Raw genomic sequence first — 57,671 nt, forward strand, 5'->3', positions numbered from 1 at the left:
TCTGGTACAGGTTACTGAAGAAGTTAAAATCTGGCTGGAATATCGCAGAACGCCGTGGGGCATTTTCGTCCACAGCGAAGCTGATATGAAAACCGTGCGGCAACATTTACGCAAATACCTGCAAGTATTGCTACCTAAACAGGAAAAACCCGTTTTTTTTCGTTTTTACGATCCGCGTAATATCTGGGATTTTCTCGGCATCTTGAGTGACTGGGAATTGCATTGTTTTTTGGGGCCGATATCGAGCATTACAACGCTCTATCTTGAAGAAGAACGCACGGATAACTTTGCCAAGGTGAGAGAGCCTTTTCCCGTTGGTGCAACCAGCAAACGAAAAATGCTTGTTATCAACGAGGTTCAGTTGGAAAAAATACAGGCCATTTTCACTGAGCGTTATATCGAGAAATTAGCTGGGTTTATCCCTGACTGGCTGGAAAAAGCGCCTTTTGACTTTATTCCTCACATCGATACGGTGGAATGTGCCCGGCAATTTTTTGACTGGTTCAGTGAAAACGGCATTACAGATGATCGTAATGTCCGTGGATTACTCCAGCTCTTTATCCTCCGGCATTACCTCACACTTGATGATCTGCCGAAAGCAATCTATTCCCAATTAACTGAGTACGGTCAACCAGGGCATATGCGTGCCGAACGTTTGTTAATTCAAGAATTGGGTCAAGTACCGCTTTAATCAAAAATAGAGAAATTACTATGGGTAACGCAGTTAAAATTGGCGATATCGGCACAGAACACGGCAATTGTTCCGCAACGCCTGTTATTACCGGAGCCAGTACCGTCAAAGTTGATGGTGCTTATCTTGCGCGACAAGGTGATGCATTAGCGCCTCACAATTCTCATCCACGAGCCATTTCAGGTGGTTCGGGTTCTGTATTTATTGAGGGAAAGCCTGCCGCCAGAACAGGTGATGCAGTGGATTGTGGTGGCGTTGTGATTGGCGGCGGCAGCATCAATATTGGTTAAGGAGAAATAGAATGACATCAACAAAAGCAGGTTCAGCCGTATGTGATTGTGATAACCCGGATGACTGTACTCATAAGATTGATGTAACACTGGGAGATAAAACGTTTAGTTATGAACAACTGTTTCCTTTTCCTGCTACATTGTATTATGTGGTTCCTAAACCGGAAGATAAAGCCGATAAACCTAAAATTCCTATAAAGTTAAGTGCCGTTAGTAAGGGCTGTATTTCGCACAATCCAAACTGCCCCATTGGGAATTTATCGGGTGAAAATGGAATGCCTGTAGCACAATTCTCACCTAATAAACCGTATGCAGGAGAGTTGGTCTATTCAAAGAAAATTAGTGATTTTTCCCTTATGGAAAATAGTCCGATCGTTATTTTACAGCGTTTTTTGAGCAGAGACTTTAGCTCACATATTGAAGAAGAACGTTTTTATGTCAGAGCAGATGAATGCTCAGGAAAACCATTGATAGATAAAAAATACAAACTGGCGGATAAAATTTTGACCGCCACAATAGGTAATAAGGCTATTCTTGGTTCAGACATTCACCTTGTCCTGAATGAAAAACAGGAATTTAATGTTGCTATTGGTGCATCAGAGGAAATTGAAAAACTTACCGATGAGCAGAGAAGGCAACAACAAAAAGAGACCAACAGAAATAATGGAATGCGACATAAAGGTTCACAAGGATGGCGTAGAAATACAAAACCTTATGAAGTTCGTAATTCACTAACTATCGAGGGAAAAATCACGGCCGAAAAAGGCACTGAAACACGTAGCTGGTCAAAGGAACTTGAGTTTGAGTTCAAAAAAGGGAAAAAGAAATTAGGGCCAATTGATACTGCCATCGATAGTATTGGTAAATTCAATGATCTTCTTGCGTTCGGGCATGATCAAGATAAGTTCCGGGTCATTAATTTAGATCTTATTTATCCTTTAATTAATATTAGTGGCAGTTATGAGCTTGCGCACAGTGATAAATATGAAATTTTCTATAAATATAATGCTGATATTACGGCTACACCCTTAGTAGGTTTAGAATTACGCGCCGATGTTATTCAGATATTTGCTGCATATTTTAAAGTCAATAAATTGGTGGCTAAAATACGTGAAAAGGGAGAAGAACTCGAACAAGAAGTGAAGCAAGGTAAAAATGGAGCATTCTATGGTGCACAATTAGATTTAATCCTCAGTGGTGACTTAAGCGTTATGTTTGGCTGGGAGTCTGATGACAAAGGAGAGTGGTCTTTTAAAAAGGATGCCGTATTAGAAACCGGATTTGGAATGAGAGCTGAAACAAATATTCGCGGTGGTGTCCGTTATTATGCTATCAATGGTTATTTTGATGCTTCAGCACAAATTGCAGCCAAAGTATTAGTAGCGCTAGAATCTACAGAAAAAAGTATGGAGCTTGTGCTTTATCATGATGGAATAACAGCATCAGCGAGTGTTAAATATGGTGTAAATGTGGGTAAAGATAAAACATCATCTGACGATGATATATCAAACGAAGAATCATCAAATAGTCAAACAAGTGCAGAAGGAAAAAAAGAACGTGATTGGGTATTTCAAGAGCCACTTAGCAAAGAAAAATCAAAGTACCGAATTTCTTTGGGTTAGTATTTTATTATTTACACTCATAATTTTTGCCACTTCGGTATCAGGAAAAACAAAAATGGAATATAAATACCTATTATCAGTGAATACACATAGAAGTCTATGCGTCATTCGACTTAATGAATTGATAGCAATGGAAAATGTCGATTCTCGCAGCGGAACAGAATCCAGTGGTCAGAACATCACTGCTTTTTTAGAAAATGGTAATAATACACTCTCTGTATCAATGGGAAAAAAAGCTATTGATAAAGATTTTGAAAAGTTTAATCCTGATTCATGGTGTGAAGCAATTATCAGGAAAGCATCTTCACATGATCAAGGCCAGATTATTAGTTATATTAAATTATCCGTAGACAAGAATGGTGATATTGTTACTCACACTTCACAAAATCAGATTTCTAATAATTCTTCAGATTTTGATTTCTTAGGCATGTCAAAAAATTATGGAGAAAAAAAATTATATCAAGCCAAAAAAGATTTTTCTATTAACGGATTGCCCGATTGGATGTGGATAAAAGCTCGTCCTGTATCAGGGAATGATTTACCAGAAATAAAAGCATTTTATCAGGAATTAATTAATGCTTTTTCACGTAACGATTTAAATAAAATATGGAATATAACAGAACCGGCTTGGGAAGAATGGGCTATTGCAGATAATAGTAATGCTAAAACATTTTTTGATTCTATGGGATTTAAAGAAAAATTTGATAGTGGGGATTATGCAACCAGAACAATACCCGACTGGAATAAATTTAGGCTAGTTAGTTATAAAGAGGGCCGTCTATTCCGTTTAGAAGAAGGTGCTTTAGGTCGTTCACCTGTATTACTTGATAATAAAGTTACAGGTGATACTGCAACTTATAGCCCTTACTTATCTATTATTAATGGTAAAGTTGTCATATCAAGATAGTTAATTTATTTGGCTAATTAGTTATTAATATTACTGATTAGCCTAATACCCATCAAGAAAAATTGTTGCTACACATAATCTTTATTATTGCTATAGCTATAAAAATTAGCTAATCTAAACTTGTTCAAAGCGCTTTTTAGCGACAATAAAAAACTCCCGTAGCCTGAAAGGGAGAGCAAATATTGCGGTACATCTGCCCACCTTTGGAAGCAGATATTGTCAGGACACTAAACCCTCGTCTGGCAATGAAGGTTTCTTAAACTAAAAATACGCCCAAAAGGTGTTTTTACATTGTCACCGAAGTGTATTGAACGTGGGTTCATACACTGACTTTTCAAAGCAAAATAAATAAATTTTACTTTATATTCAATGAATTACTAGATGGATTTAGTCCATCCGGTCCATACATCTCACGATCACTGTCTGAAATATTCAGCGAACCATTTTTCTACGCCAAAACAATTAACTCACTGCTACCGTTTGGTACTAACTTTGCGGCATTTTAATGCTTGCACAACATCTTCTGACCGTACACAGAACTCAAGGCGTCACTTTTTGCGGATTTATTGCTGAAAGTGACGCCGCAGCCAAAGAACCACGCAACTCTGACAGGCTCTCGCCTGCTTAACCACGCAGTGAATCTGACACTGCATTTTAGATTGAAAAAGGAGAACTTGACGATATCGAGGCTGGCTTTTTGCCGGTGGGGATGACCTGCTTATGCAGGCGGCAGTACCGCGTACTCAACCGATACCCCGCAATACCTCAACCTGCGTTCACTCTGGCGCACAGATATCGATCAAGGACAAGGCAGGTATTTTCTGTTTTGCCAGAACGGTCGCGCGCCAGAGATTGTAGGTTGTCAGGTATAAGCATGGAGAAGCCAATGAGCCGATTGATTAAAGAATTAAAGTTTTTTGCCCGACAAAGCGGCGGTAGTCATAAAACCTGCCATGACCGCATTCGGATTGCAGGGCGTTTGGGGGCGTTATTATTGAGCCTGAATATTCAGATCAAAAGCCTCAACAATTTGAAAGCCAAGCATGTGGAACAATACGTTGATGCCCGTTTATCTCAGGGAATTGCCAAGCGCACAGTGCAAAATGAAATGTCTGCGCTGCGTAATATCTTCCGCATGGCAGGCCGGAAAAAACTGGAAACTTCGCCACGTCTGAGTAATCAGGCATTGGGATTAAGCGGAACCAGCCGCGCCGGAACGAAACAGGCGATCCCTGATGCTACGTTTCAGGTTGTTTATCAGAAAGCCCTTAAACGTGATGCCGGGTTTGCCGCCACACTGAAACTCGCCCGATTGTTGGGGTTACGTTCTCAGGAAGCCGTGCAATGCAATGCTTCACTGAAAAGCTGGCGCAAACAGTTGGAACAGCCAGAACCGAAACTGCATGTTGTTTTCGGTACAAAAGGGGGCCGACCACGGCAAACCCATGTACTGAATGTTGCAGCGGTAAAAGCAGCTGTAGAGCAGGCCATTACTATCGCAGAACAACGTGATGGCAGGTTGATTGATAAACCGGATCTCAAACAGGCCATGAACTATTGGCGAGCACACGCCACAAAGATTGGTTTAACCGGTTGCCATTCTCCCCACAGTTTGCGCTATGCGTGGGCACAGGATGCTCTTACTTTTTACCAGAAGAATGGCTTTAGCCGTCAGGAAGCACGGGCACTGGTTTCAATGGATTTGGGGCATGGCGATGGTCGTGGGCGTTATGTCGAGCGGATTTATAGCCGTTAAACTTAGCCGTTCAGTTATTGAGTAAGCTAAAACAATCAGTTAAAGTATTCCCGCCATTGTTAAATACCAATGGTCAAGGTTTAGCAGCCTTGTGTAACTATACACTGGTAAGAAGTTTTACCAGTGTGCCTGCATTCGCCCTTTCAATGGTGATTCAGGCGGGGGAGGCTTCGGCCTCGCCGGTCATAGTTACCCGGTCTGCTAACCCTGTCTGAATCGCCACCATCAATATTAATTAATGGAAAGGGGTAGCAGGAATGTATAACAACAATGTTCAAAATGACTGGCACCAAGCGGATATCATCGCAGCATTACGTAAGCGTGGTACAACCTTAGCAGCACTCTCTCGTGAAGCCGGACTCAGTTCATCTACACTCGCAAATGCTCTCAGCAGACAATGGACTAAAGGCGAATGGATAATCGCTGACTATCTCAAAATCCATCCTTCAGAGATCTGGCCGAGCCGCTATTTTGATAAACGTGGTCAGCTTGTTGAACGCAAGGTTCGCAATAAACCACAGGAATAACCCGCTATAATTTGTGATCGATGTCGTAAAAATGAATATTTTTTATCTCAAGCCCTGAGCGTAAAATGGCAGCCAAATTTGACCATTTTTCATCCTCACGGCTTTTTTGCTTTAAGATGATTGAAAATCACGCAATTAATGATATAAATAATAAAAATCAGCCATATATGAAAAAAGTAAACAAAAAAAATCTTGGGGCATTAAAAGGGGCATAAAAGGACGGCAATATAATATACCTTTTATATTCAATTAATTGTATTTATTTCCGATTCCTGATATTGCACGCAAAATTCGCGCTCCGGGTGTGGATGGCGCAGGCTGAAGATGACGTCGCGGATGCCGTGCTCTTTGAGGATTTTGGTGATGATGCCGGCAATATTGAGTTGCTGGAAGATGCGCGAGTTCTGCCGCAGGGTGGTGCGCCAGAGGTCGGGGCGGATGCTCATACGGTAAGTGGTCTGGTGCAGGCCGGTGTTGCCCTGCTCAAAGCGGGTGACAATACCGGTGATACTGCGCTGTTCAATACCATTGAGCAGAACGGTGAGCGTTGCCGTGCGGTCAAGCACCAGCGGAAAGTCAATGGCGGAGTCAGCACTGGCCAGCCCCACTTCCAGCAGGAAAGGGTGCGAGAAGTGTTCGTCCAGACTGAAATCGGTGACGACAAAGGTTTGTGCCGGCAAGCCGCCCGCCGTCAGGGTGAACAGCAGGCCGCTGGGCGCGGGCCCGTCACCGCCCAGTCCCAGTTTTTGCCCCAGTTGTTGCAGGATCTTGCCTGCCCCCAGATTACCCGCCGCGGCTTTGGCGGCCAGCCCCGGCGCACCAAGTGCTTTGCTTACCCCGCCGGTAAAACCCCCGCCGGGGAGCAGGCTGCCAGTACCAAGGCCACTGAGTGATTTGCTTGCTTTATTGGCAAATCCTCCACCGCTGATCAGGCTACCGGTACCGAGACTACCGAGTGTTTTGCTTGCCTTGCCAGTAAAACCCCCACCGCTGAGCAGGCTGTCGGCACTAAGACCCCCGAGTGCTTTGCCTGCTCCGCCAGCAAAGCCCCCACCGCTGATCAGGCTGTCAGGACTGAGACCGCCAAGGACTTTGCCCGCGCCCCCCGTTAATCCGACCTTGCCGGCAATTCCGCTCACAGAATCGAGCATAGCGGCGGCTTTGCCCGCCTCATCCGGTAATCCGACTTTGCCGGCTATTCCTGTTACGGAACGGAGGAGGTCGCTGGCGTTACCGCCCGCATCCGCTAACCGTTCTTTAGCCTGTTTTGTTATTGCTTCCTGTCCCTGTTCTAACAGTGCTTTTCCTGCCTGCAATGTTGTGAGGGACTTTTTCTCTTTCTCTGACACGGTCTGTCTCCCTGAAGTCATGCCGATAGAAATGTAAAATGGCAATGGGCTTAGCAGGGACATCGTCATATTCGGCAAGAAGGGCGAGCCTATTCTGCACACCTACTTTTTCAGTCTGACAATAAGCTGAAAATAGGGCGCTTCTTGTTTTGAATAAGGCAAAATGTCCGGTTAAGCCAGAATGATTTGTTCCGTTCGTGATAAAAAAATCTGCCGGAAATAATAAGGAGCAGAAAATTAAAAACCAAATAAAATCAAGAGGAGGAAAAAATCGCGTTGTACAATCACAGCGTAAAAAGTTAAAAACTTTGCCGTTGTAAAATAAATTACCGGAAGATTCACTCTGGTGAGTGCATCATGCTGAGTTATTTTGTGCCTAAATTAAGGCTTTTTTTATAACATAATGAATTGTAAATAAAAAATTAGATCTAATTTTTAGAACAACCCTGATCATTTCTATTTTGTGAATAAGTTCACAAAAAAGGTTATTTTGAAAAAAATAAAATTTTTGCCGAATTCAACGCCTAAGCGCAACACTATCCAAAATGTTAAAGGGCAGATTTCTGCCCTAGAGTGAGAGTAACGTCCGTTCCCATTGCGCCACAATTTCCCGTTTCTCTTTCAGATAGTCATAACGATCATAGTGCTTGGTTGATACACCCGGCTTTTTGTGATTCTGTAATCTATCTCTCATCTCAGCGCTAATTCCCATTTCCCCTGCAAGTGTCTTAAAAGTTCGCCTGATATCTCTTGGTGTGAACTTTTCAAAGTCATAGCGAATACAAAATTTGCGTATCTGTTTGGCATATTCAGCCGCCAGTAGATGACCTTCTTTCTCAGTTACCATTGGCATGGGTTAATTTATCAAAATCCCTTAGATCTCATTCTGCAAGAATATTCTTCAATGAAATTTGCTTAAGAAATAGATTTGAGGGTTTTGTCATAATACTAATGCCTGCATATTGCTTACATTTTTAATGAAATTATCGTCGTGAGAAATAAGTACCATCGCTCCTGTATAATCATGTAGCGCTTTTTGCAGTAGTTCACGTGATTCAATATCCAGATGATTATCTGGTTCATCCAATAACAGCAGGGCGGGTGCATGTGGCCCACAAAACAGGCAAGCCAGTGCGACCTTAAGTTGTTCTCCTCCACTGAGATAACTGACAGGTTTCAAGGCTTCCTCACCGCGAATACGCAATTGTGCCAATCGAGTACGGTAACGATCTTCTGTCCAGCCTGGTGACTGTAATTGAAAGTTATGTAGCGCAGATTGGTTTTTATCAAGGAACGAAAAATGCTGATCCATCAAACTGTGTGAAGGAGTGATACGACAGATACCCTGTTTCGGAACTAGTGAACCCGTCATTACTTTTAATAAGGTGGATTTTCCGCTGCCATTTTTACCTGTGATGGCGATCCTATCACCATTATTAATGGTTAAACTGATGGGAGTGCCGGAGCCAAAGGGCAGAATGACATCCTGAAGGTAAAGTAACGGAGAAGTTGCTGCTTGTGGCGTCGCAACAGCGATTGACAGCGGCTCGATAATTTCGAGTTTTGTTCTGGCTTCTGTGGCTAATGAAGAGCTACGTTGCAACCGCTCTTCATTCTGTTTTGCTATCCGTGATAATGTTGCTTCTGAACGTCCTAATGCGTGATCAAGAAGGATTTTAGCCTGATTGGCATTTTCCCGCCGTTGCTTACCCTGACTTTGCCTTTTGCTGGTCTTCTCACGATCTTTTTGCTTATCACGTAAAGCTTGTTTTAGTCTTTTTCTGGTTTGATCCACTTCACGTTGGATGCCCAGCTGGAGTTGCTCTTTACTTTCCAGCCAGGTTTCCCATCCACCGATACTGCGGGATAACCCTAATCCGCTGAGTTCGTAAACAACAGATACAGGCTGTAATAGTTGGGTATCATGGGTAACCAGCAGAACTCCGCCATCAAAAGCACTTAACCATTGAGCCAACCAAAAGCGACCTTGTCGGTCAAGGTGATTGCTTGGTTCATCCAAAATCATAAAACCGGCACCTTGACGTTTCAGCGCTAACAACCTGATCCGTGTTTGCTCTCCACCGCTCAAGGAATTAAAAGGTTGATTTAATACGTTTGGATTGAGTTCACCTTTTGCCAGTAAAGACTCAGTTTGAAATTGCCAATCCCAGTTTCCTTCCATAGCATCAAAATCTGCTTCATCACCAACACCAGCCAAGACACGGTCATTGGCTCTTATGATTTTGGTTAACCCCAGCAAATCCGCAGTATTACCGGAAAAAGGGGTTAGGCCTTGTGACAAATAACCCACCTCACAAAAATGTTTTACACTACCTTCTGTGGGAAAGATCTGCTGTGCCAGTATTGATGCCAGCCAGGATTTACCAATACCATTGCGTCCAACTAACGCATGTTGTTCTGCATTTAAAAATATATCGATACCAGAAAATAGGGGCGTTGTTTCACCAGAAAATTGATAGGCGATTTGCCGTGCTTCGATCAATGATTGAACATCGTTTAGCATAAACCGTGCTTCCTTAATGCTTAAGATAGTCATTTCAATCTATTTGTAGGTTAATTTCTGACACTGTTTACAGCTTGTTTTCACATGATTTGTTTTTTCCAGAGAGGTAATTGGTAATAATAATTGGTAATAAAAAGCGATGTCACTTTGCATGAAATACAAATTTGCGGCTTAAACTCATTCTAATGTAACCTGCAAGGGATAGTTACTTCAGTTGAATAACAGACGGTAAGAAAAGCGATTATGGAAAAAAAACATCTGCATATTGCAGCAGGTATTATTAAAAATAGCAATGATGAAATTTTTATCACTCAGCGTAGGGCTGATTCACATATGGGCGGTTTTTGGGAGTTTCCCGGAGGAAAACTTGAACAGGGAGAAACACCTGAACAAGCATTGATTAGAGAATTAAAGGAAGAAGTTGGGATCACAGTAACGCATTGTGAATTAATTGACACCATCAAACATGACTTTCCTGACAGAAGTATCACCCTTGATTTTTTCCTGGTTAATGAATGGGAAGGCGAGCCGTTTGGTAAAGAAGGGCAACCTTCCCGCTGGGTTTTACAATCAGGATTAATTGCTGATGAATTTCCTCCAGCAAACCGTAGTATTGTAGGCTTTCTAACCCAAAATGGTTCATGCTAAAGGATTTTTAATAAATTAGGGTAATTAAATCATTCAATATAAGCGGCGCCAAATAAAACAGGCACCGCTATAACATGCGTTACGCGATATTACTTATATTGTTCAGGTTGTTCGCCCCAGTTATCATTTTCTGAACTGTCACTTTGGCTTGCTATTCGTTTTTCTTCGCTGGCCCATTCACCCAAGTCGATTAATTGGCAACGTTTACTGCAAAATGGGCGATATGGGCTAATTTCTCCCCATACTACCGTGCTGCTACACGTTGGACATTCGACAGTCAATACTTCAGACATAATACTTTCTCCCGCTTGATTTGAAGGTCATACCTTCCATTTTCATATTGCAGCTTTTTTATAACTCATTGTTTTATAGATGTATTTATAAATGCAAAGTGATATAAATACAGAATGAGTCATGCTATTGGGAATTTATTCCCTTAATGTCGTGCTGCAACTCGAAATTTATTGGATCCATGTTAACAGCAGGCCAATTCAAATGACAAATGGGCAGGTACAACACCATGCTCACTATCCATTGGTAAAAAACGGATGGCAAAACGTGTCTTGTAGCCGGAGACTTGTGGGTAAACCAATGTATCTGGCACTACATCCAATTTTAATCTCAACAAATCGGCTTCATCGGCATTCCCCTGATAAAATCCGTTATGGCTGATTTTGGGGGTGAAAGCGGTGGCGTGGCGTATGAGTTCCAGAATACTTTCCAGGGCTTGTTGTAACGGACGAAGGCTATCCAGCCAGGCTGTGACGGATTTATCCCTGACAGATTGTGGTAAATGCAGCCACAGATGCAATGTTGGCAAGTCAAAACTACAACATCCTCCAGGGATGCTGAGACGTTGACGTACCATGCTGATAATACGATCTTCTTTGATAAATTGGTTAAGCCGTGGAGCTTGGTTCAAGGCGATACTGCGTTCTTTAAGTTGCTCTGTCAAACTATGGATCATAGCCGTATCGGCATTCGGAGCGCCGAGCCATTGTTTTAATTTCGCCTGTTGGCGATCCAGCTCTTTCAATATCTCAGAGCGGACTTCACCGCGTTCCATGATCTCAATTAATTCAGCAATTGTACGGAAAAACGAAAGGCTACTCGCCTGAGAATTCAGATGACGTTGTTTTTCCAACTGTTGCATTGAAGACTCTATCCTCAACCATGAACGCATTTTTTCATTGAGTGGATGTTCAAAAATAATAGTGGAGGTTGCATCACTCATTACGGTTTTCCTGTCTGACTGATTTTGCTTGTTTTAAATACTGTTGATGTAGCTCGACCACACGAGAGGTAATATCCTTTTCATTGTTGTGGTTAACGATGACATCATTTGCCTTTTCCAGTCTGTCCTGACGGCTGGCCTGTGCAGCCAGAATATTTTCTACTTGCTCACGGCTTACTCCATCACGAGCCATGGTTCGGGTAATCTGTATTTCAACTGGGACATCAACAACTAAAACACGATCTGCCAAACGCATTAAATTGTTTTCAATGAGCAAAGGAACGACCCAGATGACATAGGAGGCAGTCACCTGGTTTAATTGCCGCTGTGTTTCTATTTGGATCAGTGGATGTAAAAGTGCATTGAGCCACAGTTTCTCTTCTGGGGCAGCAAAAACTTTTTGGCGCAACATGGCGCGATTAAGGCTGCCATCGGGCAATAATATATCGGTCCCAAAGTGCTCTGTGATTGCTTGTAGTGCGGGAGTGCCAGGCGCTACAACTTCTCTGGCGATAATATCTGCATCAACAAGCGGGACACCAAGGGATGAAAATACATTAGAGATAGTCGTTTTACCGCTACCAATTCCACCCGTAAGTGCAACAATATAAGTCATTCTATCCCTTTAAATATCTCTGATAGCATAATCAAATTGTAACTCAAGGGAAGCTGATGGGCTATAAACAAACACGTACAATTCTTATCTTGGCGGTCTTGAGAAAAGATAACGAAACATGTAAGTATCTTGTTAGGTTAATATTGCGCCTAATTGAAAAATCGGCAGATACATAGCCAGCAATAATAAACCGACAATTAAGGCCATTATTAACATCAACAAAGGTTCTAATGATTGAACCAAACTATCAGCAAGGTTGATTGATTTTTCTTGATACCATTCTGCAAGATTGAATAAAAACAATTCTAATTCTCCTGATTCTTCACCTATCATAACAAATTGTTGGCATAACGCAGGGAAATAGGCTGTTTGTTTTAATGCATCACTCATTGGAATGCCTTGTTGAATTTGCCTGTACAGGTTTTTCACTCCAGCGATAAAAACAGGATGCTGAGTTGCACTGAGGGCACATTCGAGTCCTGCCATGAGTGTTAATCCCGCTTTCTGTGTCATAAACAGAATATGAAATATTTGATTAGTCTGTTGATAAATTATGAGTTGCTTAAAAATAGGGAGTCTCAGGAAGAGCATTTTTTCTTTTGCTTTAAAAATGGGGAAACGGTGACGTAGCCATAGATAACAGGTTAATAATATAAATATTATTAACAATAGTAATATGCCATGATGGATTAATAAATCAGAACCTGATAGAACCCACTGTGTTAACAAGGGCAGGGTGGCATTTAGCGAAGAATAGACTTGTCGAAATTCTGGCAGAACAAAGATCAACATCAGAATAATAACCAAAAAGCTCACAAAAGCGACTATCAAGGGATAGTGATAAGCTTTTTGAATTTTCTTCCCCAGCCTATCTTGCTGTTCCAACCGATTAATGATTAATTGGCAGCAGTTTTCAAGCTGACCGGTTTGTTCTCCTACTGCGATAAGTTGACAGAACAAGGGAGAAAATAGCTTTGGATAGTGTTTGAGTGTGGCGGAGAATGCCTCTCCCTGACGAATTTTCTGAATTATATCCGCCAATACACATCGCCAGAGAGCATATTTACACTCTTGCAGTAAAATAGTCAGTCCCTTGAGTAAAGGGATGCCGGAAGTCAGTAACGTACTTAACTGGTGAATAAAATGCAGGCGATAGGCAATTTCCTTTTTGCTGTAATAAATAATTTTTTTACATTTAATGGCATAGGGTTGAAGATCGAGATGACTGAGGTATTGGAATACACTTTTTTTACTGTGTCCAATACTCTCCCCAGTTATGGCTTTTCCATTCTTGTTAATTGCCTGCCATTGGTAAATATATTCTATTTTCATACTGTCTCATGGCCTGTAATCTGATAAATCTCTTCAAGCGTGGTTATTCCTTTTTCCGCTAATGTCAGTCCTGCTGAAAAAAGCGTTGCATCTTGTTGTGAGGCAAGTAAATGGGAAAGGCTGGCGTTAGAACACTCAGACAGGGCTTGCTGGAGTTCAGGTTTGATTTCGAGAAATTCATAGACGGCAGTTCTGCCGTAATAGCCAGAAAAACAGTGATCACAACCGACCGCATTCCATTTTTTTATTGATGTTGAACCAGTAAGATTAGGGATCACTGTGGGAATATTGTCTTGTTGTCGGCAATGGGGGCAGAGTTTACGAACCAGCCGCTGTGCGATAATCAATTTCACACATGAGGCTGTGGTGTAGCCAGAAATTCCCAGATTATGCAGGCGAGATAACGTATCAATAGTGGAATTTGTATGCAGGGTTGATAAAACCAAATGTCCTGTTTGAGCTGCTTTCATTGATATTTCAGCGGTTTCATTGTCACGGATCTCGCCAACCATAATGATATCGGGATCTTGCCGCAATAATGCCCTGAGGACTTTGGCGAAATCGAGACCAATTTTGTTATTAACAGGCGTTTGGTTGATGCCATTTAAAGGAATTTCGACAGGATCTTCGACACTACAGATATTCTTTTTAGCCTGATTTAAATATTGCAGGCAGCTATACAGTGTGACAGTCTTTCCGCTGCCAGTCGGGCCAGTGACTAAAATCATCCCTTGTGGTAAATGGAGTTTCTGTTTTAAAAGTTGTAATTGTGATTCAGGCAACCCTAACTGTTCCAGAGATAGTTGATGTATTGTATTTAAAATACGCAGGACTATTTTTTCCCCGTGTAGTGTGGGGAGTGTTGATATACGAATCGCATAACTGTTTTTGTTGTCACTCCAGTCAAATTGCCCATCTTGAGGCTGACGTTTTTCAGCGATATTGAGCTTTGCCATAATTTTCAAGCGGGCAGGAATACCCGTATTCATTTGAGGAGGAGGTGCCTGCATGGTATGTAATGTACCATCAACTCGAATACGTATTTGGTAACCACGTTGAGAAGGTTCAAAGTGAATATCTGAAGCTCTTTTCTGTATTGAAGTTAATATTGTCTGATTAATTAATTGAATAATGGGTGTGTCTATTTCCTCATCATAGAGATTGTTGTTTTGTGTTGCATCATTATAGTGAGCATGGCGGCTATCAAGGCGATTTATACGGTACGGTTCTTCTTCATCACTTTCTGAACAGTAATTTTTTGCTGACATTAATGAATTTTCTTCTGTCAACATTGATTCTATTTTTGCTTGTGGCCAAATATCTACATTAACGATTAAACCTGAAATAAATCTCAGTGCGGCAATGAAATCCTCATTAGGTGATTTATTACAGGCAATTGTGATCGTATGGCAATCTTTTTTTATAATAATGGCCTGATGTCGTTGACACAGTTCTTTTATTTCTTTTTCCATTAAGAGTTGATCCTTATTTATCATTATCTTTATTCCTTTAATATTGACGTGACTTCATTGTTTTCTCTTCAATTTAAATTCTGTCAGGAATGAAAGGAGGTGTTTAAAATTTCAAGGTTTCCTGACATTTTAGTTTTAACGATTCATTTTCAGATTCACAAATCGTGTTCCATTGAGTGAAACCAGTCTTCGTATCTTGAATAGGTTTTAACGAGGCATGGAGTCCATTAAGGTTTTGCTGACCCACTATCGTTATCTCCCCCTCTTTTACTGATATGGTGCTGATATAGCGGCTATTGTGGCCTGATGGAATGGAGGGATGACCAGAGTGGCAATCTTTGTAATTTTCGGCTTCGAAGCGACACAATTCCACACCAGATTTATAAGGCACAATAGCTTGTAGCATATCGGTTAATGCAGCTTTTTGGATATATCCCTGATAGCTGGGAATGGCAATTGCGCCAAGAATAGACACGATAGCCATAACAACCATCACTTCAATTAATGTAAATCCTTGTTGTTTCATTTTTTCTCCTTATATACGCATTAAACTTTAAGTTGCAATCTGTTGGGTATCGGCGCCAATAATCATGGAGAAAAAAGAGAAAAATAAAATATGGTTAATAAAAATCATGAAGCCGGCTCGAAAAAATAATTTTATGTTACATTTTTTTGCACAAATTTTTCGAGTCTGTCCATAAAGTAAGAAATCACCTGATATATTGGCCGATTAAAGGTGCTAACATGCTAACTGGTTACACTTTAAGCCAGAGTATTACGTTTAATAAAGCTGATTGATGTTGGCCATATTGGAATGGTGATTTTGGCAAGGTGATATTAAATATTAAGGGGGGAGGTAAGAGAATGAAGCTGCATGAAGGGTGGATTGATAGTGCGAGAAAGGTTATTTCCCCGCATTGTGATCTGCGCCCAGAAGGAGAAATCCCCGCATTATTAGTTATTCATAACATCAGTTTACCTCCTGGCAAGTTTGGGGGTCCTTATATTGATCAATTATTTATGGGAACTTTAGATCCTAAAGCCGATCCTTTTTTTGATGAAATTAAGCACTTACGTGTTTCTGCTCACTGCTTAATCCGGCGTGATGGTGAGATTGTACAATATGTTCCTTTCAATAAAAGAGCTTGGCATGCTGGCGTTTCCTGCTACTGTGACCGTGATAAATGTAATGATTTTTCGATAGGCATTGAACTGGAAGGCACAGATTATGAGGAATTTACTGAAATTCAGTACACTAAATTAGCAGAAGTTACTAAGCTGCTTATTAGCCAATATCCTGATATTCGTGACAATATTACAGGACACAGCGATATTGCGCCGGGAAGGAAAACCGATCCTGGACCTTATTTTTATTGGGAACATTACCGTCAATTATTGAAGGAGCGAGTTGGATGACTCTCTTTATTCTATTGTTAATACTGGCATGGGAACGTGTTTTTAAGATGAGAGATCACTGGCAACTGGAACGCTATTTAGCCCCAGCTTTTGCCAGATTCAAATCACATTCACTATGGGGTAGCTTGGGCATGACCTTGCTGGTCGCTTTATTGACATGGAAGCTTATTGATATTTCTAGCTCTGTTGCTTTTGGTATTCTCGCGATTGTGCTGGGCATCATAATTAGTCTGTTATGTATTGGTGCAGGCAGGTTGCGGCATGATTACCGTGGATATCTCCAGGCTGTGCGCCAGGATGATTTTGGACAGCAGAAAAAGTATCTTGCTCGTCTGACAATGATTCAGGGAACATTACCTGACACCACCAAAGAAGAGCGATTACGTGAGATACAGAATTCATTGATTTGGATAAATTTCCGTTATTATCTTGCCCCTATTTTTTGGTTAGCTGTATTGGGTAAATTCGGTCCGGCGGTTTTGATGGGATATAGTTGCCTCAGAGCTTATCAAAGTTGGTTGGCCCAGCACGCAACGGCAGTGCAGAGAGCACAATCTGGCGTTGACGGCATATTGCATTGGCTGGATTGGTTTCCTGCACGTTTGGCGGGTATTGCCTATGCTTTATTAGGGCATGGAGAGAAAGCCTTACCAGCCTGGATTGCATCACTCACTGATTTTCGGTCATCACAATACAAGGTAGTTAGCCAATTAGCACAATTCGCATTAAGTAAAGACCCCCATCTTGATCCTATAGAAACGCCTGTTGCTGCTGTAGCATTAGCGAAAAAAGCTACTTTTACTATTGTGATTATTGTTGCACTGTTGACGATTTATGGGGCATTAGTTTGATAAACAAGAGACATAGAGGGCTGAGTAGGCCCTTTATTTTCTGATTTTCTTTTTAAAATTATTTTGCTCTTATAATACTTAGAATAATAAGCCTTGGCATAAGGAAATTGATACATTGCTATGACAACAAGGATAGCGCTGGGGGAATTTTTAGGGATAGCGGCTTGAGCTTACCAGTGGCATCGGGAGTCGTTATTTGAGTTTGGCTATTTTGATTGACTTATGGATTGTCTGCAATGCTTTACCTTGAATCTTAATTCATATTTTTTGCATAATTTTTGATTTTTTTCTTTGCTGTAACGTTTCATTCTGCTTATCTATACGTTTGAAAAACGTTAAATCTTCCTAATAATCCTCATCTCAAAATCCTCTTTGGTTATAATTTTCTAATAAAATTTAAAATCTTTTGTTAAAATTTGCAGATTTTTATGATTTAGCCCAAGGTCTTTATAGACAGCTAGTGAATACTTTGTTACTTTAAGACCCTGTATTCTAAATTGGTATTACCAATTGACTTTGACCTGTTAACTAGGGTTTAATGACTAAGATTTAGTCAGAAAGACTTAGTTGAGTAGGGCATAATCCAAAGCAACATTTACTTATTGAATGGCTTACCGCAGATATGGCCTATAGCAAGATTCGCCAACCAAAGTTATCAGATGTGATTGAGCAGCGTCTTGAACAGCTCATTCTCGAAGGCTCGCTACGCCCGGGAGAAAAGCTGCTGCCTGAGCGTGAGCTGGCAAAGCAGTTTGAAGTATCACGTCCTTCATTGCGTGAAGCCATTCAAAAATTGGAAGCCAAAGGCTTTCTTTTCCGTCGTCAAGGGGGCGGAACTTTCGTGCAGAACAATCTGTGGCAAAGTTTCAGCGACCCACTTGCCCAACTTATTGCAGAGAATCAAGAATCCCAGTTCGATCTCCTTGAAGCCCGTCATGCGTTAGAGGGGATTGCTGCTTATTATGCAGCCCTTAGAGGAACTGATGAGGATTTCCAACGCATTGCGCAAAGCCATCTTGCCATTCAAGAAGCACAACAAAGTGGCGATGTGAATGCGGAATCTGATGCTGTCTTGCAATACCAACTTGTTGTCACGGAAGCTGCCCATAATGTGGTATTGCTGCATTTATTGCGCTGTATGATCCCAATGTTAGAACAAAATATCAGGCGCAATTTTGAGGTCATTTATACCCGTAAAGAGATGTTGGCAGCGGTTAGTGACCATAGGGCTGAAATTTTTCGCTCTATCATGGCGAGAGAACCGGAAAAAGCCCGTGAGGCTTCTCATCGCCATCTGGCCTTTATTGAAGAAGTTTTATTGGATCTGACTCGTGAACGCACTCGTCGTGAGCGTTCATTGAGGCGGCTCCAGCAACATCAGGAATAAGAGCCTGTCCCTTAGGGCATCGTAGACAAATCACATTCCCGAGTGGGGTAGGTTCTAACTTAACTGTACAGATCTTGACTGCTGCGTTTGTACAGTTGTCAACTCTTTATCAAGAGTTTTAGCGGCAATATATAGCAGGGCCTATCTTCCGGTCATAACAGGCAGTTTCGTCAAAAGGTATGACCAGAAGATAGGCTCCAATAATCATTAGAAATAGATAACAGATAAGGAATACACCATGTCAGATATTTTGAAAAATGACGTGGATCCGATCGAAACTCGCGATTGGTTACAGGCGATCGAATCGGTCATCCGTGAAGAAGGTGTTGAGCGTGCTCAGTTCCTGATTGATCAGGTTTTGAGTGGAGCTCGTAAAGGTGGCGTTAACGTTGCTGCAGGTGCTGCAAGCCGTGATTACATCAACACTATTCCTGTTGAGGATGAGCCTGCTTACCCTGGCAACCTGGATTTAGAGCGCCGTATCCGCTCTGCTATTCGCTGGAATGCGGTGATGACCGTTCTGCGTGCATCTAAAAAAGATCTGGAACTGGGTGGTCACATGGCTTCATTCCAGTCTTCCGCTACTGTTTATGAAGTTTGTTTTAACCACTTCTTCCGCGCTCGTAACGAAAATGATGGCGGTGATTTGGTATACTTCCAGGGCCACATTTCTCCAGGCGTTTACGCCCGTGCTTTTCTTGAAGGTCGTCTGACTGAAGAGCAGATGAACAACTTCCGTCAAGAAATCGGTGGTAATGGCCTGTCTTCTTATCCACATCCAAAATTGATGCCGGACTTCTGGCAGTTCCCAACGGTTTCAATGGGTCTGGGACCAATCTCCGCTATTTATCAGGCTAAGTTCCTAAAATATCTGGAAAATCGTGGTCTGAAAGATACCTCCAAACAAACCGTTTACGCTTTCCTGGGTGACGGTGAAATGGATGAACCAGAATCTAAAGGTGCGATCACTATCGCAACGCGTGAAAAACTGGATAACCTGGTATTCATCATCAACTGTAACTTGCAGCGTCTGGATGGCCCAGTAACCGGTAACGGCAAAATTGTTAACGAACTGGAAGGTATCTTCGACGGTTCTGGCTGGCAGGTGCTGAAAGTCCTGTGGGGTGAGCGTTGGGATGAACTGCTGCGTAAAGACACCAGCGGTAAACTGGTTCAATTGATGAACGAAACGCTGGACGGCGATTATCAGACGTTTAAATCCAAAGATGGCGCTTATGTTCGTGAACACTTCTTCGGTCGTTACCCAGAAACGGCTGCATTAGTTAAGGATATGACTGATGACGAAATTTGGGCTCTGAACCGTGGTGGTCACGATCCGAAGAAAGTTTACGCTGCACTGAAAAAAGCGCAGAATACCACTGGCAAACCAACTGTAATCTTGGCTCAGACCATTAAAGGTTACGGTATGGGTGATACCGCTGAAGGTAAGAACATTGCTCACCAGGTTAAGAAAATGAACATGGAAGGCGTTCGTCAGTTCCGTGATCGTTTCAATGTGCCTGTATCTGATGAGCAGATCGAAAACTTGCCATACGTCACTTTCGACAAAGACTCTGAAGAATCTAAATACCTGCATGAGCGTCGTAATGCACTGAATGGTTATGTACCAAGCCGTCGCGTTAATTTCGACGAGAAACTGGAAATTCCAGCACTGGAAGAGTTCAGCTCGCTGCTGGAAGAACAATCCAAAGAAATTTCTACCACTATCGCTTTCGTTCGTGCACTGAACGTTATGCTGAAAAACAAGTCAATCAAAGATCGTCTGGTTCCAATTATTGCTGACGAAGCTCGTACCTTCGGTATGGAAGGTCTGTTCCGTCAAATCGGTATCTACAGCCCTAATGGTCAGCAGTATACTCCGCAAGACCGTGAGCAAGTTGCATACTATAAAGAAGATGCAAAAGGTCAGATCCTGCAAGAAGGTATCAACGAGCTGGGTGCCGCTTCATCTTGGCTGGCTGCTGCAACTTCTTACAGCACCAACAACCTGCCAATGATCCCGTTCTACATCTACTACTCCATGTTCGGATTCCAGCGTATTGGTGATCTGTGTTGGGCGGCGGGTGACCAGCAGGCTCGCGGCTTCTTGGTTGGTGGTACTTCTGGTCGTACAACGCTGAACGGTGAAGGTTTGCAGCATGAAGATGGTCACAGCCATATTCAGTCCCTGACTATTCCTAACTGTATCTCTTACGATCCAGCATTCGCTTTTGAAGTTGCTGTTATCATGCAAGATGGTTTGGAGCGTATGTATGGTGAGAAACAAGAGAATATCTACTACTACATCACCACTCTGAACGAAAACTACCATATGCCAGCTATGCCGGAAGGTGCTGAAGAAGGCATCCATAAGGGTATCTACAAGCTGGAAAACTTGGAAGGTGCGAAAGGTAAAGTTCAGTTGCTGGGCTCCGGTTCTATCCTGCGTCACGTTCGTGAAGCAGCGAAGATCCTGTCTGCTGAATACGGCATCGGTTCCGATGTATACAGCGTAACCTCCTTCACTGAACTGGCTCGTGATGGTCAGGATTGTGAGCGTTGGAACATGCTGCACCCATCAGAAGAACCTCGCGTTCCTTATATTGCTCAGATCATGAACGAAGCGCCAGCAGTTGCTTCTACTGACTATATGAAACTGTTTGCAGAGCAAGTACGTAACTTCGTTCCTGCAAGCGACTATCGTGTATTGGGCACCGACGGTTTTGGTCGTTCTGACAGCCGTGAAAACTTGCGTCATCACTTTGAAGTTGATGCTTCTTATGTGGTTGTTGCGGCTTTGGGTGAACTGGCTAAACGTGGCGAAGTTGATGTGAAAGTTGTTGAAGAAGCTATCAAGAAGTACAACATCAACCCAGAAAAAGTTAACCCACGTCTGGCATAAGAGGTAAAGATTAATGTCTATCGAAATTAACGTACCTGATATTGGTGCAGATGAAGTTGAAGTTACCGAGATTCTGGTGAAAGTTGGTGACACAGTAGAAACAGAACAGTCACTGATCACGGTTGAAGGTGACAAAGCTTCTATGGAAGTCCCTTCTCCACAGGCGGGTGTAGTTAAAGAAATCAAAGTTGCGGTTGGCGATACAGTTGCAACCGGCAAACTGATTATGGTTTTTGAATCCGCAAACGGTGCAGCAGAAGCTGCACCTGCACAACAAGCCGCGGCAGCACCAGCAGCAGTAGAAAGCAAAGAAGTGAATGTGCCAGATATCGGTGGTGACGAAGTCGAAGTGACCGAAATCATGGTAAAAGTAGGTGATACTGTTACTGAAGAGCAATCACTGATCACGGTTGAAGGTGACAAGGCGTCAATGGAAGTGCCTGCACCATTCGCGGGTACGGTGAAAGAGATCAAAATCGTTGCTGGCGATAAAGTTAAAACTGGTTCTCTGATCATGGTATTCGAAGTGGCAGGTTCTGGCACAGCTCCAGCGGTAGCACAGGCAGCGGCTCCGGCAGCCGCGCCTGCGGTTTCTGCGGTTAAAGAAGTGAACGTACCAGATATCGGTGGTGACGAAGTTGAAGTGACCGAAATCATGGTAAAAGTGGGTGATACCATTGCTGAAGAGCAATCACTGATCACGGTTGAAGGTGACAAAGCTTCGATGGAAGTGCCTGCACCATTCGCGGGTACGGTGAAAGAGATCAAAATTGCAGCTGGCGATAAAGTTAAAACTGGCTCTCTGATCATGGTATTTGAAGTTGCGGGTGCAGCTCCTACGGCTGCGCCAGCAGCGGCTCCGGTTCCTGCGGTTGCATCTGCGAAAGCAGCGCCGGCGGCAAGCAAGCCAGCAGAAGGCAAAAATGAGTTTGCTGAAAATGACGCTTACGTTCACGCTACTCCAGTGATTCGTCGTCTGGCTCGTGAATTTGGCGTAAATCTGGCTAAAGTAAAAGGGACTGGCCGTAAGGGTCGCATCCTGCGCGAAGACGTCCAGGCTTATGTGAAAGAGGCGATTAAACGTGCAGAAGCAGCGCCTGCTGCTGCGGGTGGTGGTCTGCCAGGTATGTTGCCTTGGCCAAAAGTTGATTTCAGCAAATTTGGTGAAATCGAAGAAGTTGAAATGAGCCGTATCCAGAAAATTTCTGGTGCTAACCTCAGCCGTAACTGGGTCATGATCCCTCACGTTAACCTGTTCGATGAAGCGGATATCACTGAAGTTGAAGAGTTCCGTAAACAACAGAACAAAGAAGCTGAGAAGAAACAGCTGGGCGTGAAAATCACTCCGCTGGTGTTCGTCATGAAAGCCGCTGCGAAAGCACTGGAAGCAATGCCTCGCTTTAACAGCTCCATTTCTGAAGATGGCCAGAAGCTGATCCTGAAAAAATATGTCAACATCGGTATCGCGGTTGATACACCTAACGGCCTGGTTGTTCCTGTATTCAAGGATGTCAACAAGAAAGGCATCATGGAATTGTCCAGAGAATTGGCTGAAGTTTCCAAGAAAGCACGTGCTGGTAAGCTGACCGCTTCCGACATGCAGGGTGGCTGCTTCACCATCTCCAGCTTGGGTGGTATCGGCACTACCGGCTTTGCACCAATTGTGAATGCGCCAGAAGTGGCAATCATGGGTCTGTCTCGTTCTTCCATGAAACCAGTCTGGAATGGTAAGGAATTCGTTCCACGCCTGATTCTGCCGATGTCTCTGTCTTTCGACCACCGTGTGATCGACGGGGCGGATGGTGCACGTTTCATCACTTATATTAATCAATTGATGAGCGACATCCGCCGTTTGGTGATGTAATGCAAAGGCCGGTAAATATACCGGCCTGATGATGACTACCGTGACAGAGTTTTTCATCTTGCATCTGGCAGGTTGGGATTTCTGTCACGTTAACGCGCTTTTCAGGTTATTTACAATTCTGTAAACTGCTCGCGGTGTGTACGTCCCGGTGGAATATGGTTTTTTTTCGTCTGACCCGCCGGACAAACAATTAAGAGGTCATGATGAGTACTGAAATTAAAGCCCAGGTAGTGGTGCTTGGAGCAGGCCCAGCCGGGTATTCTGCTGCTTTCCGTTGTGCTGACTTAGGTTTGGATACTGTTCTGGTTGAACGTTACTCAACTTTGGGTGGTGTTTGCCTTAATGTTGGTTGTATCCCATCCAAAGCTCTGCTGCATGTTGCCAAAGTGATTGAAGAAGCCAAGGCACTGGCACAGCATGGTATTGTGTTTGGTGAACCGCAAACTGATATCGATAAGATCCGTCTCTGGAAAGAAAAAGTTATTTCTCAGTTGACAGGTGGTCTGGGCGGCATGGCTAAGGGCCGTAAAGTTAACGTTGTTAACGGTGTTGGTAAATTTACAGGCGCTAACACTCTGGTAGTAGAAGGCGAAAACGGCGCAACAACGATTAATTTTGAGAATGCCATTATCGCAGCGGGTTCACGCCCAATTCAGCTACCATTCATTCCACATGATGATCCTCGTGTATGGGATTCTACCGATGCACTGGAGCTGAAAACGGTTCCAGGACGCCTGTTAGTGATGGGCGGTGGTATTATCGGTCTGGAAATGGGTACTGTTTACCACGCTCTGGGTTCTCAGATCGATGTGGTAGAAATGTTCGACCAGGTTATTCCTGCGGCGGATAAAGACGTTGTTAAAGTGTTCACTAAGCGCATCAGCAAGAAGTTCAACTTGATGCTGGAAACTAAAGTGACCGCAGTAGAAGCTAAAGAAGATGGCATCTACGTAACAATGGAAGGTAAGAAAGCACCGGCAGAACCACAGCGTTATGATGCGGTTCTGGTTGCCATCGGCCGTGTACCAAACGGTAAATTGATCGATGCTGGCAACGCGGGCGTTGAAGTTGATGATCGTGGCTTTATCCGTGTGGATAAACAAATGCGTACTAACGTGCCGCACATCTTTGCTATCGGTGATATCGTTGGTCAGCCAATGCTGGCGCACAAAGGTGTCCACGAAGGCCATGTTGCTGCTGAAGTGATTTCTGGTAAGAAACATTACTTCGATCCAAAAGTTATTCCATCCATTGCTTACACTGAGCCAGAAGTGGCATGGGTTGGTCTGACCGAAAAAGAAGCGAAAGAAAAAGGCATCAGCTACGAAACCGCAACTTTCCCATGGGCAGCATCCGGTCGTGCAATTGCATCTGACTGTTCAGATGGTATGACCAAGCTGATTTTCGATAAAGAAACTAACCGTATCATCGGTGGTGCTATTGTTGGTACTAACGGCGGTGAACTGCTGGGTGAAATCGGTCTGGCTATCGAAATGGGTTGTGATGCAGAAGATATCGCGCTGACTATCCACGCTCACCCAACGCTGTACGAATCAATTGGTATGGCTGCGGAAATTTACGAAGGCAGCATCACTGACTTGCCAAACCCTAAAGCAAAGAAAAAGAAATAATTCTTTAGATTTTGCAGTAGGTTAAAAAGAAATTTTAAACGGCTTTCCTATAGGAAAGCCGTTTTTTATTTGTAATGGATTTGGCATATTAAAGGTATTTCCTCAAATGATAATGGTTTCCTGCAACTGCCCATTTTTCACTTTCAGAAGGAATTAATCTCATCGATGTTGTATCAGCATCAGGAAAGCCATATTGTTCAAACCCTAAGTTTTGATAAAAAGGTACAGCATAAGGTTTGGCGCTTACCCATATCTCTCCATCATTTGATAATTCCACTGCTTTTTCAATAAGTAAACTGCCACATCCGTGGCTACCAGGGTGAGTGAGCATAAATCCTATTTTATCTGTACTTTCATTGTAAAAAGAGGGAGAGCCTGTGACAAAAGTCATCATCCCTACGGGAATACCCTGCACCAAGCAGATAAAGTAACGATGATATTTCGTTGTATTTATTTGGTGAGGATCTTGATAGATATTTTCTATTTCATGAGATACGGTAATGAAAGTATTATACCTTTCTGCATCTGGATGGGGGAGAGTATTTAATGTTGAATACCAATCACATATGTTACCCTTAATTTGAGCAAGTGCGATAAACATTTCCTCCTTACTGACTTCTTTTATCATTGCTTGGAATAATCGAAAATACCTTTCTTTGGGGGATTGTCTTATATGTATTTTAGAAAAAATATTGTGAAATAGCTCTCTGGTCTTCATTATTTATCTCCTCTATGTATTTTCTAATAACAGGAAGATGATAAATTGAGTCTACAGTAAATGGCATTGCCAATTTGTATTATGTGGACGGGGAGTTCTTTTGATTTGATATTTTCCATTAATTTTACGCCACTTATCACTAGCGCCAGGATTTAACTTCATTTGTTTTAAACCTAAAAAGTTACAGTTATTCATATATTCAAAACCTAATTTTTGGTAAAAAATTTCCGCATCAGGCTCTGCTCTGACGTCTAATATGCCTTTATGCCCTAATCCGAGGGATATATTAACCACATGTTGAATCAGCAGGCCACCATACCCATAACCGTTAGGATAGGTGACTATGAATGAGATTTGGTCAACTTCATTATCAGATATATTGGGGCTGTCGGGATTAAATATGATGATCCCAACAACCTTATCTGTAACTGAACTTGAACAGATAAAATGACGATAACCCTGTATACCACTGGTAACATATCTAGAATTAAAAGTGTTTCTTATGGAATTACATGTACTAATGAATGTAGCATTCCTATTGCTAAACATTCCCATTATAGGTCTATAAAACCACCTGGATTCATTCTCCTGGAGTGCATTAAGTACAAATAGCATATCCTGTTGACTGACCTCCTTAATTTTGGCTTGATATTCAGGGTAGAATTGTTCCGCCACAAGACTTGTAGGATGATGACTTGCTACTGATATCGCGTCATGTTCTTCTCTATTAGGCATGATGATATCCTTGTTTAGTGATATTGAAAGATTTTTGTACCACGTTCCATTGAATACACCCTCCAGACTCATTTATCCAGAATTTTATTATGGTTCAATGTTGATTTTATGTGAATGAATTAACATGCTATTCAAATTTTGGTATGCTAAACGCCCGAAGCTGAGCATAATTCTGATGTTATGCGAGCAAAATCCTCTGACCTTGCACCCTTAGTAATTGTTTTTAGATGATCATTTCCAATGATCGTTAACGGGTGCTGACAGCCGGGTATATAAAATGACAATGAGAGCGAGGAGAAAGTCGTGCTAGAAGAATACCGCAAGCACGTAGCCGAGCGTGCAGCTCAAGGCATCGTCCCTAAGCCGTTAGACGCAGCTCAAGCAGCAGCGCTGGTTGAATTACTGAAGAATCCACCTAAAGGTGAAGAAGATTTCCTACTAGATCTACTGACCAATCGTGTCCCTCCTGGTGTAGATGAAGCGGCTTATGTTAAAGCCGGTTTCCTTGCTGCCGTAGCTAAGGGAGAAACGACTTCTCCTTTGGTGACACAGGAAAAAGCCATTGAATTATTGGGAACCATGCAGGGTGGGTATAATATCCACGCTTTAATTGATGCCCTGGATGATGAAAAGCTGGCTCCCATTGCGGCGAAAGCACTTTCTCATACTTTGCTGATGTTCGACAGTTTTTATGATGTGGAAGAGAAAGCCAAAGTAGGTAATGTCCATGCCAAACAAATCATGCAGTCGTGGGCTGATGCAGAATGGTTCCTTGGGCGTCCTGAATTAGCAGAAAAAATCACTGTTACCGTCTTTAAGGTTACTGGTGAAACCAACACCGATGATCTTTCTCCTGCACCAGATGCGTGGTCACGCCCTGATATCCCCCTACATGCATTGGCAATGCTCAAGAATGCTCGTGAAGGTATTGAGCCTGATCAGGCCGGCGTCGTAGGCCCGATTAAGCAAATCGAAGCCTTGAGCAAGAAAGGTTATCCATTGGCCTACGTTGGCGATGTTGTCGGTACTGGCTCTTCCCGTAAATCGGCAACTAACTCTGTATTGTGGTTTATGGGAGAAGATATTCCGTTTGTCCCCAATAAACGTGGTGCAGGTGTGGTCTTGGGCGGAAAAATTGCCCCCATTTTCTTCAACACGATGGAAGATGCAGGTGCGTTGCCCATTGAGGTGGATGTTGCCAAACTGAATATGGGCGATGTGATTGATATCTATCCCTATAAAGGTGAGATCCGCCATCACGAAACTGATGAGTTATTGGCTACTTTTGCCCTGAAAACCGATGTATTGATTGATGAAGTACGTGCCGGTGGCCGTATTCCATTGATTATTGGCCGCGGTTTGACTGGTAAGGCGCGCGAGTCACTGGGTTTACCACACAGTGATGTATTCCGTCAGGCAAAAGCGGTTGCGAAAAGTGAGCGTGGCTTCTCATTGGCGCAGAAAATGGTTGGCCGTGCCTGCGGTAAAAGTGGTATTCGCCCAGGGGAATATTGTGAACCTAAGATGACCTCTGTGGGTTCTCAGGATACCACGGGGCCAATGACGCGAGATGAATTGAAAGATTTGGCGTGTCTGGGTTTCTCTGCGGATCTGGTCATGCAATCATTCTGCCATACGGCTGCTTATCCAAAACCGGTTGATGTGACGACGCACCATACTTTGCCTGATTTCATTATGAACCGTGGTGGGGTATCGCTGCGTCCGGGAGATGGTATTATCCACTCATGGTTGAACCGCATGTTATTGCCAGATACGGTGGGTACAGGCGGAGATTCCCATACCCGTTTCCCCATTGGTATTTCTTTCCCGGCTGGTTCAGGCCTGGTGGCATTTGCTGCGGCTACGGGGGTCATGCCGTTGGATATGCCAGAATCCGTACTGGTTCGCTTTAAAGGAAAAATGCAGCCTGGAATAACCTTGCGTGATCTGGTTCATGCCATTCCTTATTATGGGATTCAACAAGGTTTGCTGACTGTTGAAAAGAAAGGCAAGAAAAACATCTTCTCTGGCCGTATTCTTGAGATTGAAGGTTTGCCTGAACTCAAAGTCGAGCAGGCATTTGAGTTGGCTGATGCCTCTGCGGAACGTTCTGCGGCAGGATGTACTATTAAGCTGGATAAAGAGCCAATCATTGAATACTTGCAGTCTAACATCGTCTTGCTGAAATGGATGATTGCGGAGGGTTATGGTGATCGTCGGACATTGGAACGCCGTATTATTGGTATGGAAAACTGGCTGAATGATCCTCAATTGTTGGAAGCGGACGCAGATGCTGAATACGCAGCCGTTATTGAGATCGATCTGGCAGACATTAAAGAGCCTATTTTATGTGCACCTAATGATCCTGATGATGCTCGCCTGTTATCTGAAGTGGCTAACAGCAAAATTGACGAAGTTTTCATTGGCTCTTGCATGACGAATATTGGTCATTTCCGTGCGGCGGGTAAATTGCTGGATCAGCATAACGGTCAGTTACCAACTCGCTTGTGGGTTGCTCCTCCGACTAAAATGGACGCCGCCCAATTGACGGAAGAAGGTTATTACAGCGTTTTCGGCAAGAGCGGGGCACGTATTGAGATCCCTGGTTGTTCATTGTGCATGGGGAATCAGGCGCGTGTGGCGGATGGGGCAACCGTGGTATCCACTTCTACTCGTAATTTCCCTAACCGCCTGGGGTCCGGTGCAAATGTCTACCTTGCTTCGGCGGAGCTGGCGGCTGTAGCTTCACTGTTGGGGCGTTTGCCAACGCCAGAAGAGTATTTGCAGTTCATGGGTAAAGTCGATGAAACCGCAGCGGATACTTATCGCTACCTCAATTTTGATCAATTGAATCAATACACAGAGAAAGCGGATGATGTGATCTTCCAAACCGCAGTATAAAAAAGTATATTGCAATGCATGGGGAGGCAAATGCTTCCCCTTTTTTTGTTTTCCTGCCTACCAAATTATAACTATTTCGTAGTAGTTTTTGTCTCAGTTTGTGGACTGCTTCAGAGGTGGAAGTAGCAGAACTGTTTAAAATCCAAATGGAATTCTTTGGCATCTGTAAAAATAGTAGGTGAGGGGGTATGTGATGGAATATGAATTTATGCAGGATATTACCGGCCAAGTAACAACATTCTTTTCAATGGATCATGAAGCCATTGGTCATTGGTTGAATGAAGAAGTGAAAGGCGATTTGCGTGTATTGGATAAAATTATTGTGGCCTTGCAAGAGATTAAAGGAAGTGAACGTCAGTGGCAGTTGGCTGGTCATGAATATACGCTATTGATGAGTGAAGCTGAGATCATGATCAGGGCTAATCAACTTCAATTTGATACAGAGGTTATAGAAGAAGGAATGAGTTACTACGATGACGAGAGTCTGGCTTTTTGTGGGACAGATGATTTTATCGGTATGCTAGCTGATTACAGAGAATTTATTTTGCAAAAAAATAAAACGTAAGTATTCGTGTTCAAGCAATGAAGGCTTTCTGCCATAATCTATATTCCATTACATTCTTGTGTTGTGATAGTAGCTTTCTATTTTTTGAGCAGAAAATTATTTTTGAACAGGAGCCTATACCTGCTGGTGGCGTTCGTTGTGAATAACGGCACTGAATGGAGATAGGTTCCAACAATAACGGTGGGCTTTGTATGGAAAAGATCAATCTGTCACATGAGATTGATAAAGCGGCAAGCTGGTTTACCAACAATCAGGATCTATTGATTCAGTATGCGGTAAACATTGTATCTGCCATTTTGATTCTTATCGTTGGTTTATTTGTTGCCAAGTTAGTTAATAAAGCAGTTAAGCGTGTTATGTCACTGCGTGGCATTGATACCACCATTTCTGATTTCCTCTCCGCAATTATTCGTTATGCTATCATAGCATTTACGATTATTGCTGTTCTTGGGAAATTGGGTATTCAGACTGCATCTGTGATTGCAGTCATCGGTGCTGCGGGTTTGGCGGTAGGTCTGGCCTTACAAGGCTCACTGTCTAATTTTGCTGCCGGTGTTTTACTGGTGATTTTCCGCCCACTTCGTACTGGCGAATATGTCAGCATTGGTGCTGTGGAGGGAACTGTCATGCAAGTACAGATTTTCTCGACAACACTGCGCACGGCAGATGGCCGTATCGTTGTGATCCCCAACGGTAAAATTATTGCAGACAATATTATTAATACTACCCGTGAACCTGACCGCCGTACCCAGATTATGGTGGGGGTTGCATATGATGCAGATATTGATGAAGTCAAAAGAGTATTGAGTGATGTGATTCAAGAAGATCAACGCATTCAACATGAAAAAGGTGTCACTATCCGCCTGCATGAAATGGCGCCTTCGTCATTGAACTTTATTGTGCGTGTGTGGACCTCCAATGGTGATGCCTGGAATGTCTATTGGGATTTGATGGAAAACTTTAAGCGTGCCTTAGATAAACACAATATCGGCATTCCTTTCCCGCAAATGGATGTTTATCTGCATCAGCAAAATAGTGCCTTACAGAAGAAGGCAGACGAATAATCAAGATATCGTGATGTGGGCATTTCCCACATCACTTTTCCTAATGATGTATTAGAACCATTCATTTTTACTAATGCATTATCTTGTTTAATATGCATTGATATCGTAACTAATTGAATAATTATTAGGGATATTTGCATGTTATCAACATTTATTCAGGGATTTTTTCTTAGTGCCGCAATGATCCTTCCACTTGGGCCACAAAATGTATTTATCATGCAGCAAGGGAGTAGGAAGCAGTTCCATTTAATGAGTGCAACATTATGTTCCACCAGTGATTCTTTGCTCATCATCGCGGGGATATTTGGTGGCAGTGCCTTGCTGGGACAATCGGTACTTTTATTGCAAACTGTGACATGGGGAGGCGTTGCATTTTTACTCTGGTATGGATGGGGCGCTTTTCGAGCAGCATTATCGGCAGAAGTCGAATGTTCCCGTACTGAAAAAATTGTCCAAAGCCGTTGGCGGGTTATAGTAACGTTATTCGCTGTGACATGGCTGAATCCTCATGTTTATTTGGATACCATTGTCGTCTTGGGAAGCATAGGAGGACAATTGTCAGCCGAGCTTCGGCCGTGGTTTACCACCGGAGCGATAATGGCTTCGATCAGCTGGTTTTTTGCCTTGTCATTCTTGTCGGCGTGGTTTGCACCTGTGCTTAATCGGCCCAGAGCACAACGGATCATCAATATCTTCGTTGGCTGTGTGATGTGGTATATCGCCTGGAACTTAATTCAGCAAGGATATAGATTTTTTATTAATTACAATATTTCTCCATAGATACGCTATAGATTACTTCTCTGTAGATAGTGTGCTAATGTTTCTGGGCGCACCTTACTCATGTAACTTTAGGAGGTCTTGTGAAACGTAAATCACTGGTATTGGCCGCAATGATGGCTTTAGGTAGCCTGTCTTGCATGACTGCTTCCGCTGCTGACGCACTCTCTATTCCACATATTTCCACCTCTGGTAACGCGATAGTTAAAGCGACGCCAGATATGGCTACTTTGGTAATCCATGTGAGTGAAACGCAAAAGAGTGCAGCAGAAGCAAAGAAAAAAGTCGATGAACGGGTTGCGAAATATTTTGATTTTCTGAAAAACAGTGGCATCGAAAAGAAAGATATTGATGCTGCTAATTTACGCACCCAGCCAGAATATCAATATGAACAAAAGAGTGGAAAATCGAGTATTACAGGTTATCGGGCATCGCGTTCAGTTGAAGTGAAAGTTCACAAGTTAGAGCAACTGAATGCCTTATTGGATGGTGCCCTGAAAGCAGGGCTGAATGAAATTAACTCTGTCCAGTTTGGTGTCAGCAATCCGCAACGTTACCGCGATGAAGTCAGACAAAAAGCTATTGAGAATGCCATTCAACAGGCAACTACATTGGCAAAAGGATTCAACAGTAAATTAGGTCCTGTATATAGCATTAGTTACCGTGCACCTGAAGCTGAGCCTATCCCAATGAGTCGTCTGAAATACCAGACAGATTTGTTGGCAGCTCCCGCTTCTGCCTCTGCCAGTGAGACTTATGAGCCACAGAGTATTGAATTTTCTGATCACGTTGATGCTGTTTTTGAATTACAGCGTTAATGAGTTTCATCTTCCTGACGTAACATCTGGCGCCCTCGTTTTAGCAGGGTGTCAGTGACTTTTCTCATCGTTCCACTTTCAGGCGCAAAACGATGCCAATACAGCATACGGCGTTGGCATAGTCCTGGTGTTAGATCGATTAACTCACCGGCTTTTAGCTCTTTGTCGATTTGTAAGTGTGGGATCATGCAACAAGTCGAACCTTGTTTTGCCAATTGAACGAATGCTTCGGAAGAATTCACGATGTGGCAGGGAACACTTCCCGGTGATAAATCGAAGTTCTGTTGTAAAAATGCTTGGTGCATATCATCTAAATGGTCGAATGCAACCGCAGGGGCTTTCAGTAATGCTGAACGCGTGACGCCATTCGGGAAAAAACGGTTTGCAAACGCAGGAGAGGCTATAAACAGGTAATCCAGAGCACCTAATTTATCAACCAAACAGCTTGGCAGAGGCTGGGATTGAATACTAATTGCCCCGACAACTTCACCACGCCGCAAACGCTCTTGAGTTCGGGTTTCATCTTCCACTTGAATATTTAGCCGAATAGGTAAATCGGATAAAACAGGGTGGAGAGCCGGTAAAAGCCACGTCGCCAGGCTGTCTGCATTAACAGCAAGGGAAAGCAGTAACGGGATCTCATTGCTATTTTCATCACCAAGCCATTGCGCTTCCAGCAGTTCCACTTGATGTAATAGCGCAAGCAGCTTTTGCCCTTGCTCTGTAGGGTGGGGAGGAACAGTGCGTACCAATAACGGCTGACCAAACATATTTTCTAATTGCTTGATTCTCTGAGATACCGCTGATTGAGTAATACAAAGTTTTTGCGCTGCCCGTTCGAAACCACGTTCTTTGATCACTGCATCTAATGCTTGCAATGATCGGTAATCAGGACGTTTCATTGAAAATAAGATTCTCCGTGTTTGCACTTTTTTGTGTTACAGCTCAATAAAAATCATTATGTGGCCTAACCAGCACTATGCCATATTTTTTCATGAGGTGAGCCAATATTGTTTATACTAGCCGTCAGATTTTTCCTTGTAACTGATTATAGGTTGTGATCAATATGACTCAGGACGAACTGAAAAAAGCAGTAGGTTGGGCGGCATTGGAATACGTTAAACCGGGTACAATTGTCGGTGTTGGTACAGGTTCTACCGCAGCGCATTTTATTGATGCGTTAGGCACTATCAAAGATAAAATTGAAGGCGCTGTGTCAAGTTCAGAGGCATCAACTGAGAAATTGAAAAGTCTTGGTATTCCTGTGTTTGACTGCAATGAGGTTGATACCTTGGATATTTATGTTGATGGCGCTGATGAAATTAATGGTCAAATGCAGATGATCAAAGGCGGCGGCGCAGCGTTAACCAGGGAAAAAATCATTGCGGCGATTGCGAAGAAATTTATCTGTATTATTGATTCGTCTAAGCAAGTTGATGTGTTAGGCAAATTTCCTCTGCCAGTTGAAGTCATCCCAATGGCGCGGGCTTATGTGGCTCGTGAGCTGGTGAAATTAGGCGGAACACCGGTTTATCGCGAAAATGTTGTGACAGACAATGGCAACCATATTCTGGATGTTCACAATCTCTCGATTATCGATCCCATTGCATTAGAAAATAAGCTCAATGGTATCGCTGGCGTGGTAACGGTGGGACTGTTTGCTAATCGAGGCGCTAATGTGGTGCTAATAGGTACTGCGGATGGCGTTAAGACGCTCACTGAATAATCATTTATTGAGGGCAGAATAATCTGCCCTCAAAATATTTTTCTATTTATTCAAAATAGAAAATTTAGTGATATATATCACTTTTCTGTCTAAGAAAACCTCAAAATCCTGTCTTTATCCCGTAACGAATTATTTTACTTTGCATAACAACTTATTTACTGTTGCTTACTCTGTAATATAAGCAATCGATTGTATTGCCGTTACTGTTTTTTTTGTTATTTTGGTGGAATCGATATGCATTATGAAAGTGAGTACAACTAGGGCGGGCAAATGGTTAAGGTATCTTTAGAAAAGGACAAAATTAAATTTCTGCTGCTGGAAGGCGTTCACCAAAGCGCAGTAGATAGCCTAAAAGCGGCAGGGTACAGCAATATTGAATATCACAAAGGGGCATTAGAACCTGAAGAATTGAAAGAAGCGATCCGTGATGCCCGATTTGTCGGCATTCGTTCCCGCACCCAATTGACCGAAGAGATTTTCGCCGCAGCGGAAAAGCTGGTTGCAGTTGGGTGTTTTTGTATTGGTACTAATCAGGTTGACCTGAAAGCCGCGGCAAAACGTGGTATTCCGGTATTTAATGCCCCTTTTTCCAATACGCGTTCGGTCGCTGAAATGGTATTAGGTGAGCTGTTGTTGCTATTGCGCCGTATTCCTGAGGCGAATGCCAAAGCCCACAATGGGTTATGGGATAAGCAAGCAAAAGGCTGCTACGAAGCGCGAGGTAAAAAATTAGGTATTATCGGTTACGGGCATATTGGTACACAGCTTGGCATTTTGGCTGAAAATATTGGTCTGAATGTCTATTTCTATGATATTGAAAATAAATTGCCATTAGGTAATGCACAGCAAGTTCATCATTTGTCTGAATTGTTGAATATGAGTGATGTCGTGAGTCTGCATGTTCCTGAAACTGCTTCAACCAAAAATATGATTGGCGCGGCAGAACTGGAATTAATGAAACCAGGTTCGATTTTGATCAATGCATCACGCGGCACTGTGGTTGATATTGATGCACTCAGCAATGCATTGGAAATAGGACATCTCTCTGGTGCGGCAATTGACGTCTTTCCTCATGAACCCGCAACAAACAATGATCCTTTCATCTCACCATTAAGCCAGTTTGATAACGTGCTGCTGACGCCACATATTGGGGGCTCGACGCAAGAAGCCCAGCAAAATATCGGTTATGAAGTTTCAGGTAAACTGGTCAAATATTCCGACAATGGTTCTACATTATCAGCGGTCAATTTCCCGGAAGTCTCGCTTCCTGTTCATGCCAAGGATACTAACCGATTACTGCATATCCATGAAAACCGCCCAGGTATCTTGACCAGTATTAACCAAGTGTTCACTGAGCAAGAAATCAATATTGATGCCCAATATCTGCGAACTGACAGTGGTATTGGTTATGTGGTTATTGATATTACGACGCAGAATTCAGCCCAGGCTGAATTGGTCTTGCAGAAACTGAAAGCCTTACCGGGCACGATCCGTTCTCGCTTGCTTTACTAAGATATAATGGCTGGTTAGAGGTCATTACTGATTAAAACAAGACACATTAAAAATCAGGGGTTATTGAAAGCACAATAGCCCCTGTTACTCACTGAATAGAATACTCATTCATATCCATTGCCATACTTTTTCTGGTGTAATGATCTCTGGCAGAGGAATATCCCAACTCTCACTAGGTAGTTTCTCAACTAACTGAAAATTGTGGGCTAATCCAATCGGATAAAAATTCTGTTGTTGCCATTTTTCGAGGGTTCTATCGTAGAAACCACCGCCCATCCCTAAGCGTTGCCCTGTGCAATCGAAAGCGACCAGAGGAATAAACATGACATCAAGTTCAGAGATGGGTAAAACCTGCCGGACATCCAACGGAGGCTCTTCGATATTAAAGCGGTTATGAATAAGAGGCATATCAGCACAATAACGGAGAAACAGCAGGTGATTCCGGTTGAAAGGATGCAATATGGGCAAATAGATCTGTTTGTTTTGCTGCCAAAGTTGTTGAATTAGCGGACGTGTATCTAATTCCCCATCAAAGGAGAGATAGAGGGCAATTTTATCAGCTTGCTGGATCTTAGGGTGAGCCATAGCCTGTTTAACGGCTTGCTGGGCGAATTGCGATTGTTGTTCAGGAGATAGATTTTGACGTAGCTGCCGAATTTTTTTTCTGATGGATTTGCGCAGAGAAAAAGAAGCATCTGATTGCATGATACCTGCCTGTTAATTAACGCAGAAAAGGATACAAAACAGATAAAGAGTGAGAGGTTCTCCAAGATGCCGTTACAGGTGGTAACCCTTGAACCCTTGGTTCAAGGTGAACGCAGCGTCGTTGCTATTAGGCTTCTTGGTCTAGCCAAGCATGCTCACAAGAAACGTAGCACCACATTCTATAGAGATGAAATATCGGCTCAGGGGACTTCCCTGCTCACGAACACCTCAGAGAAATTTTTTGCTGCTTAAACCAACTAAATAGGCTTTAAGCAACGCTATGAAGCCTATTGTATGGAACTAAACGAAGAAAGCAACTGCTTATATTAATCTGTAGTGACTACTGCCTGATTTATCAACAAGATTTAGCTGACGGGTAGGAGTATCAGGTAACTTTACCTTGCTCTAACAGTGCCTTTTCAATGGATTGCTGGAGCATTTTTATTTTTTGTTCCATATTGTAAGCATAATCACGGGTTTTCATCTTCTCCTGTGCCAACTCGTGACAGACATTCAGTGCCACAATAAAAACCAGTTGCTCAGTATTAGTGACTCTGGTGCGTTCTTTCAGGTTATGCAAACGCTGCTCAAGTTCCTCAGCAGCAGCTTGCAACGCTTCAACCTGCTCTGTTGGACAATTGACACGTAATGACCGCCCAAAAATCTGAATATCTACTGGTTGTGCAGACATGACACCTTCCTGATTTATTATTGTGCCGATACCTTGATGTTGATATATATCCCATATCTCTCAAATTGCGGCTTTGTTGCCAGAGCTGTAATTTGAAATCTATTGGGTATAAAGTAAATTATGGTATAAAACAAGGCCGACACCAATCATTACCGTACAATACCAAAAGCCCCTTTTTCTTCCCTTCATCTCCAAGCTGCTGCTTTTGGGCAATGTTCACTTATCCCAGTCAATTAGTTATAGATATAAAGTATCTATGTTTTGGGGATTTGTGCCCTTGCTATCACGCGGCATCTCGAAATCGATTGGGGATATATCGGTGTGTGCTGTCTGGTATAGCGACTCCCCTTGATGGTAGCATAGCATGAACTTATATCGCCAACGATGATCAATATACATGTCTATACAAAACTCATTACCTAATTATCAATCATTTGATGAAATTTTGCATCAACAGTCCGTTGCACTGACAGCAGCAGAAATGCATGGCTTAATCAGTGGGTTACTATGTAGTGGAAATCATGGCGGTAATCACGAGAGTAGTTGGCAGACACTGGTGCATGATCTTGCGAATGATGGTCTGGCATTTTCTCAAGTTTTGGCTCTGCCGCTTAGGGAATTGTACGAAACGACGTTTGAATTGCTGGATGACAGTAGTTTCTCGTTCCATCTGTTGCTTCCTGATGAAGAAGCGGGGGTTTTTGAATGTGCAGAAGCGTTGGCGGGATGGGTCAACCACTTTCTGCTCGGATTGGGCGTAGCCAATCCTAAATTGACAAAAAATAAAGAAATTCAGGAAGTTATCACCGATTTACGTAACATCGGCATGTTGGGCTATGATGAAGATGAAGATCAGGAAGAACTCTCTCAAGCCCTTGAAGAAGTACTGGAATATGTCCGTGTTGCCGTTCAACTCTGTTATATCGCGTTTGCGACACCTAAAGCCGCAGGCAGTGCAAAAAATGAAAAACCAACATTGCACTGATTGGTGGTATTCACCCTATAAATTTCAAGCCTTGAAAGATAAGGGGTATCCCAACTAACAATATGGAATTGCAGGAGAGGGTATGACTAAACAAGAATATTTATCCCGTCGTCAGGCGCTATTGTCAAAAATGGCGCCAGCCAGTGCGGCCATTATTTTTTCGGCCCCGCTTGCGACACGTAATTCAGATAGTGAATATCCCTACCGTCAGCACAGTGATTTTCTGTATCTGACCGGGTTCAGTGAACCGGAAGCGGTTTTGATACTGATCAAAAGCGATGAAACCCACAATCACAGTGTGTTATTTAATCGTGTTCGCGATTTGACTGCGGAAATTTGGTTTGGTCGTCGTCTTGGACAAGAAGCTGCATTGGAAAAATTGGGGGTGGATCGCGCCTTACCATTTGATGATCTCGATGAACAACTCTATTTATTATTGAATGGCTTGGAAGTGGTTTATCACGCCCAAGGAGAATTTGAGTACGCCGATAACATCGTCTTTAGTGCGTTGGATAAATTGCGCAAAAACAGCCGCCGTAACGTCAAGGCACCAACGATCATGGCAGATTGGCGCCCGTGGCTGCATGAAATGCGTCTGTTTAAGTCAGACGCTGAATTAGAAATCATGCGCAAAGCGGGGGAAATCAGTGCCCAGGCGCATATCAGGGCGATGCAGGCTTGCCGTCCTGGTATGTTTGAATACCAGCTTGAAGCCGAAATTCACCACGAATTTACCCGTCAGGGTGCGCGTTATCCTGCTTATAACACGATAGTTGGCGCGGGAGATAACGCTTGTATTCTGCATTACACTGAAAATGAACGTCGCATGAAAGATGGCGATTTAGTGTTAATCGATGCGGGGTGTGAATATGCGGGATATGCTGGCGACATTACACGGACATTTCCGGTAAATGGCAAATTTACGCGCCCTCAACGTGAAATCTATGACATTGTGCTGGAAGCCATCAACCTTTCCCTGGAACTGTACAGACCCGGTGTCACTATCAGCGAGGTCACGGGACAGGTTGTACGAGTCATGGTGAAGGGGTTGGTAAGATTAGGCATTATGCATGGTGAAGTCGAACAATTGATCGAAACTAATGCTTACCGTCAATTTTTCATGCATGGTTTGAGTCACTGGTTGGGGCTGGATGTGCATGATGTTGGCGATTACGGTGTTGATCGCGATCGTATTTTGCAACCTGGCATGGTGCTGACTGTAGAGCCGGGGCTTTACATTGCACCCGATGCGGATGTCCCGCCGGAATACCGTGGTATCGGTATTCGTATTGAAGATGACATTGTGATAACGGAAACAGGAAATGAAAACCTGACTGAATCTGTCGTGAAAGATCCCGATGAGATAGAAGCTCTGATGGCACAGTAAGGTTAAAGTAATCAGGAAGTGATAATGAACGTGATTATTGTGGGCGGAGGAATGACGGGAGCGACATTGGCTCTGACTATTGCCTCGCTGAGTCGGGGGCACTTGCAAGTCTCCTTGATTGAAGCAGCAGAACCTACCAGGGAACATCCTGGGTTTGATGCAAGGGCTATAGCCTTGGCTTATGGTACATGTCAGCGCTTGCATCAGGTCGGTATTTGGCCTGCACTGCAACATTGTGTTACCCCAATAACTCACGTTCATGTCAGCGACCGTGGTAATAGCGGTTTCACCAACATTCGCGCCAGCGACTATGATATCTCGGCATTAGGCAATGTGATTGAATTGCATGATGCTGGAATTCATCTTTTTGAGTTATTAAAACAATCTCCAAATATTAAACTTTACTGTCCGGCTACAGTGAATTCCATTGAGCGTTTAGAAAATTCTGTAGTGGTTTCGCTGAATAATGGCGAAAAGCTGACAGGAGAATTACTGGTCGCTGCGGATGGTAGTCACTCTGCGATAGCCCAGGCGTGTAATATCCCCTTTCAACGGCGATCTTATGAACAGACAGCCATTATTGCCAATGTGCTGACTTCTGAACATCCTCAAGGAAGGGCATTCGAGCGTTTTACCAAACATGGCCCATTAGCGTTGTTACCTATGTCGGAAGGGCGTAGTTCACTGGTATGGTGTCACCCACTGGAAAAACAGTCAGACGTCAATAACTGGAGCCAGCATGAATTTCTCCAACAGCTGCAAAAAGCATTTGGCTGGCGTTTGGGAAAAATGCTGGAAACCGGTCAACGACATAGTTATCCCTTAGCATTATCGACCGCCAGCAGCCAAATTAGCCACCGTCTGGCGTTGGTAGGCAATGCTTCCCAAACTTTGCATCCGATTGCCGGACAGGGCTTTAACTTAGGGATGCGTGATGTGATGGCTTTGGCACAAGTCATTTCAATAGCGGCCACCTCTGGACAGGATATTGGCTCTTATCAGGTACTGGCACAGTATCAGCAACAGCGTCAGGCAGATCGTGAAACGACCATTGGACTCACGGACGGGCTGGTCAGGTTATTCGCTAATGACTACTTACCGTTAAAAATAGGGCGTAATCTTGGCTTGAAGACAATGGAAAGATTATCCCCAATGCGGGATCTCTTTGCCCGCCAGACATTAGGTTGGGTTGCACAGTCACCATTGGCAGATTAAGAGGAAAGAAAAAATGCAATCATTTGATGTGGTGATCGCAGGGGGCGGAATGGTTGGCCTTGCGCTGGCTTGTGGTTTACAAGGTAGTGGCTTGCGCATCGCGATTGTAGAAGAGCACCCACCGACAAAGCCATTTGGTGTCAATGATGAATATGCGTTACGTGTTTCAGCCATCAATGCAGCCAGTGAACGATTACTCACTCACCTTGGTGTCTGGCAAGATATTCTTGCAATGCGAGCCAGTCCTTATCAGGGAATGGAAGTTTGGGAGCGGGACAGTTTCGGGCGTATTCAGTTTAATGTGGTGGAAAATGGCCTGCCTCACCTGGGGCATATCATCGAAAACGGTGTGATCCGGCAAGCGCTCTGGCAACGTGCGGAAAATTTGCCAGATGTCATGATCTTCACCCCATCTTCCCTTAAGCATGTTGCCTGGGGAGAAAACGAAGCCTTTATCACGTTATCTGATGGAAGAATGCTGACTTCACGCTTGGTCATTGGTGCAGACGGTGCCCACTCTTGGTTGCGTCAACATGCAGATATTCCGCTGACTTTCTGGGATTATGAACACCATGCCTTGGTCGCGACAATTCGGACTGAGCAGCCTCATGAAGGTGTTGCACGTCAGGTTTTCCACGGTGATGGAATACTGGCTTTCCTGCCACTGCCAGATCCTCACTTATGTTCGATTGTATGGTCACAGCCGGCTGAATCTGCGCAACAGCGCAAATCTATGGGATTGACACTGTTTAATCGGCAATTAAGCGCGACATTTGATATGCGTCTTGGTCAATGCGAACTGATCAGTGATCGACAAACTATCCCATTGACGGGGCGTTATGCCCGTAATTTTGCTGCTCATCGATTGGCGCTATTAGGTGATGCGGCACACACTATCCATCCACTGGCTGGTCAGGGCGTTAATCTTGGATTTATGGATGTGGCAGAACTGATAGGTGAATTGAGCCGCTTAAACCAGCAAGGAAAAGACATCGGTCAATATCTCTATTTGGGACGTTATGAACGTCGCCGTAAACACAGTGCTGCGGTCATGCTTGCAGGTATGCAGGGTTTTCGTCAGTTATTTGATGGCAATAATCCCGCTAAAAAATTATTGCGTGGAATTGGATTAACACTGGCTGATCACTTACCGGGAATGAAGCCACAATTGCTTCGTCATGCCATGGGACTCAATGACCTTCCTGATTGGCTGATCGCCCAAACCGCTTCGGTTGAAAAAATCTAATTCAGCCCATGAATTAGAATTAGTTTTTCTCATATCAGGCTAAGGTGTGTTAAGTCGATTTACTTCACACTTTAGCCTTTTTTCAATCTAAAAAGATTGTTTTTTTGCCATTTGTTAAAAATTTTGAGTATTTTTGTGCAATAAATCAGACAAAAATTCTGCATGGCAATCCGTGCCATTTCGAATTGCTGCGGCAATGCAGCTAATTTATTTTATGGTTCATTTCCTATTTCAGTGATAACTTCTGATCCCAAGGTATCGTTTGCGTGATTAACCGCTTCTTTGCTTCATGATCCAACACCTGCCGGTTAATGCGCCGTATGTTTTTTCAGGTCACGAATGTTTTCATGTCAAGAATGTAAAGAGGGAAATAATGTCAAAACACACCCCACTATATGATCAACATCTGGCATGCGGAGCACGCATGGTAGATTTTCATGGCTGGATGATGCCCCTGCACTATGGTTCACAAATTGACGAACATCATACAGTGCGTGCTGATGCTGGTATGTTCGACGTTTCCCATATGACAATTGTGGATCTACACGGTCCAGATTGTCGTGATTTTCTCCGTTATCTTCTCGCCAATGACATTGCCAAACTCACCGAACAGGGCAAGGCGCTATATACCGCAATGCTAAATGCATCTGGCGGCGTCATTGATGACCTGATTGTCTATTTTTTCACTGATAATTTTTATCGCATGGTTGTGAATTCGGCGACCCGCGAGAAAGACCTGGCATGGATTTACCAACATGCTGAGAAATATGACGTTGAAATTACCGTGCGTGATGATTTGGCTCTGATTGCTGTCCAGGGGCCAAACGCGCAAGCTAAAGTGCAATCATTGCTAAGTGATGCACAGAAGCAAGCGGTAACGAGTATGAAACCTTTCTTTGGCCTCCAGTCGGGAAATTTGTTTATTGCAACGACGGGTTATACCGGTGAAGCAGGTTATGAAATTGCACTGCCCAAAGAACAAGCGGCAGATTTTTGGCAACAGTTGTTAGCAGTAGGCGTGAAACCGACTGGATTGGGGGCGCGTGACACATTGCGTCTTGAAGCGGGCATGAACCTTTATGGTCAAGAAATGGATGAAACTATTTCACCGTTGGCCGCCAACATGGGATGGACAATTGCCTGGAAACCGGAAGATCGTCACTTCATAGGTCGTGAGGCATTGGAAAGACAACGCGAAACCGGTACTGATCAGTTGGTTGGGCTGGTCATGCGTGAAAAGGGAGTATTGCGTGGTGGCTTAACGGTCAACTTCACTGATGATTCCGGTGAAATGCGTTCTGGCGTGATTACCAGTGGAACATTCTCCCCAACCTTAGGATTTAGTATAGCCCTTGCACGTGTACCGCAAGGTATTGGTGAACAGGCGGTTGTCCAGATCCGTAATCGAGAAATGCCCGTACAGGTTGTTAAACCGGGCTTTGTGCGGATGGGAAAACCACTTGTAGAGTGATAAAAACAAGGAGAAGGCAACGATGAGTCATGTACCAGCAGAATTGAAATATACAGAATCACATGAGTGGGTTCGCTCGGAAGGCAATGGTGAATATACCGTAGGTATTACCGAACATGCCCAGAAGTTATTGGGAGATATGGTATTTGTTGATTTGCCTGAAATAGGCACAGAGGTAAATAGTGGTGATGATTGTGCTGTTGTAGAGTCAGTCAAAGCGGCTTCTGATATCTACGCACCAGTGGGTGGTAAGATTATCGCTGTTAACCCTGATCTGGAAAATTCTCCCGAATTAGTGAACAGTGAACCCTATAACGAAGGTTGGTTGTTCCGCGTTAAAATAGCTGATGAGAGTGAACTCGCTAATTTGCTTGATGCCGAAAGTTATCGGTCACTCTTGGAAGAAGACGAGTAATTATTTTGAATCGCCCCATATCACATTGTGAATGGGGCTTTTTTTTGAAAGATAAAAGGCATAGCGAGTTTCAGGAAATTATCATCAATGACTCAGACATTAATCCAACTTGAACATCAAGGTGAATTCATTCGTCGCCACATTGGTTCTTCTGCTGAACAACAAACAGAGATGCTGGCGATAGTAGGTGCAAATTCTCTTGATGATCTGACCGATAAAATCGTTCCCCGTGATATCGCATTATCAGAGCCTCCTGCGCTTGGTGAGGGAGTGACTGAACAACAGGCTTTGACTGAATTGAAAGCGATAGCGAATCAGAATCAGCGCTATCAATCGTATATTGGTATGGGGTATTCACCCGCCATTCTTCCCCCTGTTATTCTGCGTAATTTGCTGGAAAATCCGGGTTGGTATACCGCGTATACCCCTTATCAACCGGAAGTTTCTCAAGGCCGATTAGAAGCCTTGCTGAACTTTCAGCAAGTCACCATTGACCTGACAGATTTAGATCTTGCCTCAGCTTCACTACTGGATGAAGCAACAGCTGCCGCAGAAGCGATGGCAATGGCAAAACGGATCAGCAAGCTGAAAAGCGCTGAACGTTTCTTTGTGGCAGATGATATTCATCCACAAACGTTAGATGTAGTACATACCCGTGCTGAAACATTTGGATTTGAAGTCATTGTTGATAAAGCAGAAAAAGTACTGGAACTAGAAGGGATCTTTGGTGTCCTGCTGCAACAAACAGGCACGACGGGTGAAGTCCATGATTACAGCGACCTGATTGCAAAACTGAAAGAGCGTAAAATCATTGTCAGCGTTGCCGCGGATTTCATGGCATTGGTTATATTGACCGCGCCGGGTAAACAAGGTGCCGATATTGTATTTGGTTCTGCACAGCGTTTTGGTGTACCGATGGGATATGGCGGTCCTCATGCTGCCTTCTTTGCGTGCAGAGATGAATTCAAACGTTCTATGCCGGGCCGTATTATCGGTGTTTCCCGTGATGCTGCGGGTAACAGAGCATTACGTATGGCGATGCAGACCCGCGAACAGCATATTCGCCGTGAAAAAGCGAATTCCAATATTTGTACCTCGCAAGTTTTACTGGCCAATATTGCGGGAATGTACGCTGTTTATCACGGTTCTGAAGGTTTGAAGCGCATTGCCAACCGTATTCACCGATTGACAGATATTCTGGCTGTTGGTTTGCAAAAGGCGGGTATCACACTACGTCATAAGACATGGTTTGATACATTAGCGATTGAAGTGTCAGATAAGGCTCAGGTACTGGCAAGAGCGGCTAAAGCACAGATTAACTTACGTACTGATATTCTTGGTGCTGTCGGTGTATCCTTGAGTGAAAAAACCAGCCGTGATGATTTGTTAACCCTGTATCAAGTGATAACAGGTTCTGATTCAGTCCTGGATATTGATGCTCTTGATTGTGAAGTTGCGACAGGCAGCCAATCTATTCCAGCCGCCATGTTGCGTAATGACGAAATTTTAACACATGATAATTTCCGTCGTTATCACAGCGAAACTGACATGATGCGTTATATGCACAGTCTGGAGCGTAAAGATCTGGCGCTGAATCAAGCCATGATCCCGTTGGGTTCATGTACCATGAAGCTGAATGCAGCCGCGGAGATCATGCCGATTACCTGGCCTGAATTTACCGATATGCATCCTTTTTGCCCGCCAGAACAAGCGCAGGGTTATCACCAGATGATCGGCCAGCTTTCCCATTGGCTAGTATTGCTGACGGGATATGACGCATTCTGTATGCAGCCTAATTCTGGCGCACAAGGAGAATATGCTGGCCTGCTGGCAATTCGTCGCTATTACGCCAGCCGTGGAGAACAACATCGCCATATTTGCTTAATCCCAAGCTCTGCGCATGGTACAAACCCGGCTTCTGCTCATATGGCGGGTATGACGGTGATTGTTGTGAACTGTGATAAAGAAGGCAACATCGATCTGGCTGATTTGCGTGAAAAAGCAGAAAAACACAGTGACAATCTTGCTTGTATCATGGTGACTTATCCATCAACTCACGGTGTTTATGAAGAAACCATCCGTGAGATTTGCGAAATTATTCACCAAAACGGTGGTCAGGTTTACCTTGATGGCGCGAACATGAACGCACAAGTGGGTATTACTACACCGGGCTTTATTGGCGCAGATGTGTCGCATCTGAACCTGCATAAAACCTTCTGTATCCCACACGGCGGTGGTGGCCCAGGCATGGGGCCAATTGGCGTGAAAAAACATCTTGCGCCATTTGTGCCGGGCCATTCCGTAGTGGAAATGGATGAAGTTACGACATTAGGTGCGGTATCCGCAGCACCATTTGGCAGTGCATCTATCCTGCCGATTAGCTGGATGTATATTCGCATGATGGGCGCAAAAGGGTTGAAACAAGCCAGCCAGGTTGCGATCCTGAATGCCAACTACATTGCAAGCCGCCTGAAAGGGGCTTATGAGATCCTCTATACCGGACGTAATGGTTATGTTGCTCACGAATGTATTCTGGACATTCGTCCACTGAAAGAAGAATTCGGCATCAGCGAGATGGATATCGCCAAGCGTTTGATTGATTACGGTTTCCATGCACCAACCATGTCATTCCCGGTTGCGGGAACTCTGATGGTTGAACCAACGGAATCAGAGAGTAAAGTTGAAATTGATCGCTTTATTGACGCAATGCTGGCAATTCGGCAAGAGATCAGCAAAGTAGCAAGTGGTGAATGGCCTTTGGAAGACAACCCATTGGTCAATGCGCCACACGTTCAGACTGAACTGGTTTCTGATTGGGATCATGCATATAGCCGTGAAATTGCCGTTTTCCCAACTGCGGAAACGAAAGCCAATAAATACTGGCCGACGGTTAAACGTCTTGATGATGTTTACGGTGATCGTAATTTACATTGCTCTTGTGCGCCAATTGAAGATTATCGTTAGTTATAAATAAATTAACGAGACTCAACAAAAGCAGTGTCAGGAAATATTTCTGACACTGCTTTTTTATCAATCTTGGGTTCACATAATAAGTGCAATTTCTAAGAAAGATGTTCAGTATCGAGCTTCCTCCCTATTTACAGAATCGCAAAGTATCAGATCTAATCTGGACTAATACAACTTATATCTTCAAATCGAAAAAAACAATTTAAATCTACGCGATTACGACATTGTTATTCTTAAACAAAGCTGAGATTAATTAATTTGTTAATTTCAGGAAAGTATAAATATTTATTAATTCTGATGAATTAAAAGTGATCGCTTAATATATACGCTGTTGTGTATATGTCAAAACGAAAAATAGCGGGAATGTTGTTGCTTTATTCCACTGTGTTTATGTTAAAAAATATTAGAATTGCTAATGTAATATATTTAAATTAATAAAATAATTTAATGTATTTATGCGTTCGTTTCGTCATTAAAAACTTAAAATACCAGACGGGGTGAATCTGACAACGTGAGCTTCGCTTAAGAAAGGAGATAAGAAAGAATCTTAAAGCTGCCAGTTTTACCTGACAGCTTGATTTAGAGGATTAGAAAAAGCGAAAAATTATTTCAACCAGCCTTTTTCTTTTGCGGCTTCCAATTGTAGCAGCAGGTATTTCCATAGTTCAGGATAACTTTCGGAAACAAAGTGGAGCAGGTTGTAAACTTGCTCAAAGCGAATATTATTTTCGACCCAGCTCTGTCCTTGGTTATGCAGGTTCATAAATACCGGCATAATTCTATCAAGGGTTTTAGCAAAACGCGCTTCCGGCGTGATGGCATCTTCGTATTCGTGCCACAGTTCCAGAAAATATTTTCTCTGGGTTTCCGGCAGTAAGCCAAAAATACGGTTAGCCGCTTTCACTTCATGTTCGTGAATGGCTTCACGGGCAGCCAGATCGAACGCGATAACATCACCCGTATCGATCTCAACAATGTCATGAATCAAAGCCATCTGCATGACGCGGCTAATATCCACATCTCCGGCATAAGGCGCAAAACCAAGCACAGCAATGGCAAAATGCCAGCTATGTTCAGCGGAGTTTTCATGGCGCGTATTATTCAATAACTTGGTCTTGCGATGGACATATTTTAATTGATCCAGTTCCATAAGAAACGCAATGACATCGGTAAAAGGGCCGAAATCAACAGGAGGTACAGCTAATGACATAAAAAAACCTCAATAGTTATTTTTCTTCGTCTAGTGAATAAGGCAATGTTTGAATGGTAAGAATACTACCTTCATCATCGCGGATACGAAATACGCTCCCTGCTTCCATATCATTATTCATGACCACTTGCACCCAGATTGAGCCATCAACCAGTTTGACTGCCGCCAATACTGAACCGGTTCGACGCCATTTCTCGCCCAATTGCCATTCCAAATCATCGCCAACAGCAGGCAGGGAAGTGGCATTACCTGCCAGCCAGTACATGGCTCGCTTGTTTGCCCCACGATATTTGGCTCTGGCTACCATTTCCTGACCGGTATAACAGCCTTTCTTGAAGCAGATACTATTTTCGATTGCTTGCAGGTTGGTGGCTTGTGGAATAAATTGTGCACTGCTGGCAGCATCAATCACTGGGAACCCGGCTTCAATTTCCAACGCCAGCCATTGCTGGCTGTCATTCAACTGCGGTTGACATGCTGCGATTAACGTTTCGGTTAATTTAGCGGCAGTTGTGTTATCCGTGACGATAAGGAAACGTTCAGCGGGAAGGGCAAAGTGGAGGAGGGTGGTAGCTTCGTGTTGGATAACAGGAGATTCGGTATCAGGCAGGGTTGGAAAGAGGATAGTCAGCGCTTCCCTGCTCTCTGTGCCAGCGACACCGAGCAAGATATTTGCTTCATCTTTGGCAAGTGTTACTTTGGAAAACACAGCATATTTTTTCAATTCGGTTAATTGGGTTTCCAACAATGAACGGCGTTCAATATAGGCAAAACCTTCACCACGCTGAAACAGACGTAAGTTACTCCACATCTTGCCTTTGGCATCACAATGGGCAGTTAACACATGCTGGTTATCATTCAGTGAGGTAAGATCGGCTGTAATCTGACCTTGCAGATACTTTTTCGCATCAGCGCCAATAGCTGTCACTATCCCCCAATCATCAAGGGAAATTAAAGTTAGTGGTAGTGTTGCAGAAGGGGATGGATATTGTGCAGAAAACGGAGTTTGGTAAGTCATAACAGCTCCTGCCAGTCAATTAACTAAGAAATAGTGCTAATGGTAAAAGAGAAGTGGCTTGATGCAAAGGAGTTATTGGGAATAACGCATACATTGCCAATCTATTGCGATACGCTTCGCATCTTGTCGATATATCTTGTGATTCCACCGATGCAGATGATGAAAAACAGGCCAGAATCGTTAATAATCTTATTACCGTCTTAATGGCACGAATGAAAATGATAAAGAGGCTTTTTAAACATGGACATTGATAATAAAGCACGTATTCACTGGGCATGTCGTCGTGGAATGCGTGAACTGGATATTTCTATCATGCCATTTTTTGAATATGAATATGATTCATTGGGGGATGATGACAAACGGATTTTCGTTCGTTTGCTGGAGTGTCCAGATCCCGATCTTTTCAATTGGCTCATGAATCATGGACGGCCCGAAGATGATGAACTGTACCATATGGTGAAATTGATCCAGAGCAGAAACCAAGCCCGTGGTCCTGTGGAACAATAAATTAAAGACGTCTCGCCATACTCGCCTGTTTTCCACGGGCGTGCATGGTGCAGCCGCAATTGCTGCTTTACTGGCACCCTGGCCGATTAACAGTATTTGTTTTTGGCTTCCATTTTTCTGGTTTTCACTGCTTGCCATCATTATAGGCAGTTGGGCATGGAGCCAGAAAAATATTCGGCAATGTCAGGGCAGGTTGGTACTGTTCAAAGGCAACAAAGTGCATTGGCAAAAAGCTGCCTGGCGCATCGCCCAGCCACCGTGGTTTCATCGCTATGGTATGGTGGTTATGCTCCATGCATTTAGTCAGGCAGAAAATATGCGCTACTCACCGCCAGTTCGGTTATGGATAGCATCAGACAGTATGTCGCCCGCGGCCTGGCGTCATTTGAATCAATTGATGCGCCAGTACCCTGGACGGTGATGATGGCTAAAACAGCGCTTCCATTTCAGTCAATATCTGCATGCACCATTCGCTTAAACGTTCATCTGTTTGTTCGAATTGGTTCACATCATCCAGAGCCAGCCCGACAAAATGTTTGCCATCTTCGGACAGCGGTTTCGGGCTGCTAAATTCATAACCCTCTGTTGGCCAAAACCCTATAAACTGTACACCCGTTGGTAGCAGATGGTGATACAGCATTCCCAATGCATCCAGAAACCACTCGCCATAATCGATCTGATCGCCCATTCCATACATAGCAACGATTTTTCCGGCCAGATCTAACGAGGGGAGTTGATCCCAAATAGTCAGCCAATCCTCCTGTAATTCGCCGAAATCCCAGGTAGGGATACCGAGGATCAGGACAGAATATTCTTCCATCAAGCGGGGATCACAATCCTTGACATCATGTAGTTCGATCAGATCTTCACCGAGTATATCGCGTATTTTTTCTGCTACCATTTCTGTATAGCAGGTACTGGAGCCGTAAAAGAGACCAATTTTCATCATTAATTATCAGGGAATTTCGAATATCAAGATCGGTATTGTAACAGAATAATTGCTTTTTCAGGCATAATAGCCCGATTGGAAGGCACAGATAGGCAGACAGAAAGGAGGAATAAAGAGAAATAATGCCAAAAAAACATAACCTATTAGATAACCACCCATCAGCTAATCCCCTGATAGAGCAATTTCTCGATACCATCTGGCTGGAAAAAGATCTGGCCGAAAACACCCTGACTTCTTATCGGCTTGATTTACAAGCTTTGAACAATTGGTTGGTGCATTATGGTCATGATTTACTTTCAGTGCAGTCGATAGAATTACAATCATTTTTGGCTGAGCGAGTGGATGGTGGTTATAAAGCCAGTAGTTCAGCCCGATTGTTGAGCGCAATGCGACGATTGTTTCAGTATCTATATCGTGAAAGAATGCGGGAAGATGATCCAACAGCATTATTATCTGCACCTAAATTGCCTAAACGTCTGCCTAAGGACTTAAGTGAAAAACAAGTTGAAGATTTACTTAACGCGCCTTTAGTTGACCAACCAATTGAATTGCGGGATAAGGCTATGCTGGAGGTGCTTTATGCTTGCGGATTGCGGGTTTCAGAACTGGTTGGCCTGACCTTATCTGATGTGAGCTTACGTCAGGGAGTGGTCAGAATTGTGGGTAAGGGAAATAAGGAAAGATTGGTTCCTTTGGGAGAAGAGGCTGTTTATTGGCTGGAAAAATATCTGGAATATGGACGCCCGTGGTTATTGAATGGTTCTGTATCTGATGTATTTTTCCCCAGTAAGCGGGGAACACAGATGACACGCCAGACGTTCTGGCATCGGATCAAACACTATGCTGTATTGGCAAGCATTGATGCTGAACGTTTGTCACCTCATGTCTTACGCCATGCTTTTGCAACACATTTACTTAATCATGGTGCAGACTTACGTGTTGTGCAGATGTTATTAGGCCATAGTGACCTCTCCACAACCCAGATTTACACCCATGTAGCCACCGAACGTCTCAAAGTGCTGCATCAACAACATCACCCCCGTGGGTAGCTGCGGATTAGGTGAAAAATAAAGGAACGAATAATGAAGAAGATCGCGTTTTGCCTTTCATTACTGTTGACTGCTATTGCCAGCAATGCCTTTGCTGATGAGAGTGCTATCAATAACACACTGTCTAAAATGGGAATTAAGGCAGATAGTATCACTCCATCACCACTACCAAGTGTGAGTTCAATTCTAACCGAGCATGGCATTATTTATATGTCTGATGATGGTAAGTACTTGTTACAGGGGCCACTTTATGATGTTAGTGGCAAAGTACCCAAAAATATCAGCAACCAAGTTTTGGTTAAAAAATTGGAGGCTTTGAAAAATCAAATGATTATTTACAAAGCGCCAAAAGAAAAACATGTTGTTACTGTTTTTACTGATATTACCTGTGGTTATTGCCATAAATTGCATGAGAGTATGCAAGAATACAACGAATTGGGGATTACTGTCCGTTATCTGGCGTTCCCTCGTTATGGTTTGCAACACCAGTCAGCTAAAGATATGCAGTCTATTTGGTGCAGTGCAACACCGAATAAGTCACTGAACGCTGCTTTCAAAGGCGAAAATATTTCCCCAATTAAAGAGTGTAAGGCAGATATTGCTAAACAATATCAGTTAGGCTTGCAATTTGGTGTTCAGGGCACACCGGCGATCGTCCTAAAAGATGGCAGTGTGCTCGGTGGTTATTTGTCACCGAAAGATTTACTGGCTGCGTTGGAACATCATGGCGACTAATTGAAATCGTTCATGTTCCCATTCAGTAAATATAAAAACTTGTGAATAAAAAATCAGTGAATAAGAAACTGTGAGTAGAGAAATACAACTCCGCCGCCGACTGGTGGCGGACCCTGGCCATCTTCCCAACAATATCCATCCGTTATTGCGCCGTTTATATGCTATGCGTGGCATACGTCAAGCAGATGAACTGGAGCGTAGTGCAAAGGGACTTCTCAATTACCAATCCCTCAATGGTATTGAGCAGGCTGTTGCCTTGTTGGTCACTGCATTACATGAACATTGGCATATCGTGATTGTTGGCGATTTTGATGCAGATGGAGCAACCAGTACCGCTTTGAGTATCCGCGCTTTGCGGGCAATGGGATATCGCAACCTTGATTATCTTGTGCCAAACCGTTTTGAAGATGGTTATGGATTAAGCATTCAGGTGGTTGATGAAGTTATCAAAAGAAGCGCGGATCTGATTATTACCGTGGATAATGGGATCTCATCCCATGATGGTGTCGCTGCGGCACATCAACATGGCATCAAAGTGATCGTCACTGATCACCATTTACCGGGCGAAACACTGCCAGCCGCAGATGCCATTATCAATCCTAATTTAGCTGACTGCGTTTTCCCTTCTAAGGCCTTAGCAGGGGTTGGTGTTACATTTTATCTGATGTCTGCACTCAGGGCTGAATTGCGCAAACTGGCATGGTTTGAGCAACAAGGTATTCCATTACCCAATTTGGCGGAGCTGCTGGATTTAGTGGCATTAGGTACAGTGGCTGACGTGGTTCCCCTTGATACCAATAATCGCATTCTGGTATATCAAGGACTCAATCGCATTCGGGCAGGGCGTTGCTGTGCGGGAATACGGGCGCTGCTCGAAGTTTCCAAACGGGAAGCGACAAAATTGGCCGCCAGTGATTTGGGGTTTGCGTTGGGGCCACGATTAAATGCCGCCGGACGTCTGGATGATATGTCCGTTGGGGTGGCATTATTACTGACTGATGACATGGCGCAAGCCCGTCAGATTGCTTGCGAGTTGGATGGCCTGAACCAAACCCGTCGGGAAATCGAACAAGGTATGCAGCAGGAGGCCTTGCAAATTTGCGATAAAATCGAGCGAACGCATACCCAACTACCTTACGGATTAGCCATTTACCATCCCGAATGGCATCAGGGAGTTGTGGGTATTTTAGCATCACGTATTAAAGAGCGTTTTCATCGCCCAGTCATTGCTTTTGCTCCGGCGGGGGATGGCACTTTGAAAGGCTCAGGGCGTTCCGTAAATGGCTTACATATGCGAGATGCACTTGAACGTCTTGATACTCTGCACCCAGGACTGATGTTGAAATTTGGTGGTCATGCGATGGCAGCGGGATTGTCGATTGAACAAGACAAATTTGACCTCTTTCAGCGCTATTTCTCCGAACTGGTAGCAGACTGGATGGATATAGCTCAACTTGAAGGGGTGATCTGGAGCGACGGTGAATTAGCATTGGAAGAATTATCGCTGGAAGTTGCTGAAATTCTGCGTGATGGTGGCCCGTGGGGGCAGGCATTTGCGGAACCGGTTTTTGACGGCAAATTCAAGCTACTGCAACAGCGCATCGTGGGTGAAAAGCACCTGAAAGTCATGCTTGAACCCTTAAATGGTGGGCCAATGTTAGATGGCATTGCATTTAATATTGATGTCAGTTGCTGGCCGGATAACAGTATCAAAACGGTAGAATTAGCTTATAAATTGGATATTAACGAATTTCGTGGTAATCGCGATGTTCAGCTTTTGATCCAGCATATTTGGCCCTATTGAATGAACTTAGCTTTTCGAGTTGCATTTAAAAGATGAAGGCTATAAACCCCTTGATAGATCCGTTACAATGCACGGTTCGAAAATATCCATGCGACCATCATTTATTCATAATACACAACGTATAAGACACAAAATATGTTTGAAATTAATCCGGTAAAAAATCACATTCAGGACCTGTCTGAGCGGACAGCAGTTCTGAGGGGGTATCTTTGACTATGATGCCAAGAAAGAACGTTTAGAAGAAGTCAATGCTGAACTCGAACAGCCTGATGTCTGGAATGAACCGGAACGGGCACAGGCGTTGGGTAAAGAGCGTTCATCACTTGAAAGCATCGTAGAAACCATTGATCAGCTGACCCAGGGATTGGAAGATGTGAGCGGCCTGCTGGAATTGGCCGTTGAAGCTGATGACGAAGAAACCTTCAATGAAGCCGTCGTTGAGTTGGAACAGCTGGAAGAGAAGCTGGGCCAACTGGAATTCCGTCGCATGTTTTCTGGCCAATATGACAGCGCAAACTGCTATCTGGATCTTCAGGCAGGATCCGGCGGTACAGAAGCACAAGATTGGGCCAGCATGTTGATGCGTATGTACCTGCGTTGGGCAGAATCCAAAGGCTTTAAGACAGAGATTATTGAAGAGTCTGATGGTGACGTTGCTGGTTTGAAATCTGCCACTATCAAGATCATGGGTGAATATGCTTACGGTTGGTTGCGTACAGAAACGGGCGTTCATCGCTTAGTACGTAAAAGTCCTTTTGATTCAGGTGGTCGTCGTCACACATCATTCAGCTCTGCCTTTATCTACCCAGAAGTGGATGATGATATTGATATCGAAATCAATCCGGCTGATTTACGCATTGATGTATACCGTGCCTCTGGTGCGGGTGGTCAGCACGTTAACAAAACCGAATCTGCAGTACGTATCACCCACGTACCGACGGGTGTTGTAACCCAATGCCAGACAGACCGTTCTCAGCATAAAAACAAAGACCAGGCGATGAAACAGTTGAAAGCGAAACTGTACGAACTGGAAATGCAGAAGAAGAATGCAGATAAGCAAGCGATGGAAGATAACAAATCGGACATCGGTTGGGGCAGTCAGATTCGCTCTTACGTTTTGGATGATTCCCGGATTAAAGATTTGCGTACTGGTGTAGAAACCCGCAATACACAATCTGTGCTGGATGGGGATCTGGACAAATTCATTGAAGCAAGCTTAAAAGCTGGCCTGTGAGGAACTAAAATGTCACAACAACAACAAGGCGCTGAACAGGCTCCTGATTTAAATAACGAACTGAAAACGCGCCGTGAAAAACTGGCTGCCCTGCGCAGCAACGGTATTGCTTTCCCAAATGATTTTCGTCGCGAAAACATTTCCGTAGATCTGCATACTCAATACGATGACAAGACCAAGGAAGAACTGGAAGAGCTTGACATCGAAGTGACCGTTGCTGGTCGTATGATGACTCGTCGCATCATGGGTAAGGCTTCTTTTGCCACCCTGCAAGACATGGGGGGACGCATTCAGATCTATGTTTCCCGTGATGATCTGCCGGAAGGTATTTACAACACTCAGTTCAAGAAATGGGATTTGGGTGACATTTTAGGCGCACGCGGTAAGCTGTTCAAAACTCAAACGGGTGAACTTTCTATCCATTGTACTGAGTTGCGTTTGCTGACTAAGGCATTGCGTCCACTGCCGGATAAATTCCACGGCTTGGCGGATCAGGAAACTCGCTATCGTCAGCGTTATTTGGATTTGATCGCGAACGATGAATCACGCAAGGCATTCCAGATCCGTTCCCGTGTGATGTCGGCATTACGCAGCTTCATGATCCAAAAAGGTTTTATGGAAGTTGAAACGCCAATGATGCAGGCGATCCCTGGTGGTGCAAGTGCGCGTCCATTCATTACGCACCATAACGCGTTGGATATCGACATGTACCTGCGTATTGCGCCAGAACTGTACCTGAAACGTTTAGTCGTCGGTGGTTTTGAGCGTGTTTTCGAAATTAACCGCAACTTCCGTAATGAAGGTGTTTCTCCGCGCCACAACCCAGAGTTCACTATGATGGAACTCTACATGGCTTACGCGGATTATCAGGATCTGATCGTATTGACCGAAGAACTGTTCCGTACCCTGACTCAAGAAGTATTGGGTACAACATCGGTGAAATACGGCGAACAGGAATTCGATTTTGGTCAGCCTTTTGCCAAGATGAGCATGAAAGAAGCGATCTGCAAATATCGTCCAGAAACCAACATGGCAGATTTGGATGATATGGACAAAGCGGTTGCTATCGCGAAATCCTTGGGTATTGACGTTGAAAAGGGTTGGGGATTAGGCCGTGTTCAGTGTGAAATCTTTGAAGAAACCGCGGAAAGCCACCTGATTCAGCCGACATTCATTACAGAATATCCGGCAGAAGTTTCTCCGTTGGCACGCCGTAACGATGATAACCCATTCATTACTGATCGTTTTGAATTCTTCATTGGTGGCCGTGAAATTGGTAATGGCTTCTCGGAGCTGAACGACGCGGAAGATCAAGCTGAACGTTTTGCTGAGCAGGTTCGCCAGAAAGATCAGGGTGATGACGAAGCGATGTTCTACGATGAAGACTACATTACTGCGTTGGAGCACGGCTTGCCGCCAACAGCAGGCTTAGGGATTGGTATCGACCGTATGGTGATGTTGTTTACTGACAGCCACACTATCCGTGATGTTATCCTGTTCCCGGCAATGCGTCCGCATACGCATAAATAATCATTTTTTGATTAAAACCAGCTAAAAGCGCTGTCCGGTTAACCGGACAGCGCTTTTTTACATACATCAAAAAAGCTTAAACAACTGATTGAAATATAGACGAATATTAACGATATACTACTTGCTGAGATTCAGTATGAGGTATATATTTAACGCCATCACTTCGTTGATGCGAGTGTAGTTCAATGGTAGAACGAGAGCTTCCCAAGCTCTATACGAGGGTTCGATTCCCTTCACTCAATACACTTTTCTTATAGTCAATTATAAAATACAATTAAATCAATAGATTAATGTCTTTGTTACTCTCTCTTAGCTGAATCAACCCGTCATTCCGGTTTTTGAAATGGTCAACCCAGACGGAAATATCAACCAAAATAGTTATTATGCGGATGATGGCAACAATCACATTTAACCGTTTTATCGGTAGAAAAAGCCTCTGTTCCAATGGGGTCTGGATGATATTTGAAAACGGGTAATGCTTTTTTATTCAGTGCCATATTGGTTCCTTTTGTAGGTTATATATTTAGATCCTGATTTCCCGATGATGATATCGTTTCATACCGTTATGCATCAAAAAGGGCTATTTCTACATTAACGGGCAATTGCCACATTTGCTTTGATATGTTTAAGGTGAACGACAATCGTAAAGGTCACAACCACCAATAATGACCATGCTCCCCATTTTCCTGCATGAACAACAGACCAAGCGCCTAATTGA

General features: G+C 43.6%; 53 protein-coding genes, 1 tRNA gene, 1 other RNA gene and 1 pseudogene (1 of these 56 running past the window's edge). 36 read left to right on the forward strand and 20 right to left on the reverse strand.

Translation table 11 applies throughout. The annotated features are described in order from the left end of the window. The 7 genes from IQ209_RS07620 to IQ209_RS07650 all read left to right on the forward strand — a co-directional run. The coding region (locus IQ209_RS07620) for a DUF4123 domain-containing protein (RefSeq protein WP_193850504.1) at positions 1-691 on the forward strand (691 nt) is incomplete at its 5' end. Positions 692-711: 20 nt separating this feature from the next. Then, entirely contained in the window at positions 712-981 is a 270-nt protein-coding gene (locus IQ209_RS07625) for a type VI secretion system PAAR protein (RefSeq protein WP_193850506.1), read from the forward strand. An 11-nt stretch (positions 982-992) separates the two neighbouring features. Continuing rightward, entirely contained in the window at positions 993-2,603 is a 1,611-nt protein-coding gene (locus IQ209_RS18270; protein WP_228005773.1) for a hypothetical protein, read from the forward strand. Positions 2,604-2,733: 130 nt separating this feature from the next. Next, complete coding sequence (locus IQ209_RS07635) at positions 2,734-3,510, forward strand: hypothetical protein (RefSeq protein ID WP_193850508.1); 777 nt, start codon at positions 2,734-2,736, stop codon at positions 3,508-3,510. Between the two features lie 886 nt (positions 3,511-4,396). Continuing rightward, on the forward strand, positions 4,397-5,266 hold the full coding sequence (locus IQ209_RS07640; protein ID WP_193850510.1) for an integrase domain-containing protein: 870 nt from the start codon (positions 4,397-4,399) through the stop codon (positions 5,264-5,266). 257 nt (positions 5,267-5,523) lie between these two features. Beyond that, complete coding sequence (locus tag IQ209_RS07645) at positions 5,524-5,793, forward strand: helix-turn-helix transcriptional regulator (protein WP_193850512.1); 270 nt, start codon at positions 5,524-5,526, stop codon at positions 5,791-5,793. A gap of 65 nt (positions 5,794-5,858) precedes the next feature. Further along, the gene (locus IQ209_RS07650) at positions 5,859-6,008 is read left to right on the forward strand and encodes a hypothetical protein (RefSeq protein WP_193850514.1); all 150 of its coding nucleotides are present in this window, start codon (positions 5,859-5,861) and stop codon (positions 6,006-6,008) included. Between the two features lie 36 nt (positions 6,009-6,044). Here IQ209_RS07650 and vgrG read toward each other — a convergent pair. The 3 genes and pseudogenes from vgrG to IQ209_RS07665 form a co-directional block, all read right to left on the reverse strand. Further along, positions 6,045-6,560: pseudogene (gene vgrG, locus IQ209_RS18275) on the reverse strand (type VI secretion system tip protein VgrG); the annotation flags it as partial. 1,150 nt (positions 6,561-7,710) lie between these two features. Next, positions 7,711-7,995: a hypothetical protein gene (locus tag IQ209_RS07660; protein WP_370588408.1), complete on the reverse strand. Its 285-nt coding sequence runs from the start codon at positions 7,993-7,995 to the stop codon at positions 7,711-7,713. Between the two features lie 87 nt (positions 7,996-8,082). Next, positions 8,083-9,666: an ATP-binding cassette domain-containing protein gene (locus tag IQ209_RS07665; protein ID WP_193850516.1), complete on the reverse strand. Its 1,584-nt coding sequence runs from the start codon at positions 9,664-9,666 to the stop codon at positions 8,083-8,085. A gap of 243 nt (positions 9,667-9,909) precedes the next feature. Between IQ209_RS07665 and mutT the strand changes: the two genes are divergently transcribed. After that, on the forward strand, positions 9,910-10,314 hold the full coding sequence (gene mutT / locus IQ209_RS07670; protein ID WP_193850518.1) for an 8-oxo-dGTP diphosphatase MutT: 405 nt from the start codon (positions 9,910-9,912) through the stop codon (positions 10,312-10,314). Positions 10,315-10,403: 89 nt separating this feature from the next. On the opposite strand, the gene yacG is transcribed toward mutT, so the two are convergent. The 6 genes from yacG to ppdD all read right to left on the reverse strand — a co-directional run bounded on the left by yacG (position 10,404) and on the right by ppdD (position 15,494). After that, positions 10,404-10,607: a DNA gyrase inhibitor YacG gene (gene yacG, locus IQ209_RS07675; protein WP_193850520.1), complete on the reverse strand. Its 204-nt coding sequence runs from the start codon at positions 10,605-10,607 to the stop codon at positions 10,404-10,406. 182 nt (positions 10,608-10,789) lie between these two features. Further along, entirely contained in the window at positions 10,790-11,548 is a 759-nt protein-coding gene (zapD, locus tag IQ209_RS07680; protein WP_193850522.1) for a cell division protein ZapD, read from the reverse strand. Beyond that, positions 11,541-12,164: a dephospho-CoA kinase gene (coaE, locus tag IQ209_RS07685; RefSeq protein WP_193850525.1), complete on the reverse strand. Its 624-nt coding sequence runs from the start codon at positions 12,162-12,164 to the stop codon at positions 11,541-11,543. Before coaE ends, zapD begins: the two co-directional genes overlap by 8 nt. Before the next feature lie 132 nt (positions 12,165-12,296). Further along, positions 12,297-13,496 (reverse strand): protein transport protein HofC, encoded by a 1,200-nt coding sequence (gene hofC / locus IQ209_RS07690; protein WP_193850527.1) that lies wholly within the window; start codon positions 13,494-13,496, stop codon positions 12,297-12,299. Then, positions 13,493-14,992: a type II secretion system protein GspE gene (gene gspE / locus IQ209_RS07695; RefSeq protein WP_193850529.1), complete on the reverse strand. Its 1,500-nt coding sequence runs from the start codon at positions 14,990-14,992 to the stop codon at positions 13,493-13,495. The genes hofC and gspE overlap by 4 nt, the downstream gene beginning before the upstream one ends. Positions 14,993-15,071: 79 nt before the next feature. After that, positions 15,072-15,494, reverse strand: a complete 423-nt coding sequence (gene ppdD / locus IQ209_RS07700) for a prepilin peptidase-dependent pilin (RefSeq protein ID WP_193850530.1) — start codon at positions 15,492-15,494, stop codon at positions 15,072-15,074. Positions 15,495-15,832: 338 nt separating this feature from the next. On the opposite strand from ppdD, the gene ampD reads away from it, so the two are divergent. From ampD to lpdA, 6 genes are all read left to right on the forward strand, one after another. Further along, the gene (ampD, locus tag IQ209_RS07705; RefSeq protein WP_193850532.1) at positions 15,833-16,384 is read left to right on the forward strand and encodes a 1,6-anhydro-N-acetylmuramyl-L-alanine amidase AmpD; all 552 of its coding nucleotides are present in this window, start codon (positions 15,833-15,835) and stop codon (positions 16,382-16,384) included. Continuing rightward, positions 16,381-17,235 (forward strand): beta-lactamase regulator AmpE, encoded by an 855-nt coding sequence (gene ampE / locus IQ209_RS07710; RefSeq protein WP_193850535.1) that lies wholly within the window; start codon positions 16,381-16,383, stop codon positions 17,233-17,235. The genes ampD and ampE overlap by 4 nt, the downstream gene beginning before the upstream one ends. 622 nt (positions 17,236-17,857) lie before the next feature. Continuing rightward, a complete protein-coding gene (pdhR, locus tag IQ209_RS07715; protein ID WP_193850537.1) occupies positions 17,858-18,622 on the forward strand; it encodes a pyruvate dehydrogenase complex transcriptional repressor PdhR in 765 nt (254 codons plus the stop codon). A 238-nt stretch (positions 18,623-18,860) separates the two neighbouring features. Then, positions 18,861-21,524, forward strand: coding sequence for a pyruvate dehydrogenase (acetyl-transferring), homodimeric type (aceE, locus tag IQ209_RS07720; RefSeq protein ID WP_193850539.1), 2,664 nt, complete (start codon positions 18,861-18,863; stop codon positions 21,522-21,524). Between the two features lie 13 nt (positions 21,525-21,537). Next, positions 21,538-23,388: a pyruvate dehydrogenase complex dihydrolipoyllysine-residue acetyltransferase gene (aceF, locus tag IQ209_RS07725; protein ID WP_193850541.1), complete on the forward strand. Its 1,851-nt coding sequence runs from the start codon at positions 21,538-21,540 to the stop codon at positions 23,386-23,388. 203 nt (positions 23,389-23,591) lie between these two features. Continuing rightward, complete coding sequence (lpdA, locus tag IQ209_RS07730) at positions 23,592-25,019, forward strand: dihydrolipoyl dehydrogenase (RefSeq protein WP_193850543.1); 1,428 nt, start codon at positions 23,592-23,594, stop codon at positions 25,017-25,019. Between the two features lie 88 nt (positions 25,020-25,107). On the opposite strand, the gene IQ209_RS07735 is transcribed toward lpdA, so the two are convergent. Continuing rightward, a complete protein-coding gene (locus IQ209_RS07735; protein WP_193850545.1) occupies positions 25,108-25,737 on the reverse strand; it encodes a GNAT family N-acetyltransferase in 630 nt (209 codons plus the stop codon). 51 nt (positions 25,738-25,788) lie between these two features. Beyond that, positions 25,789-26,472: a GNAT family N-acetyltransferase gene (locus tag IQ209_RS07740; protein ID WP_193850547.1), complete on the reverse strand. Its 684-nt coding sequence runs from the start codon at positions 26,470-26,472 to the stop codon at positions 25,789-25,791. A gap of 303 nt (positions 26,473-26,775) precedes the next feature. Here IQ209_RS07740 and acnB point away from each other — a divergent pair, with 303 nt between their 5' ends. The 5 genes from acnB (at position 26,776) to IQ209_RS07765 (ending at position 32,597) form a co-directional block, all read left to right on the forward strand. Beyond that, positions 26,776-29,373, forward strand: a complete 2,598-nt coding sequence (gene acnB, locus IQ209_RS07745) for a bifunctional aconitate hydratase 2/2-methylisocitrate dehydratase (RefSeq protein ID WP_193850549.1) — start codon at positions 26,776-26,778, stop codon at positions 29,371-29,373. Between the two features lie 193 nt (positions 29,374-29,566). Continuing rightward, on the forward strand, positions 29,567-29,938 hold the full coding sequence (locus IQ209_RS07750) for a YacL family protein (protein ID WP_193850551.1): 372 nt from the start codon (positions 29,567-29,569) through the stop codon (positions 29,936-29,938). Positions 29,939-30,129: 191 nt separating this feature from the next. Beyond that, positions 30,130-31,002, forward strand: coding sequence for a small-conductance mechanosensitive channel MscS (gene mscS, locus IQ209_RS07755; RefSeq protein ID WP_193850553.1), 873 nt, complete (start codon positions 30,130-30,132; stop codon positions 31,000-31,002). Positions 31,003-31,140: 138 nt separating this feature from the next. Then, a complete protein-coding gene (gene argO, locus IQ209_RS07760; RefSeq protein WP_193850555.1) occupies positions 31,141-31,782 on the forward strand; it encodes an arginine exporter ArgO in 642 nt (213 codons plus the stop codon). A gap of 80 nt (positions 31,783-31,862) precedes the next feature. After that, complete coding sequence (locus IQ209_RS07765) at positions 31,863-32,597, forward strand: oxidative stress defense protein (RefSeq protein ID WP_193850557.1); 735 nt, start codon at positions 31,863-31,865, stop codon at positions 32,595-32,597. Here the strand turns inward: IQ209_RS07765 and IQ209_RS07770 are convergent. Further along, positions 32,594-33,499 (reverse strand): LysR family transcriptional regulator ArgP, encoded by a 906-nt coding sequence (locus IQ209_RS07770; protein WP_193850559.1) that lies wholly within the window; start codon positions 33,497-33,499, stop codon positions 32,594-32,596. The genes IQ209_RS07765 and IQ209_RS07770 overlap by 4 nt on opposite strands. A gap of 164 nt (positions 33,500-33,663) precedes the next feature. Here IQ209_RS07770 and rpiA point away from each other — a divergent pair, with 164 nt between their 5' ends. Both rpiA and serA read left to right on the forward strand, forming a co-directional pair. Next, the gene (gene rpiA, locus IQ209_RS07775) at positions 33,664-34,323 is read left to right on the forward strand and encodes a ribose-5-phosphate isomerase RpiA (RefSeq protein ID WP_193850561.1); all 660 of its coding nucleotides are present in this window, start codon (positions 33,664-33,666) and stop codon (positions 34,321-34,323) included. 270 nt (positions 34,324-34,593) lie between these two features. Beyond that, entirely contained in the window at positions 34,594-35,835 is a 1,242-nt protein-coding gene (serA, locus tag IQ209_RS07780; RefSeq protein ID WP_193850563.1) for a phosphoglycerate dehydrogenase, read from the forward strand. A 108-nt stretch (positions 35,836-35,943) separates the two neighbouring features. On the opposite strand, the gene IQ209_RS07785 is transcribed toward serA, so the two are convergent. The 3 genes from IQ209_RS07785 to zapA all read right to left on the reverse strand — a co-directional run bounded on the left by IQ209_RS07785 (position 35,944) and on the right by zapA (position 37,231). Continuing rightward, the gene (locus tag IQ209_RS07785) at positions 35,944-36,540 is read right to left on the reverse strand and encodes a 5-formyltetrahydrofolate cyclo-ligase (protein ID WP_193850565.1); all 597 of its coding nucleotides are present in this window, start codon (positions 36,538-36,540) and stop codon (positions 35,944-35,946) included. Between the two features lie 54 nt (positions 36,541-36,594). Continuing rightward, a non-coding RNA gene (gene ssrS, locus IQ209_RS07790) (6S RNA) lies at positions 36,595-36,778 on the reverse strand. A 147-nt stretch (positions 36,779-36,925) separates the two neighbouring features. Continuing rightward, the gene (zapA, locus tag IQ209_RS07795; protein ID WP_193850567.1) at positions 36,926-37,231 is read right to left on the reverse strand and encodes a cell division protein ZapA; all 306 of its coding nucleotides are present in this window, start codon (positions 37,229-37,231) and stop codon (positions 36,926-36,928) included. Between the two features lie 397 nt (positions 37,232-37,628). Here zapA and IQ209_RS07800 point away from each other — a divergent pair, with 397 nt between their 5' ends. The 7 genes from IQ209_RS07800 to gcvP all read left to right on the forward strand — a co-directional run bounded on the left by IQ209_RS07800 (position 37,629) and on the right by gcvP (position 46,914). Beyond that, positions 37,629-38,216 (forward strand): YecA family protein, encoded by a 588-nt coding sequence (locus IQ209_RS07800; RefSeq protein ID WP_193850569.1) that lies wholly within the window; start codon positions 37,629-37,631, stop codon positions 38,214-38,216. Positions 38,217-38,298: 82 nt separating this feature from the next. Continuing rightward, positions 38,299-39,603 (forward strand): Xaa-Pro aminopeptidase, encoded by a 1,305-nt coding sequence (gene pepP / locus IQ209_RS07805; RefSeq protein WP_193850571.1) that lies wholly within the window; start codon positions 38,299-38,301, stop codon positions 39,601-39,603. Between the two features lie 24 nt (positions 39,604-39,627). Next, the gene (ubiH, locus tag IQ209_RS07810) at positions 39,628-40,818 is read left to right on the forward strand and encodes a 2-octaprenyl-6-methoxyphenyl hydroxylase (protein ID WP_193850573.1); all 1,191 of its coding nucleotides are present in this window, start codon (positions 39,628-39,630) and stop codon (positions 40,816-40,818) included. 13 nt (positions 40,819-40,831) lie between these two features. Further along, the gene (gene ubiI, locus IQ209_RS07815) at positions 40,832-42,064 is read left to right on the forward strand and encodes an FAD-dependent 2-octaprenylphenol hydroxylase (RefSeq protein ID WP_193850574.1); all 1,233 of its coding nucleotides are present in this window, start codon (positions 40,832-40,834) and stop codon (positions 42,062-42,064) included. A 373-nt stretch (positions 42,065-42,437) separates the two neighbouring features. Next, complete coding sequence (gcvT, locus tag IQ209_RS07820; protein ID WP_193850576.1) at positions 42,438-43,535, forward strand: glycine cleavage system aminomethyltransferase GcvT; 1,098 nt, start codon at positions 42,438-42,440, stop codon at positions 43,533-43,535. A gap of 22 nt (positions 43,536-43,557) precedes the next feature. Beyond that, positions 43,558-43,950, forward strand: a complete 393-nt coding sequence (gcvH, locus tag IQ209_RS07825; RefSeq protein ID WP_193850578.1) for a glycine cleavage system protein GcvH — start codon at positions 43,558-43,560, stop codon at positions 43,948-43,950. Between the two features lie 87 nt (positions 43,951-44,037). Next, complete coding sequence (gene gcvP, locus IQ209_RS07830) at positions 44,038-46,914, forward strand: aminomethyl-transferring glycine dehydrogenase (RefSeq protein WP_193850580.1); 2,877 nt, start codon at positions 44,038-44,040, stop codon at positions 46,912-46,914. Positions 46,915-47,521: 607 nt separating this feature from the next. Here gcvP and IQ209_RS07835 read toward each other — a convergent pair. Further along, positions 47,522-48,127, reverse strand: a complete 606-nt coding sequence (locus tag IQ209_RS07835; RefSeq protein ID WP_193850582.1) for an HD domain-containing protein — start codon at positions 48,125-48,127, stop codon at positions 47,522-47,524. 16 nt (positions 48,128-48,143) lie between these two features. Beyond that, positions 48,144-49,145, reverse strand: a complete 1,002-nt coding sequence (gene ygfZ, locus IQ209_RS07840) for a tRNA-modifying protein YgfZ (RefSeq protein WP_193850584.1) — start codon at positions 49,143-49,145, stop codon at positions 48,144-48,146. Between the two features lie 240 nt (positions 49,146-49,385). Here ygfZ and sdhE point away from each other — a divergent pair, with 240 nt between their 5' ends. Both sdhE and IQ209_RS07850 read left to right on the forward strand, forming a co-directional pair. Then, positions 49,386-49,652 carry an FAD assembly factor SdhE gene (sdhE, locus tag IQ209_RS07845; RefSeq protein ID WP_099131649.1) on the forward strand — a complete coding sequence of 89 codons (267 nt, stop codon included), beginning with the start codon at positions 49,386-49,388 and terminating at the stop codon, positions 49,650-49,652. Beyond that, complete coding sequence (locus tag IQ209_RS07850; RefSeq protein ID WP_193850586.1) at positions 49,633-50,073, forward strand: protein YgfX; 441 nt, start codon at positions 49,633-49,635, stop codon at positions 50,071-50,073. Before sdhE ends, IQ209_RS07850 begins: the two co-directional genes overlap by 20 nt. A gap of 6 nt (positions 50,074-50,079) precedes the next feature. On the opposite strand, the gene fldB is transcribed toward IQ209_RS07850, so the two are convergent. After that, positions 50,080-50,598, reverse strand: coding sequence for a flavodoxin FldB (gene fldB, locus IQ209_RS07855; RefSeq protein WP_193850687.1), 519 nt, complete (start codon positions 50,596-50,598; stop codon positions 50,080-50,082). A gap of 125 nt (positions 50,599-50,723) precedes the next feature. On the opposite strand from fldB, the gene xerD reads away from it, so the two are divergent. From xerD to IQ209_RS07885, 6 genes are all read left to right on the forward strand, one after another. Next, complete coding sequence (xerD, locus tag IQ209_RS07860) at positions 50,724-51,650, forward strand: site-specific tyrosine recombinase XerD (protein ID WP_193850588.1); 927 nt, start codon at positions 50,724-50,726, stop codon at positions 51,648-51,650. 33 nt (positions 51,651-51,683) lie between these two features. Then, positions 51,684-52,385 (forward strand): bifunctional protein-disulfide isomerase/oxidoreductase DsbC, encoded by a 702-nt coding sequence (dsbC, locus tag IQ209_RS07865; protein WP_193850590.1) that lies wholly within the window; start codon positions 51,684-51,686, stop codon positions 52,383-52,385. 70 nt (positions 52,386-52,455) lie between these two features. Further along, complete coding sequence (gene recJ, locus IQ209_RS07870; RefSeq protein ID WP_193850593.1) at positions 52,456-54,189, forward strand: single-stranded-DNA-specific exonuclease RecJ; 1,734 nt, start codon at positions 52,456-52,458, stop codon at positions 54,187-54,189. 135 nt (positions 54,190-54,324) lie between these two features. Further along, positions 54,325-55,423, forward strand: a protein-coding gene (gene prfB, locus IQ209_RS07875; RefSeq protein ID WP_193850595.1) for a peptide chain release factor 2 whose coding sequence is annotated in 2 segments (ribosomal slippage) — positions 54,325-54,399 and positions 54,401-55,423 — 1,098 coding nt in all. Because the reading frame shifts where the segments join, the coding sequence is not laid out codon by codon here. A gap of 9 nt (positions 55,424-55,432) precedes the next feature. Then, positions 55,433-56,953 carry a lysine--tRNA ligase gene (gene lysS, locus IQ209_RS07880; protein ID WP_193850597.1) on the forward strand — a complete coding sequence of 507 codons (1,521 nt, stop codon included), beginning with the start codon at positions 55,433-55,435 and terminating at the stop codon, positions 56,951-56,953. Positions 56,954-57,125: 172 nt separating this feature from the next. Beyond that, positions 57,126-57,194, forward strand: a tRNA-Gly gene (locus IQ209_RS07885). A gap of 124 nt (positions 57,195-57,318) precedes the next feature. On the opposite strand, the gene IQ209_RS07890 is transcribed toward IQ209_RS07885, so the two are convergent. Both IQ209_RS07890 and IQ209_RS07895 read right to left on the reverse strand, forming a co-directional pair. Next, on the reverse strand, positions 57,319-57,450 hold the full coding sequence (locus tag IQ209_RS07890; RefSeq protein ID WP_193850599.1) for a CbrC family protein: 132 nt from the start codon (positions 57,448-57,450) through the stop codon (positions 57,319-57,321). Positions 57,451-57,544: 94 nt separating this feature from the next. Then, on the reverse strand, positions 57,545-57,671 hold the end of the coding sequence (locus IQ209_RS07895; RefSeq protein ID WP_193850601.1) for a DUF817 domain-containing protein. 740 nt of this gene lie beyond the right edge of the window; 127 of the gene's 867 nt are visible here — the last part of the coding sequence; its start codon lies off the right edge, out of view; its stop codon occupies positions 57,545-57,547.

The organism is Xenorhabdus sp. BG5 (genome assembly GCF_015163665.1).
In the GTDB taxonomy this organism is placed as follows: domain Bacteria; phylum Pseudomonadota; class Gammaproteobacteria; order Enterobacterales; family Enterobacteriaceae; genus Xenorhabdus.

What these genes read in the sequence shown, in the direction of transcription:
- ampE (WP_193850535.1), top strand. Translation starts at nt 16,381, where the DNA reads ATGACTCTCTTTATTCTATTGTTAATACTGGCATGGGAACGTGTTTTT.
- lysS (WP_193850597.1), top strand. Translation starts at nt 55,433, where the DNA reads ATGTCACAACAACAACAAGGCGCTGAACAGGCTCCTGATTTAAATAAC.
- IQ209_RS18270 (WP_228005773.1), top strand. Translation starts at nt 993, where the DNA reads ATGACATCAACAAAAGCAGGTTCAGCCGTATGTGATTGTGATAACCCG.
- IQ209_RS07625 (WP_193850506.1), top strand. Translation starts at nt 712, where the DNA reads ATGGGTAACGCAGTTAAAATTGGCGATATCGGCACAGAACACGGCAAT.
- IQ209_RS07750 (WP_193850551.1), top strand. Translation starts at nt 29,567, where the DNA reads ATGGAATATGAATTTATGCAGGATATTACCGGCCAAGTAACAACATTC.
- IQ209_RS07650 (WP_193850514.1), top strand. Translation starts at nt 5,859, where the DNA reads ATGGCAGCCAAATTTGACCATTTTTCATCCTCACGGCTTTTTTGCTTT.
- ubiH (WP_193850573.1), top strand. Translation starts at nt 39,628, where the DNA reads ATGAACGTGATTATTGTGGGCGGAGGAATGACGGGAGCGACATTGGCT.
- IQ209_RS07890 (WP_193850599.1), bottom strand. Translation starts at nt 57,450, where the DNA reads ATGGCACTGAATAAAAAAGCATTACCCGTTTTCAAATATCATCCAGAC.
- IQ209_RS07645 (WP_193850512.1), top strand. Translation starts at nt 5,524, where the DNA reads ATGTATAACAACAATGTTCAAAATGACTGGCACCAAGCGGATATCATC.
- ubiI (WP_193850574.1), top strand. Translation starts at nt 40,832, where the DNA reads ATGCAATCATTTGATGTGGTGATCGCAGGGGGCGGAATGGTTGGCCTT.
- serA (WP_193850563.1), top strand. Translation starts at nt 34,594, where the DNA reads ATGGTTAAGGTATCTTTAGAAAAGGACAAAATTAAATTTCTGCTGCTG.
- dsbC (WP_193850590.1), top strand. Translation starts at nt 51,684, where the DNA reads ATGAAGAAGATCGCGTTTTGCCTTTCATTACTGTTGACTGCTATTGCC.
- IQ209_RS07835 (WP_193850582.1), bottom strand. Translation starts at nt 48,127, where the DNA reads ATGTCATTAGCTGTACCTCCTGTTGATTTCGGCCCTTTTACCGATGTC.
- IQ209_RS07660 (WP_370588408.1), bottom strand. Translation starts at nt 7,995, where the DNA reads ATGCCAATGGTAACTGAGAAAGAAGGTCATCTACTGGCGGCTGAATAT.
- IQ209_RS07785 (WP_193850565.1), bottom strand. Translation starts at nt 36,540, where the DNA reads ATGCAATCAGATGCTTCTTTTTCTCTGCGCAAATCCATCAGAAAAAAA.
- IQ209_RS07735 (WP_193850545.1), bottom strand. Translation starts at nt 25,737, where the DNA reads ATGAAGACCAGAGAGCTATTTCACAATATTTTTTCTAAAATACATATA.
- ppdD (WP_193850530.1), bottom strand. Translation starts at nt 15,494, where the DNA reads ATGAAACAACAAGGATTTACATTAATTGAAGTGATGGTTGTTATGGCT.
- IQ209_RS07740 (WP_193850547.1), bottom strand. Translation starts at nt 26,472, where the DNA reads ATGCCTAATAGAGAAGAACATGACGCGATATCAGTAGCAAGTCATCAT.
- pdhR (WP_193850537.1), top strand. Translation starts at nt 17,858, where the DNA reads ATGGCCTATAGCAAGATTCGCCAACCAAAGTTATCAGATGTGATTGAG.
- aceE (WP_193850539.1), top strand. Translation starts at nt 18,861, where the DNA reads ATGTCAGATATTTTGAAAAATGACGTGGATCCGATCGAAACTCGCGAT.
- gcvP (WP_193850580.1), top strand. Translation starts at nt 44,038, where the DNA reads ATGACTCAGACATTAATCCAACTTGAACATCAAGGTGAATTCATTCGT.
- gspE (WP_193850529.1), bottom strand. Translation starts at nt 14,992, where the DNA reads ATGATAAATAAGGATCAACTCTTAATGGAAAAAGAAATAAAAGAACTG.
- aceF (WP_193850541.1), top strand. Translation starts at nt 21,538, where the DNA reads ATGTCTATCGAAATTAACGTACCTGATATTGGTGCAGATGAAGTTGAA.
- ampD (WP_193850532.1), top strand. Translation starts at nt 15,833, where the DNA reads ATGAAGCTGCATGAAGGGTGGATTGATAGTGCGAGAAAGGTTATTTCC.
- sdhE (WP_099131649.1), top strand. Translation starts at nt 49,386, where the DNA reads ATGGACATTGATAATAAAGCACGTATTCACTGGGCATGTCGTCGTGGA.
- xerD (WP_193850588.1), top strand. Translation starts at nt 50,724, where the DNA reads ATGCCAAAAAAACATAACCTATTAGATAACCACCCATCAGCTAATCCC.
- hofC (WP_193850527.1), bottom strand. Translation starts at nt 13,496, where the DNA reads ATGAAAATAGAATATATTTACCAATGGCAGGCAATTAACAAGAATGGA.
- rpiA (WP_193850561.1), top strand. Translation starts at nt 33,664, where the DNA reads ATGACTCAGGACGAACTGAAAAAAGCAGTAGGTTGGGCGGCATTGGAA.
- yacG (WP_193850520.1), bottom strand. Translation starts at nt 10,607, where the DNA reads ATGTCTGAAGTATTGACTGTCGAATGTCCAACGTGTAGCAGCACGGTA.
- argO (WP_193850555.1), top strand. Translation starts at nt 31,141, where the DNA reads ATGTTATCAACATTTATTCAGGGATTTTTTCTTAGTGCCGCAATGATC.
- IQ209_RS07800 (WP_193850569.1), top strand. Translation starts at nt 37,629, where the DNA reads ATGTCTATACAAAACTCATTACCTAATTATCAATCATTTGATGAAATT.
- zapA (WP_193850567.1), bottom strand. Translation starts at nt 37,231, where the DNA reads ATGTCTGCACAACCAGTAGATATTCAGATTTTTGGGCGGTCATTACGT.
- ygfZ (WP_193850584.1), bottom strand. Translation starts at nt 49,145, where the DNA reads ATGACTTACCAAACTCCGTTTTCTGCACAATATCCATCCCCTTCTGCA.
- IQ209_RS07665 (WP_193850516.1), bottom strand. Translation starts at nt 9,666, where the DNA reads ATGCTAAACGATGTTCAATCATTGATCGAAGCACGGCAAATCGCCTAT.
- IQ209_RS07640 (WP_193850510.1), top strand. Translation starts at nt 4,397, where the DNA reads ATGAGCCGATTGATTAAAGAATTAAAGTTTTTTGCCCGACAAAGCGGC.
- zapD (WP_193850522.1), bottom strand. Translation starts at nt 11,548, where the DNA reads ATGAGTGATGCAACCTCCACTATTATTTTTGAACATCCACTCAATGAA.
- pepP (WP_193850571.1), top strand. Translation starts at nt 38,299, where the DNA reads ATGACTAAACAAGAATATTTATCCCGTCGTCAGGCGCTATTGTCAAAA.
- fldB (WP_193850687.1), bottom strand. Translation starts at nt 50,598, where the DNA reads ATGAAAATTGGTCTCTTTTACGGCTCCAGTACCTGCTATACAGAAATG.
- gcvH (WP_193850578.1), top strand. Translation starts at nt 43,558, where the DNA reads ATGAGTCATGTACCAGCAGAATTGAAATATACAGAATCACATGAGTGG.
- coaE (WP_193850525.1), bottom strand. Translation starts at nt 12,164, where the DNA reads ATGACTTATATTGTTGCACTTACGGGTGGAATTGGTAGCGGTAAAACG.
- lpdA (WP_193850543.1), top strand. Translation starts at nt 23,592, where the DNA reads ATGAGTACTGAAATTAAAGCCCAGGTAGTGGTGCTTGGAGCAGGCCCA.
- gcvT (WP_193850576.1), top strand. Translation starts at nt 42,438, where the DNA reads ATGTCAAAACACACCCCACTATATGATCAACATCTGGCATGCGGAGCA.
- IQ209_RS07770 (WP_193850559.1), bottom strand. Translation starts at nt 33,499, where the DNA reads ATGAAACGTCCTGATTACCGATCATTGCAAGCATTAGATGCAGTGATC.
- IQ209_RS07635 (WP_193850508.1), top strand. Translation starts at nt 2,734, where the DNA reads ATGGAAAATGTCGATTCTCGCAGCGGAACAGAATCCAGTGGTCAGAAC.
- mscS (WP_193850553.1), top strand. Translation starts at nt 30,130, where the DNA reads ATGGAAAAGATCAATCTGTCACATGAGATTGATAAAGCGGCAAGCTGG.
- mutT (WP_193850518.1), top strand. Translation starts at nt 9,910, where the DNA reads ATGGAAAAAAAACATCTGCATATTGCAGCAGGTATTATTAAAAATAGC.